At 69.2% G+C, this 56,544-nt stretch carries 54 protein-coding genes and 1 pseudogene (1 of these 55 only partly in view); 16 read left to right on the forward strand and 39 right to left on the reverse strand.

Annotated features, from left to right (window positions below; translation table 11 throughout):
* Positions 1–512: transposase (locus M9979_RS04855; RefSeq protein ID WP_254288214.1), on the forward strand; the 512-nt coding region annotated here is incomplete at its 5' end.
* Between the two features lie 142 nt (positions 513–654).
* Positions 655–1,887, forward strand: a complete 1,233-nt coding sequence (locus M9979_RS04860; protein WP_254288215.1) for a phospholipid carrier-dependent glycosyltransferase — start codon at positions 655–657, stop codon at positions 1,885–1,887.
* Here M9979_RS04860 and M9979_RS04865 read toward each other — a convergent pair.
* The 17 genes from M9979_RS04865 to M9979_RS04945 all read right to left on the reverse strand — a co-directional run bounded on the left by M9979_RS04865 (position 1,884) and on the right by M9979_RS04945 (position 20,383).
* Positions 1,884–2,981 carry a glycosyltransferase family 2 protein gene (locus M9979_RS04865; RefSeq protein WP_254288216.1) on the reverse strand — a complete coding sequence of 366 codons (1,098 nt, stop codon included), beginning with the start codon at positions 2,979–2,981 and terminating at the stop codon, positions 1,884–1,886. The two genes, M9979_RS04860 and M9979_RS04865, sit on opposite strands and share 4 nt — an antisense overlap.
* 10 nt (positions 2,982–2,991) lie before the next feature.
* A complete protein-coding gene (gene leuB / locus M9979_RS04870; protein ID WP_254288217.1) occupies positions 2,992–4,035 on the reverse strand; it encodes a 3-isopropylmalate dehydrogenase in 1,044 nt (347 codons plus the stop codon).
* Positions 4,036–4,064: 29 nt separating this feature from the next.
* Positions 4,065–4,796: a DNA repair protein RecO gene (recO, locus tag M9979_RS04875; RefSeq protein ID WP_254288218.1), complete on the reverse strand. Its 732-nt coding sequence runs from the start codon at positions 4,794–4,796 to the stop codon at positions 4,065–4,067.
* A 234-nt stretch (positions 4,797–5,030) separates the two neighbouring features.
* Positions 5,031–5,912, reverse strand: a complete 882-nt coding sequence (locus tag M9979_RS04880; protein WP_254288219.1) for a GNAT family N-acetyltransferase — start codon at positions 5,910–5,912, stop codon at positions 5,031–5,033.
* Positions 5,909–6,859 carry a polysaccharide deacetylase family protein gene (locus M9979_RS04885; protein WP_254288220.1) on the reverse strand — a complete coding sequence of 317 codons (951 nt, stop codon included), beginning with the start codon at positions 6,857–6,859 and terminating at the stop codon, positions 5,909–5,911. Before M9979_RS04885 ends, M9979_RS04880 begins: the two co-directional genes overlap by 4 nt.
* A gap of 51 nt (positions 6,860–6,910) precedes the next feature.
* Positions 6,911–10,153 carry a tetratricopeptide repeat protein gene (locus M9979_RS04890; RefSeq protein WP_254288221.1) on the reverse strand — a complete coding sequence of 1,081 codons (3,243 nt, stop codon included), beginning with the start codon at positions 10,151–10,153 and terminating at the stop codon, positions 6,911–6,913.
* Positions 10,154–10,405: 252 nt separating this feature from the next.
* Positions 10,406–12,328 carry an excinuclease ABC subunit UvrC gene (gene uvrC / locus M9979_RS04895; protein ID WP_254288222.1) on the reverse strand — a complete coding sequence of 641 codons (1,923 nt, stop codon included), beginning with the start codon at positions 12,326–12,328 and terminating at the stop codon, positions 10,406–10,408.
* 237 nt (positions 12,329–12,565) lie between these two features.
* On the reverse strand, positions 12,566–13,015 hold the full coding sequence (locus M9979_RS04900) for a hypothetical protein (RefSeq protein ID WP_254288223.1): 450 nt from the start codon (positions 13,013–13,015) through the stop codon (positions 12,566–12,568).
* A 72-nt stretch (positions 13,016–13,087) separates the two neighbouring features.
* The gene (locus M9979_RS04905; protein WP_254288224.1) at positions 13,088–13,408 is read right to left on the reverse strand and encodes a DMT family transporter; all 321 of its coding nucleotides are present in this window, start codon (positions 13,406–13,408) and stop codon (positions 13,088–13,090) included.
* Between the two features lie 214 nt (positions 13,409–13,622).
* Complete coding sequence (locus M9979_RS04910) at positions 13,623–14,264, reverse strand: F0F1 ATP synthase subunit B family protein (protein WP_254288225.1); 642 nt, start codon at positions 14,262–14,264, stop codon at positions 13,623–13,625.
* Positions 14,257–14,751 carry a F0F1 ATP synthase subunit B family protein gene (locus M9979_RS04915; RefSeq protein WP_254288226.1) on the reverse strand — a complete coding sequence of 165 codons (495 nt, stop codon included), beginning with the start codon at positions 14,749–14,751 and terminating at the stop codon, positions 14,257–14,259. Before M9979_RS04915 ends, M9979_RS04910 begins: the two co-directional genes overlap by 8 nt.
* Positions 14,752–14,817: 66 nt before the next feature.
* On the reverse strand, positions 14,818–15,045 hold the full coding sequence (locus M9979_RS04920; RefSeq protein ID WP_038662560.1) for a F0F1 ATP synthase subunit C: 228 nt from the start codon (positions 15,043–15,045) through the stop codon (positions 14,818–14,820).
* Between the two features lie 40 nt (positions 15,046–15,085).
* Positions 15,086–15,877, reverse strand: coding sequence for a F0F1 ATP synthase subunit A (locus tag M9979_RS04925; RefSeq protein WP_254288227.1), 792 nt, complete (start codon positions 15,875–15,877; stop codon positions 15,086–15,088).
* Between the two features lie 37 nt (positions 15,878–15,914).
* Complete coding sequence (locus M9979_RS04930) at positions 15,915–16,235, reverse strand: AtpZ/AtpI family protein (RefSeq protein ID WP_254288228.1); 321 nt, start codon at positions 16,233–16,235, stop codon at positions 15,915–15,917.
* 389 nt (positions 16,236–16,624) lie between these two features.
* A complete protein-coding gene (locus M9979_RS04935) occupies positions 16,625–16,996 on the reverse strand; it encodes a YdbL family probable chaperone protein (RefSeq protein WP_254288229.1) in 372 nt (123 codons plus the stop codon).
* Position 16,997: 1 nt separating this feature from the next.
* Positions 16,998–17,177 carry a YnbE family lipoprotein gene (locus tag M9979_RS04940; RefSeq protein ID WP_340689045.1) on the reverse strand — a complete coding sequence of 60 codons (180 nt, stop codon included), beginning with the start codon at positions 17,175–17,177 and terminating at the stop codon, positions 16,998–17,000.
* A 47-nt stretch (positions 17,178–17,224) separates the two neighbouring features.
* Positions 17,225–20,383 (reverse strand): intermembrane phospholipid transport YdbH family protein, encoded by a 3,159-nt coding sequence (locus tag M9979_RS04945; RefSeq protein WP_254288231.1) that lies wholly within the window; start codon positions 20,381–20,383, stop codon positions 17,225–17,227.
* Between the two features lie 75 nt (positions 20,384–20,458).
* On the opposite strand from M9979_RS04945, the gene radC reads away from it, so the two are divergent.
* Positions 20,459–21,151: a RadC family protein gene (gene radC, locus M9979_RS04950; protein WP_254288232.1), complete on the forward strand. Its 693-nt coding sequence runs from the start codon at positions 20,459–20,461 to the stop codon at positions 21,149–21,151.
* Between the two features lie 297 nt (positions 21,152–21,448).
* On the opposite strand, the gene M9979_RS04955 is transcribed toward radC, so the two are convergent.
* Positions 21,449–21,955, reverse strand: coding sequence for an EF-hand domain-containing protein (locus M9979_RS04955; RefSeq protein WP_254288233.1), 507 nt, complete (start codon positions 21,953–21,955; stop codon positions 21,449–21,451).
* A gap of 206 nt (positions 21,956–22,161) precedes the next feature.
* On the opposite strand from M9979_RS04955, the gene purB reads away from it, so the two are divergent.
* Complete coding sequence (gene purB / locus M9979_RS04960; RefSeq protein WP_254288234.1) at positions 22,162–23,472, forward strand: adenylosuccinate lyase; 1,311 nt, start codon at positions 22,162–22,164, stop codon at positions 23,470–23,472.
* A gap of 140 nt (positions 23,473–23,612) precedes the next feature.
* On the opposite strand, the gene M9979_RS04965 is transcribed toward purB, so the two are convergent.
* Positions 23,613–24,125: a thioredoxin family protein gene (locus M9979_RS04965; protein WP_254288235.1), complete on the reverse strand. Its 513-nt coding sequence runs from the start codon at positions 24,123–24,125 to the stop codon at positions 23,613–23,615.
* 148 nt (positions 24,126–24,273) lie between these two features.
* Between M9979_RS04965 and M9979_RS04970 the strand changes: the two genes are divergently transcribed.
* Positions 24,274–24,426 carry a hypothetical protein gene (locus M9979_RS04970; protein WP_254288236.1) on the forward strand — a complete coding sequence of 51 codons (153 nt, stop codon included), beginning with the start codon at positions 24,274–24,276 and terminating at the stop codon, positions 24,424–24,426.
* Between the two features lie 60 nt (positions 24,427–24,486).
* Here the strand turns inward: M9979_RS04970 and M9979_RS04975 are convergent, their stop codons facing one another.
* The 3 genes from M9979_RS04975 to dnaK form a co-directional block, all read right to left on the reverse strand.
* Positions 24,487–24,936 carry a TM2 domain-containing protein gene (locus M9979_RS04975; RefSeq protein ID WP_254288237.1) on the reverse strand — a complete coding sequence of 150 codons (450 nt, stop codon included), beginning with the start codon at positions 24,934–24,936 and terminating at the stop codon, positions 24,487–24,489.
* A gap of 246 nt (positions 24,937–25,182) precedes the next feature.
* A complete protein-coding gene (gene dnaJ, locus M9979_RS04980) occupies positions 25,183–26,307 on the reverse strand; it encodes a molecular chaperone DnaJ (protein ID WP_254288238.1) in 1,125 nt (374 codons plus the stop codon).
* 204 nt (positions 26,308–26,511) lie between these two features.
* A complete protein-coding gene (gene dnaK / locus M9979_RS04985; RefSeq protein ID WP_254288239.1) occupies positions 26,512–28,416 on the reverse strand; it encodes a molecular chaperone DnaK in 1,905 nt (634 codons plus the stop codon).
* 143 nt (positions 28,417–28,559) lie between these two features.
* On the opposite strand from dnaK, the gene M9979_RS04990 reads away from it, so the two are divergent.
* The 3 genes and pseudogenes from M9979_RS04990 (at position 28,560) to M9979_RS05000 (ending at position 30,279) form a co-directional block, all read left to right on the forward strand.
* Complete coding sequence (locus tag M9979_RS04990; RefSeq protein WP_254288240.1) at positions 28,560–29,054, forward strand: copper chaperone PCu(A)C; 495 nt, start codon at positions 28,560–28,562, stop codon at positions 29,052–29,054.
* Positions 29,055–29,355: 301 nt separating this feature from the next.
* Positions 29,356–29,538 (forward strand): annotated as a pseudogene (locus tag M9979_RS04995) (hypothetical protein); the annotation flags it as partial.
* 51 nt (positions 29,539–29,589) lie between these two features.
* Positions 29,590–30,279 (forward strand): EF-hand domain-containing protein, encoded by a 690-nt coding sequence (locus M9979_RS05000; protein WP_254288241.1) that lies wholly within the window; start codon positions 29,590–29,592, stop codon positions 30,277–30,279.
* 112 nt (positions 30,280–30,391) lie between these two features.
* Here the strand turns inward: M9979_RS05000 and M9979_RS05005 are convergent, their stop codons facing one another.
* A complete protein-coding gene (locus tag M9979_RS05005) occupies positions 30,392–31,891 on the reverse strand; it encodes an ABC1 kinase family protein (RefSeq protein ID WP_254288242.1) in 1,500 nt (499 codons plus the stop codon).
* 217 nt (positions 31,892–32,108) lie between these two features.
* On the opposite strand from M9979_RS05005, the gene M9979_RS05010 reads away from it, so the two are divergent.
* From M9979_RS05010 to M9979_RS05020, 3 genes are all read left to right on the forward strand, one after another.
* Positions 32,109–33,083 carry a helix-turn-helix domain-containing protein gene (locus M9979_RS05010; protein ID WP_254288243.1) on the forward strand — a complete coding sequence of 325 codons (975 nt, stop codon included), beginning with the start codon at positions 32,109–32,111 and terminating at the stop codon, positions 33,081–33,083.
* A gap of 297 nt (positions 33,084–33,380) precedes the next feature.
* Entirely contained in the window at positions 33,381–34,274 is an 894-nt protein-coding gene (locus tag M9979_RS05015; RefSeq protein ID WP_254288244.1) for a hypothetical protein, read from the forward strand.
* Between the two features lie 45 nt (positions 34,275–34,319).
* Complete coding sequence (locus tag M9979_RS05020; RefSeq protein WP_254288245.1) at positions 34,320–35,516, forward strand: CAP domain-containing protein; 1,197 nt, start codon at positions 34,320–34,322, stop codon at positions 35,514–35,516.
* Positions 35,517–35,569: 53 nt separating this feature from the next.
* Here M9979_RS05020 and M9979_RS05025 read toward each other — a convergent pair whose 3' ends face one another.
* Positions 35,570–36,553 (reverse strand): aldo/keto reductase, encoded by a 984-nt coding sequence (locus tag M9979_RS05025; RefSeq protein WP_254288246.1) that lies wholly within the window; start codon positions 36,551–36,553, stop codon positions 35,570–35,572.
* A gap of 148 nt (positions 36,554–36,701) precedes the next feature.
* Here M9979_RS05025 and M9979_RS05030 point away from each other — a divergent pair, with 148 nt between their 5' ends.
* Both M9979_RS05030 and M9979_RS05035 read left to right on the forward strand, forming a co-directional pair.
* Complete coding sequence (locus M9979_RS05030) at positions 36,702–37,601, forward strand: LysR family transcriptional regulator (protein ID WP_254288247.1); 900 nt, start codon at positions 36,702–36,704, stop codon at positions 37,599–37,601.
* A gap of 108 nt (positions 37,602–37,709) precedes the next feature.
* Entirely contained in the window at positions 37,710–40,685 is a 2,976-nt protein-coding gene (locus M9979_RS05035) for a hybrid sensor histidine kinase/response regulator (RefSeq protein WP_254288248.1), read from the forward strand.
* A gap of 22 nt (positions 40,686–40,707) precedes the next feature.
* Here M9979_RS05035 and M9979_RS05040 read toward each other — a convergent pair whose 3' ends face one another.
* Together M9979_RS05040 and M9979_RS05045 are read right to left on the reverse strand one after the other, a co-directional pair.
* Positions 40,708–41,328: a hypothetical protein gene (locus M9979_RS05040; RefSeq protein WP_254288249.1), complete on the reverse strand. Its 621-nt coding sequence runs from the start codon at positions 41,326–41,328 to the stop codon at positions 40,708–40,710.
* Positions 41,313–42,146 carry a hypothetical protein gene (locus M9979_RS05045; RefSeq protein ID WP_254288250.1) on the reverse strand — a complete coding sequence of 278 codons (834 nt, stop codon included), beginning with the start codon at positions 42,144–42,146 and terminating at the stop codon, positions 41,313–41,315. The genes M9979_RS05040 and M9979_RS05045 overlap by 16 nt, the downstream gene beginning before the upstream one ends.
* A gap of 175 nt (positions 42,147–42,321) precedes the next feature.
* Between M9979_RS05045 and M9979_RS05050 the strand changes: the two genes are divergently transcribed.
* Complete coding sequence (locus tag M9979_RS05050) at positions 42,322–42,702, forward strand: hypothetical protein (protein ID WP_254288251.1); 381 nt, start codon at positions 42,322–42,324, stop codon at positions 42,700–42,702.
* Positions 42,703–42,746: 44 nt separating this feature from the next.
* Positions 42,747–43,028 carry a hypothetical protein gene (locus M9979_RS05055; protein WP_254288252.1) on the forward strand — a complete coding sequence of 94 codons (282 nt, stop codon included), beginning with the start codon at positions 42,747–42,749 and terminating at the stop codon, positions 43,026–43,028.
* 54 nt (positions 43,029–43,082) lie between these two features.
* Here the strand turns inward: M9979_RS05055 and M9979_RS05060 are convergent, their stop codons facing one another.
* The 3 genes from M9979_RS05060 to M9979_RS05070 all read right to left on the reverse strand — a co-directional run bounded on the left by M9979_RS05060 (position 43,083) and on the right by M9979_RS05070 (position 45,842).
* The gene (locus M9979_RS05060) at positions 43,083–44,831 is read right to left on the reverse strand and encodes an ATP-binding response regulator (protein ID WP_254288253.1); all 1,749 of its coding nucleotides are present in this window, start codon (positions 44,829–44,831) and stop codon (positions 43,083–43,085) included.
* Positions 44,831–45,412, reverse strand: a complete 582-nt coding sequence (locus tag M9979_RS05065) for a response regulator transcription factor (protein WP_254288254.1) — start codon at positions 45,410–45,412, stop codon at positions 44,831–44,833. The genes M9979_RS05060 and M9979_RS05065 overlap by 1 nt, the downstream gene beginning before the upstream one ends.
* 103 nt (positions 45,413–45,515) lie before the next feature.
* Entirely contained in the window at positions 45,516–45,842 is a 327-nt protein-coding gene (locus tag M9979_RS05070; protein WP_254288255.1) for a DUF3592 domain-containing protein, read from the reverse strand.
* A gap of 206 nt (positions 45,843–46,048) precedes the next feature.
* On the opposite strand from M9979_RS05070, the gene M9979_RS05075 reads away from it, so the two are divergent.
* The gene (locus M9979_RS05075; RefSeq protein WP_254288256.1) at positions 46,049–46,348 is read left to right on the forward strand and encodes a hypothetical protein; all 300 of its coding nucleotides are present in this window, start codon (positions 46,049–46,051) and stop codon (positions 46,346–46,348) included.
* 30 nt (positions 46,349–46,378) lie between these two features.
* Here the strand turns inward: M9979_RS05075 and M9979_RS05080 are convergent, their stop codons facing one another.
* The 10 genes from M9979_RS05080 to M9979_RS05125 form a co-directional block, all read right to left on the reverse strand.
* Positions 46,379–47,014 (reverse strand): 3-oxoacid CoA-transferase subunit B, encoded by a 636-nt coding sequence (locus M9979_RS05080; RefSeq protein WP_254288257.1) that lies wholly within the window; start codon positions 47,012–47,014, stop codon positions 46,379–46,381.
* A complete protein-coding gene (locus tag M9979_RS05085; protein ID WP_254288258.1) occupies positions 47,011–47,727 on the reverse strand; it encodes a 3-oxoacid CoA-transferase subunit A in 717 nt (238 codons plus the stop codon). The genes M9979_RS05080 and M9979_RS05085 overlap by 4 nt, the downstream gene beginning before the upstream one ends.
* The gene (locus tag M9979_RS05090) at positions 47,724–48,368 is read right to left on the reverse strand and encodes a glutathione S-transferase family protein (RefSeq protein ID WP_254288259.1); all 645 of its coding nucleotides are present in this window, start codon (positions 48,366–48,368) and stop codon (positions 47,724–47,726) included. Before M9979_RS05090 ends, M9979_RS05085 begins: the two co-directional genes overlap by 4 nt.
* A complete protein-coding gene (locus tag M9979_RS05095; protein WP_254288260.1) occupies positions 48,365–48,901 on the reverse strand; it encodes a VOC family protein in 537 nt (178 codons plus the stop codon). Before M9979_RS05095 ends, M9979_RS05090 begins: the two co-directional genes overlap by 4 nt.
* Positions 48,898–49,743: a fumarylacetoacetate hydrolase family protein gene (locus M9979_RS05100; protein WP_254288261.1), complete on the reverse strand. Its 846-nt coding sequence runs from the start codon at positions 49,741–49,743 to the stop codon at positions 48,898–48,900. The genes M9979_RS05095 and M9979_RS05100 overlap by 4 nt, the downstream gene beginning before the upstream one ends.
* A complete protein-coding gene (locus tag M9979_RS05105) occupies positions 49,740–51,095 on the reverse strand; it encodes an MFS transporter (protein ID WP_254288262.1) in 1,356 nt (451 codons plus the stop codon). The genes M9979_RS05100 and M9979_RS05105 overlap by 4 nt, the downstream gene beginning before the upstream one ends.
* A 2-nt stretch (positions 51,096–51,097) precedes the next feature.
* Positions 51,098–52,105, reverse strand: coding sequence for an NAD(P)H-quinone oxidoreductase (locus tag M9979_RS05110; protein ID WP_254288263.1), 1,008 nt, complete (start codon positions 52,103–52,105; stop codon positions 51,098–51,100).
* On the reverse strand, positions 52,102–53,823 hold the full coding sequence (locus tag M9979_RS05115; RefSeq protein WP_254288264.1) for an FAD-dependent monooxygenase: 1,722 nt from the start codon (positions 53,821–53,823) through the stop codon (positions 52,102–52,104). Before M9979_RS05115 ends, M9979_RS05110 begins: the two co-directional genes overlap by 4 nt.
* Positions 53,813–54,577, reverse strand: a complete 765-nt coding sequence (locus tag M9979_RS05120) for a GntR family transcriptional regulator (protein ID WP_254288265.1) — start codon at positions 54,575–54,577, stop codon at positions 53,813–53,815. Before M9979_RS05120 ends, M9979_RS05115 begins: the two co-directional genes overlap by 11 nt.
* 67 nt (positions 54,578–54,644) lie before the next feature.
* Positions 54,645–56,544: the 3' portion of a TonB-dependent receptor gene (locus M9979_RS05125; protein WP_254288266.1), read on the reverse strand. 413 nt of this gene lie beyond the right edge of the window; only the last 1,900 of its 2,313 coding nucleotides appear in the window; its start codon lies beyond the right edge, outside the window; its stop codon occupies positions 54,645–54,647.

Below are 56,544 nucleotides of genomic sequence, written 5' to 3' on the forward strand. Positions count from 1 at the left end.
AGGAACGCACCCGCCGCAGCGAGGAAAACGATCCGCTCATCGCCGCCGATCTCGACCGCCATCTCGCCTGGCTCGACACCGCCGTCGCCGATCTCGACCGCGCCATCGCCGCGACGATCCGCGCCAGCCAGACGCTCACCCGCCAGGCCGCGCTGCTCCGCTCGGCTCCCGGCATCGGCCCGGTCGCCGCCACCGTGCTCGCCGCGCACCTCCCGGAACTCGGCCGCATCGACGCCAAGGCCGCCGCCGCGCTCGCCGGCCTTGCCCCCTACAACAACGACAGCGGCGCCTTCCGCGGCAAGCGCTCGGTTCGCGGCGGGCGCACCCGTGTCCGCCAGGCGCTCTACATGGCCGCCCTTGCCGCCGCACGCTCCAACACCGTCCTCGGCCGCTTCCACCAGCGCCTGCGAAACGCCGGCAAGCCACCCAAACTCGTCCTCATCGCCGTCGCACGCAAACTCCTCACCATCCTCAATGCCATCATTCGAAACCAGACACCCTTCGTCCAATAACCACAATTACACAGTTGCCGGAACAAGTCCGGGGTGACGAAGGATTTTGGACAGTGACAGGTTATGTCATGCGATAGCCCTCCCCGTGCCGGGGAGGAGCTGGAGGCTTGCCAATCGCCCGTCCCGCAGGAACAACACCGCGGTGCGTTTCCTCACCCGCCCCCTGCCCGCCGCGCTCGGCCTCGGCCTTGCCGCGCAACTGCTGTTCTGCTGGCGGCTGACGACGCCGCACATCCTGGTGTTCGACGAGGTCCATTACGTCCCCGCCGCGCGCATGCTGCGCGATCTGGCGGGGCCGGTGAACATCGAGCATCCGCTGCTCGGCAAGACGCTGATCGCGCTCGGCATGACGCTGTTCGGCGACAATCCGCTCGGCTGGCGCGCGCTGTCGACGCTCGCCGCGAGCGCGGTGGTGACGGGCGTCTTCGCGATCCTGTGGCTGCTGTTCGGGCGGGTGCGCACCGCGAGCGTCGGCGCGGTTCTCGTGGCGCTCAATTTCACCGTCTTCGTGCAGGCACGCATCGCGATGCTCGACGGCTATATGGCGGCGTTCGTCGTCACCGGGCTTGCCGCGCTGCTGTGGGCGATGCGCGCCGAGGGCAAGGCGGTGTGGCGGCGCTGGCTGCTCGGCGCGGCGCTGCTCGGGCTGGCGGTGGGGACGAAATGGACGGCGCTGCCCTATCTGGGCATCGCCGGCGCCGCCTATCTGCTGGCACGGCGGCACCGGCCGCAGCTGTGGCCCGGCATGCATCCGCTCGCGGCGCTGGCGGCGCTCGGCGGGGTGGCGCTGCTCGTCTATCTTGCGACCTTCTGGCCGGCGTTCCTGTATCGCGACCAGCCGCTGACGCTCGGCACGCTGCTGCCCTTCCAGCTCGACATGTTCCGCCAGCAGACACAGGTGCTCCCCCCGCACACCTATCAGTCGAACTGGTACAGCTGGCCGCTCGACTGGCGGCCGGTCTGGTATCTGTACGAGCCCGCCGACGGTGCGCAGCGCGGCGTGCTGATGCTCGGCAATCCGGTGGTGATGTGGGGCGGGCTGGTCGCGCTAATCGCCTGCGTCGTCGCCTGGTTCCGCGACGACAACGGCCGGGCGGGCGGCATCGCGCTGTTCTGGTTCGCCAGCGTCGCAATGTGGGCGCTGATCCCCAAGTCGCTGGGGTTCTTCTATTATTACTATCTGTCGAGCATCTGGCTTGCCATCGCCATCGCCGCCGCCTTCGATCACTGGCGGATGCGGCTACGCTATTGGGACGAGGCGTTCCTGGCGCTGACCGCGGTGCTGTTCGTCCATTTCTACCCGATCCTGTCAGCGAGCGCGCTCGACGGGCCGCAGGCGTTCCATCGCTGGATGTGGCTGAGCAGCTGGGTCTAGTACCGGCCCCAGACGAATTTCGACGACAGCGCGTAATTCCACACCGCGCCCACCAGAATCCCGATCAGCGCCGACGCCGCCGCACCGCCGTCGCGGAAATCGTGGACGAAGGCGGCGATGCCGACATTGGCCACCAGCCCGACCGAACAGACGACGCAGAAAGACACCCAGCCGTCGAGCAGCTGGCGGAACCCCTTCAGCCGCCGGTCGCGATAGGTCAGCGCATTGTTGAGCGCGAAGTTGAACGTCATCGCCGCCAGCGCGCCGAGGATCTGCGCCAGCAGGAACGCCGCGCCCGCCAGCATCGCAAGGCCGAGCACCCCCATGTGCACGCCGACGCCGAGCACGCCGATGCCGGAAAACATCGCGAAGCGCACCGGCACGAACCGCCCGAACATCCGGTCGTACAGCGCGATCAGATATTCCATCGCGACGACGTGATCGAGCTTCGATTCGCCCTCCGTCCGCACTCGGAACGTATAGGGCAGCTCGGCGAAGCGCAGCGGCACGTCGCTCGCGGTCATCAGGTCGAGCAGGATCTTGAAGCCGATCGCCGACAATTCGGGCGCCAGCCGCCGCGCATGGACGGTGCGGATCGCGAAGAAGCCGCTCATCGGATCGCTGAGGTCGCCCTTCAGCACCTTGCGCGACAGTTTGGTGGCGAAGGCCGATTTGGCGACGCGGTCGCGATCCCATTCGCCCGTCCCGCCACCGTCGACGAAGCGCGATCCGACGACGACGTCGAGGTCGGGGTCGCGCTGGAGCAGGTCGAGCATCTTGGGCAGCAGCGTCTCGTCATGCTGCAGGTCGCCGTCGATCACCGCGACCACCGGCGCGGCGGTCGCGCACATCCCCTCGATACACGCCGACGACAGGCCGCGCCGGCCGATGCGGTGGATGACGCGCACGCGGGCATCGATCCGGCCGAGCTCGCGCGCCGCCTCCGCGGTGCCGTCGGGACTGTCGTCGTCGACGAAGATCGCTTCCCAGCGGCGCCCCGCCAGCGCCTGGTCGAGCTTCGCGACGAGGGTCGGCACGTTCGCCTTCTCGTTGAACGTCGGGATGACGACCGCGATCTCGAGCAGCTGGGTCACCGCCAGGCCCTCACAAGACGCCGAGCACCGCATCCCCCATCGCGGAGGTCGTCATCGTGCCGCCGAGATCGGCGGTGCGCGCGCCGTCGCGGATCGCGCGCGCGACCGCTGCCTCGATCCGGTCGGCGGCCGCGGCCTGCCCCAGCGAATGGCGCAGCATCAGCGCCGCCGACAGGATCGCCGCGCACGGATTGGCCTTGCCCTGCCCGGCGATGTCGGGCGCCGAGCCGTGGATCGGCTCGTACAGCCCCTTGCCCGCGTCATCGAGGCTGGCCGACGGCAGCATGCCGATCGACCCGGCGCACATCGACGCCTGATCCGACAGGATGTCGCCGAACAGGTTGCCGGTGACGATGACGTCGAACTGGCCGGGATTGCGCACCAGCTGCATCGCGGCATTGTCGACGTACATGTGGCTGAGCGTCACGTCGGGATAGTCGGCGGCGACCTCGATCACCACGTCGCGCCACAATTGCGAGGTTTCGAGCACGTTCGCCTTGTCGACCGAACAGAGCTGGCCGCGGCGTTTGCGCGCCGTCTCGAACCCGACGCGCGCGATGCGACGCACTTCGTGCTCGTCGTAGCTCATGATGTCATAGCCTTCGCGCGCGCCGTCGGGTCTCACGCGCCGGCCCTTCTCGCCGAAATAGACGTCGCCGTTGAGCTCGCGGACGATGACGAGGTCGATTTGGCGCGCAACCTCCGGCTTCAACGCGGAGGCGTCCTCCAGCCCCTCGAACAGCGTCGCCGGGCGCAGGTTGGAGAACAGCCCGAGATGCTTGCGCAGCCCGAGGATCGCCTGCTCCGGGCGCAGCGAGCGTTCGAGGTTATCGCAGGTCGGATCGCCGACCGCACCGAACAGCAAAGCATCGGCGCGCCGCGCGACGTCGAGCGTCGATTCGGGGAGCGGATGCCCCAGCGTATGATAGGCGACGCCGCCGACCGGCACCTCCTCATACGTGAGGTCGAGATCGAGCGCGTCGAGCACGCGGCGCGCCTGGGTGATGACTTCGGGGCCGATGCCGTCGCCCGGCAGGAGTGCGATCAATGCCATGGCCCGAGCCCTTGCCGTGCCGCCGCGTTTCACGCAACGGCCCTTTTGAGCATCGCGACCAGCCGCTCGCGCGCGACCAGCGGCTCGGCACGGCGATCGGTCAGCAGGTCGCGGGCGAGGAAATGGCCGGTGATGGCGAGGCCGGCGAGGATATCGGGCCACTCCGCCGCGCCGCCTTCGGTCAGGAACGCGGGCAGCGCGAACAACCGCTCCTCATAGCCATAGGCCGCACCGCGGCTGACGGCGCCGCCGCTACGCGGGGAAACGAAACCGAGATCGCCCTCCGCGCCGGTGACGACGCAGGCGGTGAGATCGAGCCCGAACCCCAGTTCGGCGAGCAGCAGCAGTTCGTAGCGGACCAGCGCGCTCGCCCAGCCGCGCGCCGCGGGCGCCGCCTCGATCGCGTCGAGCACCCCGCCCAGCGCGTCGTACAGCCGCGGATAGGGCTGCGCCTCGGGCAGCGCCGTGACGGTCAGCGCGGTCGCCCAGGCGAGCGCGGCGGCGGGCAACGGCTCGCCGTGCAATGCGGCGCGGCTATGCAACGGCTCGATCGTCAGCGCAGGCAGCTGTTCCCCGGTACGCGCGCGCCATTCGCCGAGGATCGCATTCGCCGGCTGCAGCACGGGCCGCAGATGCCGCGACCGCCCACCGCGCACGTAGCCCGGCTGCACGCCGTCGCTCCGCGTCAGCGCACGCACCACCGCGCCATGCTCGCCATGGGCGCGAACCGCGAGAACGATGGCTTCGGCGCACAAGTGCATAAGGGGGATATAGCCCACCGGACCTCGCCTGCCAGTACAGGTCTGGTGACAGGACGACGCGCGCCCGAATACCCCCGTCACCCCGGACTTGTTCCGGGGTCCACTCCGCGGCGAGGCGAACGGCATCAGCTCGACGCGATGCGCCCGCCCAACGGTGGGCCCCGGAACAAGTCCGGGGTGACGGAGGGTGTGGGATTTGCGTCGGCTTGACCCACAACCGCTTCAATCGGAAACCTACCGCCGCACCCGCTTCGCCAGCGCCGCCAGCCGCGGATGTTGCGCCAGCCGCTTCGCCCGCGCCATCGCGCCGTCGAACGCGGTCAGCGCCGCCAGCGTCGCGCGGTTGGCCAGCGTCGGACGCAGCAGCAGCAGGTCGACGCAGGCCACGCCGCCGCTGGCGAACAGCCGCTTGTGCTGCCCCTCGCCCTCGGTGAAGTCGAAGCGCGCGAAGCGGTCGGCGAACAGGTCGCGCAACGCCGCCGCCTGCAACACCGTCCCCGGCGACAGATCGTTCAGCGCCGGGTCGTGCCCGACATGATCGTAGCGCAACGCCGTCCCCTGCACCGTGCAGCACAGATAGGCCGCCGGTTCGCCCGCGATCGTCAGCAGCCAGGCGCGCAGGCCGTCCGCCGCCGCCTGCGCACGCAGATGCGCGACGGAGGCGGCATCCTCCGGCAGGCCGGCATCGAGCAACCGCTCCTGATAGGTCCGCGCCGACACGCCGCGCGCGAGCGGGTAGAAAGCGTCGAACTCCGCCGCGGTGCGATAGGCGCGCACGGCCATCCCGGCCGCCTCCGCCTTCTTGGTCTTGCGCTTCAGCGTCGAGCGCGCCGACCCGGACAGGCCGGCGAGCCACGCATCATGCCCTACGGTCAGATCGGTGTAGAAGCGCGTGTAGCGCTGGCGGACGACCGCGACGCAGCCGCCGACCTCGACCTGCCCGACCAACGCCTCGGGCAGCGAGGTGACGAGATAGCCGTCCCCCGTCATCGGCGGCGGCGACGGCGCGGTGCCCGCCAGCGCATCGTCGAGCGACAGTGCGATGCGGACCAGCCGGCGCTTCACCGAAGCGAGCGTGCGCGCGCCGACCTGGAACTTGAGCGCGACGGCGGTCATGCGGCGCGCTCGGCGACGAGGTTCGACCACAATTGTTCGGCCTGCCGCAACCGGCGGCGCAAGCCATTGGCGGCGAGCGGCCGGTCGTCGCGGTCCAGCGCCAGCGTCGGGCGGTCGGCGAAATGCATCGTCGGCAACGCCTCCGCCCGCGCCGCCAGCAGCCGGCACAGCGTCTCGAACCGGCGGACGTGCACCGCATTGGCGCGTGTGCCGAGCCGGTTGGCGAGCTCGAAGCCGTGGCTGACGATCGTCACCGCGGCATGGCGCTCCGCCGCGGCATGATCGAGCGCGGCGGCGGCTTCCGCCCCCGACATAGCGCAGAGCTGGAAGGTGCGCCAGATCCCCGGCGCATCCTCGATCACCGTCACCGGCACCTCGACCAGATGCCGCGCCACGGGGGCGATCTGCGACGGCGGCAGGCCGATGCGGCTTTCCGCCGGTTCGGCGCCATTGTGGCTGCTGTCGTAAACGAAGCCGAGCGTGGCAAGCGCGCGCAGCGTGTCATCGTTTGCCGCATAGCCGCCGGCGCGAAACGCGATCGGCCGCGGCGCCCCCGCCGCGACCAGCAGCTCGACCGCGCCGCGCAGCAGGTCGAGCTGCTCCTCATGGCCATATTCGTGCATCTGGAACCGGCCGTAGCTCGCCGCCCGGTCGCCGGCATGCGCACCGGTCCAATTAGGGTGCAGGTGCAGCTGCACCTCCTGTCCCGCCGCCAGCACCGTCTCGACCATCCGCCTCACCGGCGCGAGCCCGAAGAGGAGCGCGGGCATCGGATCGACGAAGAAACACGCCTTCAACCCGTGATGCGCCAGCCGTTCGAGCTGATAGGTCAGCCCCACCCCCGCAGGTTCGAGCGACCGCGCGTAGATCGTTTCGACGTCGAGGCCGGCGGCATGGTGCCGCCAGGCGAATTCGGTATCGACGGTCAGGAATACGGGGGTCGCCATGCCGCCGGTCTAGCGGCGGGGAGTGAACAAATGGCTAGGGACCCGGCCCGATCAGGACGTCACGCCATAACTGGCGAATTGCGCCGGGATGTCGGCATCCACCTTCACCGCCGCCGCCATGTCCGCCGCGGCGCGCGCGGCATCGCCCTTGCGCTTCCGGGCCAGCCCGCGACCGTATAGCGAACCGCCGAGGTCGGGCGCGATCGCGAGCGCCTCGTCATAGGCGGCGATCGCCTCGTCGTTCCGGTTCAGGCGAAGCAGTACCAGCCCCTTGCTGTCGAGAAATCCGGCGGTTTTGGGCGCCATCGCCAGCGCCCGTTCGCAATCGGCCAGCGCGGATGTCAGCATCACCCCCGACGTCGCCTTAGCCCAGCACAGATTGTTGAAATCGACGGGCTGCTTCGCCGCCGCGGCGACCGCGGCCAGATCGGCCTCGCCGCCCTTCACGTCGCCAAGCTTCACCTTCGCCGCAGCGCGCAGACTGAGCACCTCGGAATCGCCCGGCGTCTTGGCGAGCTGGGCATCGTAGATCGCTACGGCATCGGCGTTCTTGCCGTCGTCAGACAGCATCCGCGCCCGATACATCCGCACCATCGGCAGATCGGGCTCCAGATTCACCGCCGCGGCGAGGTCCGCGGCCCGGCCTTCGCGATCGCCGCGATCTCGGATCTCGAGGCGATTGAGATAGATATAGGCGGCCGGTTTGATCGCGAGCGCACGGTCGATCGCGGCCATCGCGTCCGCATGCCGGCCGACCGCGTGAAGGATCTTCGCGGCGGCGACCTGGGCATAATCGCTGTTCGGCATGGCCTTCGCCAGCGCCGTCGCCTCGCCTGCCGCCGCATCCGTCTTGCCCATCGAGCGATAGAGGCTCGCACGTGTCATATACAGGTCGGGGTTGGGCGCCACCGCCAGCGCGGCATTCAGGTCGGCGAGCGCGCCCTCCTTGTCGCCGAGTGCGCGCTTCGCCCTGATCCGACCGTTCAGCGCAAACAGGCTGTTCGGCTCGATCGCAAGCGATCGCGTGTAGGAGTCGACCGCCGCCTTGAAATCCCCCTTCATCTCCGCCGCCATGGCGCGTCCGCGCCACACGACGGGATTGTTCGGTGCCAGCCTCTCCACGGTCGCGAAGTCCCGTTCCGCCGCAGCGAAATCCCGCTTCCATGCCTGCGTCATGCCGCGATCGGCCAATGCCATGGCGTTGCGCGGATCGATCGCCAGCGCCGCCTCGAAATCCTTCATCGCCTCGTCCAGCCGCCCGCGATCGAGCAGGACGTTGCCGCGATCGACATAGGCATCGTCGGACGTCAGTGTCTTCGCCTGCCAGACCGCCAGGTCCTGATCGGTCACGACGTAGGAGGCCGGCCGCCGGATGTACAACGTCTGGTCGGCAAGGTCGCGCAGCGTCGCCTGCGCGGCCGGCGCTTCCGCCGCCGGAAACTCCGGGACCAGCGTCCGCTCGGTGCGTTCGGCGGTGAAGACCCCGTCCTTCAGCGACACGCGACGGTGGTATTCCACGCCGGCCACGGTGCGGGCGATGTCGTTCTTCCCCTCCGCCTTCACATCCGGAAATCCCGGGGGCAGCAGGATCGTCTCGACCGTACGGTTGAAATCGGGATGCGCCACCGCATACGGCACATCGCGATCGGGGCCGGGATCGCGAATGAAATCGGCGCGATAGCCGATCCCCATGCCGTCCGCTTCATACCAGCCCGAACTCCAGTGCATCCGCGCCTTGCCCTCCATCGTCAGCCGGCGCTCACCCGTCCGGGCGTCGAACCTGACGGTGGTGGAGGCGACATCGATGAAGTCGTACTGCCCCTTCCAATAGTCGCGCAGGGCCCGGTCGCGGGCATCGCCGGCGAGATTGGCCAGCACCGCGCCCATCATGATCGCCGCATCGCCGCGCATCACGCGTTCGACCTTGACCGGCGCGGGCGTCATCAGCCCGCCGCGTGCGTCGATGCGGATCAGCACCTCGGTCTGCGGGCGATCCAGTGGCGCCGGCATCATGCGTACCAGCGCGGCGCGGCTGGCGATCAACGGCAATCCCCAGCCGAACGCCGGGACCGTCAGCCGCGCCAGCGACGCGTCGCCCGTGCGCGTGCCGTCCAGCCAATAGGTCTTGCCCGCGATCGTCGCCCGGACGAGGACATGGTCGAAGGCACCAACACGCGGCAGCCGCGCGTCCATTCCGTCACCCAGCGCCGTGCTGACCGCCACGGCATCCGCCTCGATCCCCAGCGACCGCAGCATCGCGAGCAACAACGCGGTCTTGCCCTTGCAGTCCCCGAACCGCCGCGACCAGGTGAGGGCGGCATCGGCCGGCACCAGTCCGCCGGTTCCCATCGCCAGCGCGACATAGCGGATCCGGTCCTGCACCAGCGCGAGCGCCGCCTCCGCCCGGCTCGCCGGATCGGACGACGCGGCCCGGATCCGCGCCACCTCCGCGGCCAGGGGACCATCGCCCGGCAGCACCGCCGCCTTCGCATAGAGCGGCGCCATCAATGCGCCGACATCGGCCCAGGATGCAAAGCTCGACAGTTCCACCAGCCGGCCGAGCTGGAAGCGGCGGGGCGCACCCTTGGGGAGCGTGGGGGGAACAACATCGTCGAGCGCGATGTCGATCGCCGTCGTGTCGCCGCTCCTGGTCGGCTTCACCGCGGGCAGTCCGCCGCGGGCGCCGAACTGGACCGCCATGGTCGATGGCCATTGCACGCGCAGATGGGCGCGCGACACCGGCACGGCGTTCCAGTCCCCGCCAACATATTCGACGTGGCGCTGCATCACTGGATCGTGGGATACCAGCGACGCGGCAAGATCGACGACGTCGCCGACCTGCAATCCTTCGGGCTGGATGTTCGCGGTCAGCACGCCGTCCAGGACCGCATTGTCGAGGTTGGTTTCGCGCCGGACGACAGTGAACGTCTGTCCGCCGCCCAGGACGTCGATCACCTTGTCGCCCCGCCGGATCACCAGTCGATGGACGATCAGCGTATCGGAATCGGGCCGCCATGGCAGCGAGATGTTGCCCGCCGCGAGCCCCTGTGCGGTGCCGATCCGCATCGCGATGTCGCTATAGATCGTGGTCGTGCCCGGTTCGAACGCGACCTGCTGATCGGTCAGCAGCAACTTTACGGGCATCTCCTCGCCGCCGTTTGCCGAAGCCGGAGCCGGCAGCGCGACCGGCTTAACCCAGGCCGGCACCGGCTGGTACAGCACCTTGTCCGCGGCCTGCGCCGCCCAGCTGGCCGAACCCAACAGCGCCACAAACGCCAGCCGCCGCATCGTCATGTCCGTCGCAATCCCCCTATAGACGCCGCCAGCTTAGTCGGAGCGGATGCAGCGGCAATGCAGAAAAGAGGGTGAATTGGGCGCGTGTGAGACTGGAACCCTCGCCCCAAATTCTTCGTCACCCCGGACTCGTTCCGGGGTCCACTGGGCGGCGAGGCAAGCGGTTTGAGGCGGGATCGTGCGCCCGCGGTCCCGTGGACCCCGGAACACGTCCGCGGTGACGAGGGGAATGGGGCGGTCCTCCCGCGCGCGTCACCGCGCGTGGTAGAAGTCGTAGACCTGCTGCGCCACGCCCGCCGACACGCCCGGCGCCTTCTTCAGGTCCTCCAGGCTCGCGTTACGCACCGCGCGGCCGGTGCCGAAGTGCATCAGCAGCGCCTTCTTGCGCGCCGGGCCGATGCCGGGCACCTCGTCGAGCGGGCTCGCGCCGATCGCCTTCGACCGCTTGTCGCGATGCGCGCCGATCGCGAACCGGTGCACCTCGTCGCGCAACCGCTGGAGGTAGAACAGCACCGGCGCGTTGACCGGCAGCTGGAATTCGCGCCCGTCGAGCATGTGGAACACCTCGCGCCCGTCGCGGCCGTGGTGCGGGCCTTTGGCGACGCCGACCATGCACACGTCCTCGATGCCGAGGTCCTCGAGCACCGCCTTGGCCGCGTTCAGCTGCGGCTTGCCGCCGTCGATCAGGACGAGATCGGGCCATGTCCCGTCGTCGCGATCGGGCGCCTCGTCCAGCTGGCGGGCGAAGCGGCGGCGGAACACCTCGCGCATCATGCCGACGTCGCTGTCGGTCGCGGCCTCGTTCCCCTTGATGTTGAACTTGCGATACTGGCCCTTGCGGAACCCCTCCGGCCCGGCGACGACCATCGCGCCCAGCGCATTGGTCCCCTGGATATGGCTGTTGTCGTAGATCTCGATGCGGTCGGGCGGTTCGGGCAGATCGAACAGATCGGCGACCTCGCGCAGCAGCCGCGCCTGGGTCGTGCTCTCCGCCAGCCGCCGCTCGAGCGCCTCGATCGCGTTGCGCTTCGCCTGGTCCATCAGCCGGCGGCGATCGCCGCGCTGCGGCACCGACAGCGCGACCTTGTAGCCGGCGCGCTCGCCGAGCGCCTCGCCCAGCAACGCGCCCTCGGCGAGATCGCGGTCGAGCAGGATCGTCTTGGGTGGCGGCAGGTCCTCGTAGAATTGGGTGAGGAAGCTCGCCAGGACCTCCTCCTCGGGAACCTCGTTGGTGTGCTGCGGGAAGAAGCTGCGATGCCCCCAGTTCTGCCCCCCCCGGATGAAGAACGCCTGGATGCCCATCGTCCCGTCCTTGCACGCCAGCGCGAAGACGTCGGCGTCGCCGACCCCCTCCGCGTTGATCGCCTGCGTCCCCTGCACGAAGGTCAGCGCCTTCAGCCGGTCGCGCAGCAGCGCGGCCAGTTCGAAGTCCATCGCCTCCGCCGCGGCCTGCATCTGCACGCCCAGCTTCGCCTGCACCTTGGTCGATTTGCCGCCCAAAAAGTCGCGGCAATCGTCGACCAATTCCTTGTACCCGTCCTTGTCGATCCGGCCGACGCACGGCGCCGAGCAACGCTTGATCTGGTAGAGCAGGCACGGCCGGTCGCGAGTCTTGAAGAATCCGTCGGTGCACGAGCGCAGCAGGAACAGCTTCTGCAGCGCGTTGAGCGTATTGTTGACGCTGCCCGCGCTGGCGAAGGGGCCGTAGTAATTGCCGGCCGCACGCCGCGCACCGCGATGCTTCTGGACGCGCGGGAAGTCGTGGTCGCCGCGCAGCAGGATGAACGGGAAGGACTTATCGTCGCGCAGCAGCACGTTGTACGCGGGACGGTAGCGCTTGATGAGCTGCGCCTCGAGCAGCAGCGCCTCGGCCTCGTTGTTGGTGGTGACGATCGTCATCGACCGCGTCTGCGCGATCATCCGCTGCAGCCGCTTGGTGAGCCCCTTCACCTGCGTGTAATTGGCGACGCGCTGTTTCAGCGAGCGCGCCTTGCCGACGTAGAGCACGTCGCCCTTGGCATCCTGCATCCGGTAGACGCCGGAGCGGCTCGGCAGCGTCGCCAGCACGTTGCGGATCGCGGCGATCCCCGCCTCGAGGTCCGGCGCATCGGACCCGCGAACGGTGTAGGTGGCGCGCTCTTCGTTGAATCGATCGGGAGGACCGTAGGACGACATGCCTGCCATGTAGGAGTCGGCGCGGTGTGGGGCTAGGGGGTTGCGATGACTGGGGAAGCGGTGGTGGCCGACCGTGCCCAGCATCCTTCGTCACCCCGGACTCGTTCCGGGGTCCACGGGGCCGCAGGCGTACGCCCTCCCCTCCATCCGTATGCCTCGCCGCGCGGTGGACCCCGGAACACGTCCGGGGTGACGGCGTGGGTGAGGCAAGGCAGGGAGTCTCACCGGTACAGAACCTTACCGCCCGCTGGGCAACGACCGGCGGCTCGGCTTCGCCTTCGGCGGCGGCGCACCGCCGCCCAGCGCGGCGAGATCGTACGCCACCTTGGTCAGCAACGTCCCGGTCAGCTGTCCGCCGCTGAGCGGCGCCAGCCTGCGCAGCGACAGCGCCTCGAACTTGGACAGATTTTCGTCGCTGCTTAAGCCCGGCAGATTGCGGTCGAGCACCGCCTTCGCAGCCGGATCGGCGATCAGCGCGGCGATCGGCGTATCGAGCGAGAAGCCCGTCACCACACCGACCGCCGGCGTCGCTGTCACTGCCGCCGGAGCGGGCGTCGGCGCCGGATCGGCGGGCGCGGTGACGCTGTCGTCCACCGGCAGGTCGAGCGCGAACTTGTCGGCCGCCGCCGCGGCGGTCGAAGGCTGCTGCTGGCCGGCGATCAGCAGCAGGGACAGCAGGATCGACATCGGATCACCTCGTCAGGACGCCGCGCGATACGCGCGCTCACGCTTGTAGCACGGCGATCCGTCGGCGGAAGATCAGGCCTGTGCAAACATCTTGGTGCCGACGATGCCGACGACGGTCAGCGCCATGAAGCACGCCTGCACCACACCGACCCTGTCGCCGAACAGCAGCACCCCGCCGATAATGACCCCGACCGCGCCGCAGCCGGTCCACACCGCATAGGCCGTGCCCGCCGGCAGCCCGCGCATCGCGAGCGCGAGCAGCCCCATGTTGACGAAGGACAGGATGATCGGAACGCTCGAGGCCTGCCACGTCGCGAGCGTCGCCGCCCATTTCAGGCTCAACGCCCAGCAGATTTCGGTGAACACGGCGACGGCGAGGATGAGCCACGACATGGAGGTTACTCCTGTGCGGGCTCGGTCTGGCAGGACGGCGCCGGAAACCCGGGAAGAGACGCGCGTCGGAAATGCAAATCCTCCCCGGCACGGGGAGGGGGACCGCGCCGAAGGCGTGGTGGAGGGGGCTCTCCGCAAGCGGATCGCTCGAGGAAGCCCCCCTCCGTCACCGCTTCGCGGCGCCACCTCCCCGTACCGGGGAGGAATTAGGCGGTCAGTTGGGCCGGCCGAGCCCCGCGATCGAACGGTCGATCATCGTGCGATCGGCACCGGCGTCGTGGTGCTCGGCGATCAGGATCGCGGCGGCCCTGGCGGCGGTTTCGGCAGCGAGCGCGCGGACTTCGGCGATCGCGGTGCGTTCGGCGGCGGCGATCTTGTCCTCGGCGCGCTTGGTGCGGCGGGCCATCAGTTCCTCCGCATCGTGCTTCGCCTTGGCGATGATCTGGTTCGCCTCCGCTTGCGCATGTGCGCGCATCGTCACCGCATCCGCCTCGGCGGCCTTGGCCTTGGCTTCATATTCGGCGCGCAGCCGTTCGGCCTCGGCGCGCAGCGCCTTGGCCTCGTCGAGCTGGCTGCGCACGCCGGCGATCTGCTTGTCGAGCATCGCGGCGATCTTGGCGGGCACCTTGACGACCAGCATGCCGACCAGCACGACCAGCGCGGCGATGCCGACCCAGCCGGTGGTGTTGAAGCCGAGTGCGGTCGGCTCCTCGACGTGATGCGCGCCCGGTTCGGAGACGTTGGCGGTCAGTGCGCTATCGTCGCGCACGTCGCGCGGCTGCAGGCTCTCCGCCGTTGCGGCATCGGCCAGATTGGCGGCGACGGCGGCGTCGCCGTTGGTGGCGGGATTAGCCATGCGCGTTGCTCCTGCGCACCGCATCGGCGGCGGCATCGATGCCGACGGTCAGGCCCGACACCTTGGCGACGAGGTCCTGCGCGACGTCGGCGGCGACCGCCTGCAGGTTGAGCATCGCCTGCGCCTTGGCATTGCCGACGGCGAGGTCGTGATGCGCCAGCCGCTCGGCGAGTTCGGCGTCCGCCGACTTGACCTGGCTTTCGGCGGCCTTGGCCCCCTGAGCCTTGGCGGCGCTGGTTTCGGCGAGCGCCGCGGCGCGCGCCTCGTCCATCCTGGCACGCCACGCCGCTTCGACCTGGTCGGCGGCGAGACGGGCCTGTTCGGCCGCGGCGAGGTCGCCGGCGATCTGCCCTTCACGCGCGTCCACGGTCGCGATGACCCTGGGCACCATCATCTTGCCGATCCCGAAATACAGGATGCCGAAGGTGACGAGCAGCCAGAAGATCTGCGAGGCGTAGGTGGCGGCGATCTGGGAAATCTGGGGCATTGAAGACCTTTGACGCGAACCGTTGGTGATCCGCCGGACCCGAAGGCCCGGCGAAGGAACCGGTGGTCAGGCGACGAACAGCAGGATGATCATCGTCACGAAGGCGAGCAGGCCGAGCAGCTCGGCGCCCGCGAAACCGATGAACAGGCGGCCCTGCTGGCTGTCCGCGGCGCCCGGATTGCGCAGCGCGCCCTCGAGGAACTTGGCGAACACGTTGCCCACGCCGAGCGAGGCGAGGCCCATGCCGATCGCGGCCAGACCGGCACCGATCATCTTGGCGGCTTCTGCGTCCATTTCAAAACTCCCGTATCAATTCAGTAGGTTGACGAAAAACTCAGTGCAGGTTGACGGCGTCGTTCAGATAAACGCTCGTCAGCAGCGCAAAGACATAGGCCTGGATCGCGGCGACCAGCAGCTCCAGCAGCGTGATGCCGATCATCAGCACGAAGCTGGGCAGCGACACGAGCAGGCCGTAACCGATCCCGAGGTTGAGGCCGCTGATGACGAACGCCGCCAACACCTTCAACAGGATGTGCCCCGCGGTCATCGCGACGAACAGTCGCAAGCCCAGCGAGAAAGGGCGCACCAGGAAGCTCATCAGCTCGACGACGAAGATCAGCGGGATCATCAGCTTCGGCGTGCCGTGCGGCACGAACAGCGCGAAGAAGTGGAAGCCGTGCTTGCCGAAACCGACGATCAGCACGATCGCGAAGCTGATGACCGCCAGCACGCCGGTGACGGTCAGATGGCTGGTGATCGTGAACGGATGCCAGCCCGGGACGACGCCGACCGGGGTCAGGCCCCAGATGTTGGCGAACAGGATGAACATGAACAGCGAGAAGACATAGGGCACGAAGCGCTTGCCGGCGGGCCCGATGTTCGACGTCAGCATGTTGGAGACGAAGCCGGTGAAGCCCTCGACCGCAGCCTGCCAGCGGCCGGGCACCAGATCGCGCTTCATCCCGCCCAGCATGAACAGCCACAGGCTGGCGAGCGTGATGACCATCCACAACGCCGAGTTGGTGAACGAGATGTCGTATCCCGCGACGACCCAATGCCGACCGAACAGAGGTTCGATCAGGAACTGGTGCATCGGATCGATCTTGCTGCCCGATTCTGCCGCCACGTGGGCCACTCGCTCCCTAATACGGAAAACGCCCGGGTTACTCCGGGCGTTCGCCTGCAATCCGAATGATCTGCCTGAACGCGACGGCGATTCCGAGGAACAGCATCACGATCAGCGCCCATGGGGTCGTGCCGAACCAGCGGTCGATACACCAGCCGATCAGCGCACTGCCGACGAGGCTTCCGATGAGCGCAGCGAGCACGCGATTGCCGAGCGAATATCCCGCATCGGCGTTCGGCGCCCCCTGCCCCGTCCGCAACGCTTCGGCCTGCCGGGCTTCCCTCAACCGCTCGTCGAGCGCGGAAAACCGCGGATCCTCCGCGCTGGTGAAATCTCGCCCGGTCTCGTCTTCCGCCACGCGTCACCCTCGCCTGTTTCGTTCAGCCGGGGGAGAAAACGCGCAAGGACGAGCGATCCCGCCAAGGCGTGGCCCGTTTAGGTAAGGGGGGAGAGGGTGTCAACCACCCCATTCCTCCCCGGTAGGGGGGGGTGGCGCCGGCGCAGCCGGTGACGGAAGGGAGGCTTCCTCCGGCGATTCGCCCGCGGCCAACCCGGCATACTTCGTCACCCCGGACATGTTCCGGGGTCCACCGTGCCGCAAACGTTGAACAAGAGGCTCGAAACGACAGGCTCGCCGAACCGTGGACCCCGGAACACGTCCGGGGTGACGAAGGAATTGGGGAATTGGGGAACCGCCGACCCATTCCTATACAATAGCCCTCCCCGTACCGCAGAGGGGTCAGGCGATTACTTGCAGCGCGCGTCGAGCTCGGGCGTACCGGTGTTTTCCTTCCACTGGCCCGACGGCGTCTTGTACATCTCGCCCTGGCCGACCTTGGCGACGAGGTTGCAGCCGCTGGTGAAGGCGAACTGCTCCACCGTCGCGCCGCTCGCCTGCGCGCTGGCGGTGTACGCCGCCTTGCGCTTGATGTTGATGTCGCGGACCATCGCCTGCACGCTGGCGCCGCCGCTCACCACGCCGAGATAGCCGTCGGGCTGTTCGCCGACCTGCTTCGCCTCGCGCGCCGCGGCATAGGCCGGATCGCGCTGCGCCATCGCACCGGCGGACAGGGCCGCGAGGGCCACCGCGCCGGCGAACATCCATAGACCTGTCTTCATATCAAAAGATCCCACCCGGATTCTGCTGGATCAGCGACTTCGCCTCGCCGTCGAGGCGATACACCACCTCCTGCGTGACGCTGATGTTGAGGTTGATCTCGATCGGCTTGTCCGGCGCGGACACGTTGATGCACCCGCCCAACGTCGTCGCCGCCAGCCCGATCGTGGCCATCCCCGTCATGCGTCGCAAGATCGTGATTCGCTCCGACATCTTCAATCCTGTTTCGCTCATGGCACGGTTCCGCTTGCGGGGGGCTGAATGGGGACGCCCGCGCCCTGTTTCTGCCGCTCGAGCAGCGCGGGCAAGTGGCGCTGGATCAGGCGGCGCGGGTCGTAGAAGGACTGAGCCGAATCGAGCAGCCCGCGGAAGGGCGCGCGGATCCGGATGTTGAACACGAACGGCAATCGCTGCAGCCTGCGGACGATGAAGTTCGACTTGGCGCCCTGGCCCTGCGTCACGCCGGCGAAGCGCACGTCGGTCACCATCTCGCCGGCGAGCGGCCCGTTCATCGCGATCGTCAGGTTGCGGTAGCGCAAGGATTTGAGCGCCTGGAACGCGATATTGCCCCAAATGCCCAGATCCTTCTGCGTCAGGTCGCCGACATAGGCGATGGCACCGCCCCCCTGCCGCACCGCGAGCCGGCCGTTCTCGATCCGCCCGCCGTCGATGTCGAACACCATCGGCAGCTCGCCGTCGAAGGTCCCGGTCGCATCGAGGTTCTTGAAGTCGAACTGCTGCAAGAACTGGTCCGCGGCGACGCCGTCGAGGCGGAAGGTCAGCCGCCGCGCACGCTCTTCGGAGAAATCGAGCGTCGTCGGCAGCAACGTCATCCGCCCGCCGGCGAACGGCCACAGACCGCCATCGACCTGCACGCGATTGTCGGGCAGCAGCCGATAGGTGATCGTGCCGTCGCTGACGGCGATGCCGGGGTTGACCGTCTTGATGCTCGCCACCTGCGCCGGCGCGCTTTCCAGCGCGAGCAGGTCGGTGAAGCGGATCGTCGTGGTGATCCCGGCGACCGGGCCGAAGGCGGCGGCGAGCGCGGTGTCGCGCGTCGCGAACGTGCCGGTCGAGGTGACGCCGTCTGCCGTCCAGGCGATATGCCCCTCTCCGCTCACGCTGCCGCGCACGTCGGCGACGACGCCATAGGTCAGGCGGGTGAGCAGGTCGGGCTGGAACCGTTCGGTGAAGGCGATGCCGGGCACGGCGATATCCGCGGTGCCACGGCCGGGCCCGAGCGCATGCACGATCCGCACGTCGGCGACCTTCACCGTCCTGGTCGGTTCGTACAGCGTGCCGCGCGCGTCGATCCTGCCATCGGCGAGGCGCAGCGCGACGTCGCGCGCGGCGAGCGTCCTGAACCGCGGATCGGGCGCGGCATCGCCGACGGTCATCGTCGCGGCGAGCGCCAGCGTGGCCCCGCGCAGCGACCAGTCGCCCGCCGCCTCGCGCAGCAGCAGCGGCACGTTGGCGATCTGGCCGTTGCCGCCGGTGAAGGTGCCGGCCACCACGCCGCCGTCGATCCGCCCGGTGAGCTGCGCGAGGTCGATCCGCGTCACCCGCTCGGCACCGCCGAGCCGCGCCGCGACGCCGTCGAGCACGAAGCCCCGCGCCCCCAGCCGCAGCTGCGCGCCGCTCGCTGCCAGCGTCAGCGGCGTCTGCCCGAGCCGCCCGGCCAGCCGCGTCGCCGGCAACCGCACGCCGCCGGTCATGCGGCCATCGGCCAGCGTCACCATCGCGCCGCCCCCCGTTTCTGGCAGCGGGCATAGCGTCGTCCGCAGCGGGTCGAGCGTCAGCCCCGCCACCGCCAGCCGCCGCATCGCCACCGGCACGCAGGCAGGATTGGCGACCAGCGTCCCCTTGCCGTTCCAGCGCAGGTCGAGCGGCACCGCCAGCCCATCGACGCGCCCGTCGCCGAGCGGCCCCGACAGTTCGGCGCGCGTCGCGATCCGCGTCGCGCCGCCGGGGGTCGCGGTGAAGACCACCGGCGCCAGCGCCAGCCGTGCGCCGCCCGCGGCATACGGCGCGACGATCGCCCGCCCGCGCACCGGCGCACCGGCACGCGCCTGCGCCAGCGTGACGCGCGCATCGGGCAACCCGCCGCCGGTCATCGCCACCGCGCCGTCGATGCGCAGCCGCGCGTCGGGCCAGCCGAACGCCAGCCCGCCGCCCCCCGCCAGCCGTGCCCGCGCGCCGCTCACCGCGGTCAGCGTCGCGCGCGTCACGCGCAATTGCCCGGTATCACCCGACCGCCGCACGTCGAGGTCGGCGCTGCCGTCGAACCGCTGCGCCGCCTTGCGTACCGCCCCGCTCGCCGCGGCGAGCAGCGGCGCGACCGGCGTGCCCTGCGCCGTACCGCGCAGGTCGAGCGATGCCGCGGGCGCGACGCCCGCATCCGTCGCACGCACCGTCCCGGCGAAACGCTGCTCGGCGCCGATCCGATAGCGCCCCTGCACGGCCAGCGTCGCCGCCTCGCCCGCAGGGGTCCGCGCCCGCGCAGCGGTCAGGTCGATCGCCCCGCCGGTCGCCGCGCGGCTGCCGTCGAACGCCACCGTCCCGCGCAACCCCGCCACCTGCGCTCCCGCGCCCCGTACCGCGCCGGTCGCCACCCGCAACGATCCGCGCCAGCCGTCGAGCGCCGGCGCCAGCCGGACGTCGAGATCGGCGGTACCCCGGGCCAGCGTCGCGCCGCCGCACGCCGCTTGCGCCACCCGCACCGGACCCGCCAGCCGCGGCGCGGCATCGGCGATCGTCACGCGGAGCGCAGCCCGCACCTGCGTCGCCGCGCACCCGGCGCTCGCCACCCGGTTCGCCGCCAGCGCGACCGTGCCCGCGAACCCGTCGTCGAGCCGCCCCTTCCCGGCGATCTTCAGCCCCAGCACGCCCGACGGTGTCTCCAGCCGCACCCGGGCATCGGCGACATCGACGCGCAACGCGGGCAGCGCGAACGGCTTGCCTGAAGGCGGCGGCATCAGCTTGTCGAGCTCGCCGAGCGACAGCGCGCCGTCGACCAGCCGCCCGCGCAGGCGGACATTTCCGGCGCGCACGCCGGTGAGGGTCGGCCCGTCGAACCCGACCTGCGTCTGCGTCTCCAGCCAGTCGGCGACGAGGTCGGGCGCGGCGGGATCGCCGATCACCACGTCGGTCAGCCGTTGCCGCCCGAACCCCAGATCGCTGATCCCGTAGCGCGCGACGACGCCGCGCTTGCCCAGTTCGGCATCGATGACCCGCCCCGCGATCGGCTTGCGCGCGACCCACAGCCCGAGCAGCGCCAGCAGCAGCACGAGCGCGATGGCGAGCACGATCCGCGCCGGCCAGCCGAACCGCGGGATACGGGGCCGGCGCGCGGAGGGCGTCTCGCCCGACTGGTCAGCGCCCTCGGCCATCGCGGGCGACCATAAGCGCGGGCGGGGCGTCGGCGCAATTGCGCAAGGGCCAGCCGCATCCTAGTCTGCCTTGCGATGCCGCCGCCTTCCCCTCCGCCGGACGACACCGCCGGGCATCGCGAGCGGCTGCGCGGCCGCCTGCTCGCCGGGGGCGGAGATGCGCTGCTCGACCACGAACTGATCGAATATCTGCTGATGCTGGCGATCCCGCGGATCGATACCAAGCCGATCGCCAAGGCGCTGCTGCGCGAATTCGGCGGCATCGGCGGGCTGCTGACCGCCGACCCGGCGGCGCTGACTCGCGTCAAGGGCGTCGGCGACAGCGCCGCCGCGGCGGTCAAGATCGCCCACGCGATCGCCATCCGCCTGCTCAAGGCGGAGGTTGCCGAACGCCCGGTGCTCGCCAACTGGCAGGCGCTGCTCGATTACCTGCGCGCCGACATGGCGCATCACGGCATCGAACGCTTCCGCGTCCTCCACCTCAACACCCGCAACATGCTGATCCGCGACGAGGTGATGAGCGAAGGCTCGATCGACCAGGCCGCCGTCTACGTCCGCGAAGTGATCCGCCGCGCGATCGACCTCAATTCGGCCGCGATCATCCTCGTCCACAATCATCCCTCGGGCGACCCCGCCCCCAGCCGCGCCGACGTCGCGATCACCCGCACCATCGCCGATGCCGGCGCGGCGATGGGGATCGTGCTGCACGATCACATCATCATGGGGGCGGGCGGCCACGTCAGCCTGAAAGCGCAAGGACTGATCTGACCGCTGCAATCCTCCCCGGCACGGGAAGGGCTATCGCATATGGCCGCGTGACGAACCGGCAGCCCGGAATAGTTCGTCACCCCGGACTCGTTCCGCGGTACACCGTGCCGCAAACGTTGGAAAAGAGGCTCGAAACGACACGTGCGCCGAACCGTGGACCCCGGAACACGTCCGGGGTGACGAAGGAATTGGGGAGCCTCCGAGCAATCGCTCATATCCAATAGCCCTGCCGGCACGGGGTGGATCGAAAAAGGCCGCCGGATCGCTCCGGCGGCCTCGTCTCGCATCATGTCAGGATCAGGACTGACCCTGACTCAGGAACCCGACCAGCTCGGGCTTGGACACCGACTTGCTCTTGTCCTTGTCCGCCTGCGCGAAGGCGGAATTGACCCACGACTTGGTCGCGGCGTCGGTCGCGCTCGCCTTGGGGTCGCTCGCCTGTTTCAGCTTGACCATCCAGCTGGCGAATTCGGTCTTTTCGAGCTTGCCGTCCTTGTTGGCGTCATAGGTCGGAAACTCGGTCTCGACCACGCTCGCCACCTGATCGGCCCCGGCCGCAGGCTGGGCCGCCGCGCTCTGCGTCGCATCGCCGGCGGGTGTCGCCTGCGCGGTCGAATCCATCGGGGTCGCCGGTGCGGCCTGCGGATCGTTGACCGGCGAACCGGCCGGCGTTTGCGGTGACGTCGCCTGATCTGGCACGGCCTGCGCCGGTGTCGTCTGCGTCGGTGCAGTATTCACCTGCACCTGAGCGACGGCCGGTGCAGCAAACGTCATCACTCCGGCGAGAAGAGCATATTTCAGCATTGCTTGTCTCCCATCGTTCATCAAACTCGGCGGCAGGCTATAGTGTGAACACCGCCGCGCTTGTTAAAAATGGGCATTTCTCATCTGCATGCAAGGGTTGCGGGTTTACGCCGCGCGGTCGCCGCTGCTACTTCCCCGCGGAAATCCGCGAGTCGTGCCGATCCTGCGCGCGACGAGCCGTGCGCCCATCAGGACGAAGGAACATCATGGTCCCCCGCTATTCCCGCCCCGCGATGACCGCGATCTGGACGCCCGAGAACCGCTTCCGCATCTGGTTCGAGATCGAGGCGCACGCGACCGACGCGCTCGCCGAACTGGGTGTCGTGCCGAAGGAAGCCGCCGCGGCGCTCTGGGCATGGTGGAACACCAACCCCCGAATCGACGTCGCCGCGATCGACGCCATCGAGGCGGTCACCAAGCACGACGTCATCGCCTTCCTTACCTGGGTCGCGGACAATGTCGGCGATCAGGCGCGCTTCATGCACCAGGGCATGACCTCGTCCGACGTGCTCGACACCGCGCTCGCGGTGCAGCTGGCGCAGGCCGCCGACCTGCTGCTCGCCGACCTCGACGCGCTGCTCGAGGTGCTGAAGCGTCGCGCGATCGAGCACAAGATGACGCCGACGATCGGCCGCAGCCACGGCATCCATGCCGAACCGGTCACCTTCGGGTTGAAGCTCGCGCAGGCCTATGCCGAGTTCGACCGCTGCAGGACGCGCCTGATCGCCGCGCGCGCCGACATCGCGACCTGCGCGATCTCGGGCGCGGTCGGCACCTTCGCCAACATCGATCCGTCGGTCGAGGAGCACGTCGCCGCGAAGCTCGGCCTGTCGGTCGAGCCCGTCTCGACGCAGGTCATCCCGCGCGACCGCCACGCGATGTTCTTCGCGACCTTGGGCGTCATCGCCAGTTCGATCGAACGCCTCGCCACCGAGGTCCGCCACCTCCAGCGCACCGAAGTGCTGGAAGCGGAGGAATATTTCAGCCCCGGGCAAAAGGGCTCGTCGGCGATGCCGCACAAGCGCAATCCCGTCCTGACCGAAAACCTCACCGGCCTCGCCCGCATGGTGCGCGGCTACGTGACGCCGGCGCTGGAGAATGTCGCGCTGTGGCACGAACGCGACATCTCGCACTCGTCGGTCGAGCGCTACATCGGCCCCGACGCGACGATCACCCTCGATTTCGCGCTTGCCCGCCTCACCGGCGTGATCGACAAGCTGCTCGTCTACCCCGAGCGGATGGAGAAGAACCTCAACAAGATGGGCGGCCTCGTCCACTCGCAGCGCGTCCTCCTCGCGCTGACGCAGGCGGGCGTGAGCCGCGAGGATTCCTACGCCCAAGTCCAGCGCAACGCGATGAAGGTGTGGGAATCGGACGGCCAGCTGTCGCTGCTCGACCTGCTCAAGGCCGATCCCGAAGTGACCGCGGCGCTGTCGCCGGCGCAGCTCGAGGAGAAGTTCGACCTCGGCTACCACCTCAAGCACGTCGACACGATCTTCGCCCGCGTGTTCGGCTGAACCAATCCTCCCCGGCACGGGGAGGTGGCACGGCGAAGCCGTGACGGAGGGGGGCTTCCGCAAGCGACATCCTGTGTGGAAGCCCCCCTCCACCACCCGCTACGCGGGCGGTCCCCCTCCCCGTGCCGGGGAGGATTTGGTCACGCCCACTGCGCCAGCCAGTCGGCCAGCCCCTGCGGCGACAGCGAGCGCGCATCGGCCAGCGCCGTCTCGCGCCCGCTGTTCACCACGCGATCGGTCTTCGGATCGACGATCAGCAGCGCCGGCACGCCCGCCAGCCGCCCCTTGATCCCGTAGCGCGCGGGAATGTCGAGGTTCTTGTCGAACCGCCCGATATCCACCGTCACCACCTCATAATGTCGGGCGACGAAGCCACGCATCGCCGGCAGGTCCATCACGCCTGCGAGCAACCGGCAGTCGAGGCACCAATTGCCGCCGAGATCGATCAGCAGTTTCTTGTGCCCCTTCAGCGCACGCGCCTTCGCCGCGGCGACCGCCGCCTTTGCATCCGCCGCGCCGTCATAGGGCAGCGGCAACGGCTGCGGCAGCTGGTCGAACGTCGCGACCGTCACCCGCGGCGCGGCGACGCGCGCATCGGCGAGCGCGGGAAGGACGAGCGCCAGCGCGGCGGCGATCAGCAGGGGGCGGGGCATGGGGCATCTCCGTTGAAACCCCGCGATTGGACCCGCGACGCGACGGCATGGCAAGCCCCTGTGGCTTGCCCCGCCGCCAAGATCCGCTTTCTCCGTTGTAGAAATGTTACACTTGCATGAAACGCACGCATAGCTGCAAGTAACAATATTGCTCGCCCACGCAACGATCGTCATATCGCGCTTGCCGGATATTCCTCCGGCACGGAGACCTTCCATGCGCATGTTCGAAACCGCGGCCAGCTCGATGCTGGCGATCGCGGCCCAGGCGCTGGTGGTCGGGGTGATCATCTCCACCCTGTGACCCATCGGCCCGCCCGCCCGCTTTTCGCCGCACCGGCGTCAAGAGGGCGGCTTGGCCGGGTCAGCGTGTGCGCGGATAGCGCGCGGCGAATTCGCCGTCCGACATGATGAGATAGCGGATCATGTCGATGAACGCCCATGGTCCGGTAATCAGCAACCCGACGACGGTGATGCTCATCACCAGCATCGCGATGCCCGACCCGGTGCGCCCTAGATAGAAGCGGTGGACGCCGACCGTGCCGAGCAGGAAGGCGAGCGCCGCGGCGACATATTTGTTGCGATCGTTGACCGGCTCGCGCGGCGGCGGCGGCGCGAGGACGTGCCGAGTAGCGCCGTCGGCGGCTGGCGCGGCGGGCATCGGAAAGACGCTGAGCGCACGCGTACCCTCCGCCTCGAAATCGACGTGGATGCCGATCGCCGGCTCGCCGCGCTGCGCCCAATCCTCGGGCGCGAAGCGATAGCGATTGCCGTCGTCACCCGCGACCAGCCCCTCGCCGGTTCGCGTATCCACCCCCAACACCTGTCCGCGCATGCATGTCCCCCGGTTCGTCGAAGCGCATAGTGTGGCGATCCGCGAAAGCGACGCAAGGTGTCTTGGCGAATGAATACGCCGGAGGGAAGGAAGCCCGCTCCTTCACACCATCGTCATCCCCGCGCAGGCGGGGATCCATAATCACGACGGCTGCAGATGGAGCCGCTCGGCCAGCCAGTATGGATCCCAGCCTGCGCGGGGATGACGATCACAATTGAAGCAGGCCTATTCCGCCGCGAACACGCCCTTCAGCTTGGCGAAGAACCCCTGGCTCGCCGGGCATTCGTCGCCCGTCTCGGTCTCGCGGAACAGTTCGAGCAATTCACGCTGGCGCACCGACAGCCTGGTCGGCGTCTCGACGTCGATCTGGATGACGAGATCGCCCTGCCCGCGGCCCTGCAGCACCGGCATGCCGGCGCCGCGCTGGCGCAGTTGCTTGCCCGACTGGATGCCCGCCGGGATCTTGATCTCGTGCGTCCGTCCGTCGAGCCCGGGGATCGACAGCGCCCCGCCGAGCGCGGCGGTGGTGAAGCTGATTGGCGCGCGCGCGAACAGCGTCGTGCCCTCGCGCTCGAAGATCGCATGCCGGCTGACGTGGAGGAAGATGTAGAGGTCGCCCGCCGGCGCGCCGCGCGGTCCCGCCTCGCCCTCGCCCGACAGGCGGATGCGCGTGCCCTCGTCGACGCCGGGCGGCACGTTGACCGACAGCGTCTTGGTCTTCTCGACCCGGCCCTCGCCGCGGCAGTCGCTGCACGGATCGGCGATAATCTCGCCCGCGCCTTGGCACACCGGGCAGGCGCGTTCGACGACGAAGAACCCCTGCTGCGCGCGCACCTTGCCATGGCCGTTGCACTGGCGGCAGGTCGAGGCGTGGGTGCCGGGCTTGGCGCCCGAACCATGACAGGTGTCGCATTGCGCGGATACGTCGACGGTGATCTCGGTCGCCTTGCCATGGAACGCCTCTTCGAGGGTCACTTCCATGTCGTAGCGCAGGTCGGCGCCGCGGCGCTGCTGGGCACGCCCGCCACCGCGGCCACCGCCCATGAATTCGCCGAACACCGATTCGAAGATATCGGAAAAGCCGCCGAAATCCTGCGCCCCACCGCCACCGCCGCCACCGTTCTGGAACGCGGCATGGCCATAGCGGTCATAGGCCGCGCGCTTCTGCGGGTCCTTCAGGACCTCATACGCCTCGCTGACCGCCTTGAACTTGGCTTCGGAATCCTTGCACCCGGCATTTTTGTCCGGATGGTATTTCATCGCGAGCTTGCGGTACGACGATTTCAGCGTCGCCCCGTCCGCGTTGCGCTCGCATTCGAGCAGTTCGTAATAGTCGACTGTGGTGCTCATGCCCGGCCCTTATAGCCCTAAGCCCTCTCCCCCTCGGGGCGCATCGGGCCGATCATACCCCCGGCATGATCTGAACAGCACGGGGTGCTGTTCACCCGATGCGGGTTTGGGAGAGGGGCGGTGTCTCACCGAGACCGGCCTCTCTGCGAGACCCCTGCCCCTCACCCCGACCCTCTCCCCGGAGGGGAGAGGGAGGGACGTCACTTACGCCTTGTTGTCGTCGACTTCCGAGAATTCGGCATCGACCACGTCGTCCTTGGGCGCTTCGCCACCGGCGCCACCCTCGGGCGACGCTTCCGACTGCGCCTGCTTCTCGTAGATCGCCTGACCCAGCTTCATCGCGACCTGCGCGAGTGCCTGCGCCTTCTCGGTCATCTGATCGGCATCGCCGGTCTCGACCGCCGCCTTGGCCGCGTCGATCGCCGACTGGATCTCGCCCTTCAGCGCGTCGTCGACCTTGTCGCCGTTGTCCGCCAGCTGACGCTCGGTCGTGTGGATCAGCGATTCGGCGTTGTTCTTCGCCTCGGCACCGGCACGACGCTTCTTGTCCTCCTCGGCGAACTTCTCCGCGTCGCGGACCATCTGGTCGATGTCGGCATCCGACAGGCCACCGCTGGCCTGGATGCGGATCTGCTGCTCCTTGCCGGTGCCCTTGTCCTTGGCGGACACGTTGACGATGCCGTTGGCGTCGATGTCGAACGTGACCTCGATCTGCGGCACACCGCGCGGTGCCGGCGGAATGCCGACCAGATCGAACTGGCCGAGCATCTTGTTGTCCGCCGCCATCTCGCGCTCGCCCTGGAACACGCGGATCGTCACCGCGCCCTGGTTGTCGTCCGCGGTCGAATAGGTCTGCGACTTCTTGGTCGGGATCGTCGTGTTGCGGTCGATCATCCGGGTGAACACGCCACCCAGCGTCTCGATGCCCAGGCTCAGCGGCGTCACGTCGAGCAGCAGCACGTCCTTGACGTCGCCCTGCAGCACGCCCGCCTGGATCGCGGCGCCCATCGCTACGACCTCGTCCGGGTTGACGCCGGTGTGCGGCTCCTTGCCGAAGAACGCCTTCACCGCCTCGCGCACCTTGGGCATGCGGGTCATGCCGCCGACGAGGACGACTTCGCTGATGTCGCCGGTCTTCACGCCGGCATCGGCGAGCGCCTTCTTCATCGGCTCGATCGTGCGCTGGATCAGGCCATCGACCAGCTTCTCGAGATCGGTGCGCGTGATCGTCTTGACGAGATGCTTCGGCCCGTTCTGGTCCGCCGTGATGAACGGCAGGTTGACCTCGGTCGACGCGGCGCTCGACAGCTCGATCTTCGCCTTTTCGGCGGCTTCCTTCAGACGCTGGAGCGCCAGCTTGTCCTTGGCGAGGTCGATGCCCTCGTCCTTCTTGAAGCCTTCTGCGAGATATTCGACCAGCTTGTTGTCGAAATCCTCGCCGCCCAGGAAGGTGTCGCCGTTGGTCGCCTTCACCTCGAACACGCCGTCGCCGATCTCGAGGATCGAGACGTCGAAGGTGCCGCCGCCGAGGTCATAAACCGCGATCGTCTTGCCGTCCTGCTTCTCGAGGCCATAGGCGAGCGCCGCCGCGGTCGGCTCGTTGATGATGCGCAGCACTTCCAGCCCTGCGATCTGGCCGGCGTCCTTGGTCGCCTGCCGCTGCGCGTCGTTGAAATACGCCGGCACGGTGATGACCGCCTGGGTGACCGTCTCGCCCAGATAGGACTCGGCGGTTTCCTTCATCTTCTGCAGCGTGAAGGCAGAAATCTGCGACGGGCTGTAATCCTTGCCGCCCGCCGAGACCCACGCGTCGCCGTTCTGGCCGCGCGCGATCTTGTACGGGACGAGCTCGGTGTCCTTCTTGGTGATCGGATCGTCGAAGCGGCGGCCGATCAGGCGCTTCACCGCGAAGATCGTGTTGTCGCCGTTGGTCACCGCCTGGCGCTTCGCCGGCTGGCCGACCAGCCGCTCGCCGTCCTTGGCGAAGGCGACGATCGACGGCGTGGTGCGCGCGCCTTCCGCATTCTCGATTACCTTGGGCTTGCCGCCCTCCATCACCGCAACGCAGCTGTTGGTCGTGCCGAGGTCGATACCGATAACTTTAGCCATGTGTGCCTGCTGAGCCCCTCACAAGTAAAAAACCATGGAACCTTTGCCCCGTTACGGCAGCGACGGGTTCCGGTGCATGGCGGCGATATAGGTGGGGTTCCGCTTGCCGCAAGACGGCGGCGCCCATAGGACCGAGTCGAGAAATGACCCGGATCGGGAAGGGCTGGACGATGATGCGGCAACGGGGCGTAAAGCGGGGGGCGGCGATGCTGACAGCTGGGCTGGCGGCGACCCTTGCCGGCTGCGGCGGGCCCGACCGGGTCACCGTGGACGATGCCTGGATCCGCCTGCCCGCGGTGCCCGGCCGTCCGGGTGCCGCCTATTTCACGCTGGAGGGGGGGCCGACCAACGCGACGCTGATCGGCGTCAGCGCCGATATCGCGATCCGCGCCGAGATGCACGAGAGCATGGCCGGGCCCGGCGGCATGGCAAGTATGAAACCGCTCGCCAGCGTCGCGGTGCCCGCGAAGACCGACACCGTCTTCGCCCCCGACGGCCGCCACGTCATGCTGTTCGACATCAATCCCAAGGCGAAGGCGGGCCGCATCTACAATCTGACGCTCAACTTCGCCAACGGCGCGCGTATCTATGCCGGCGCGATGGCGGTCGGCGCTGCGGACCCCAAGCCCGATTTCTAGGGCACATCGGGTCGAAGCGCTTAAAAGGAAAAGAGATTCACGCGGAGGCGCAGCGGTGTCGCGCTTGCCGCCCCGGCGGCCTTCCATCATGCTCCGGCGATGACCGGCCACGCTGCCCCAAGCGAGACACCTCCGCGCCTCCGCGTGAACTCCCTTTTTCTTACGCGGATCGACCGCCCCCGTTCGCCCTGAGCCTGTCGAAGGGCAGGTGAGACTCATCGTATGAACAGGTCGCCAGCACGAACGAGGGAAGTCAAGACGACGGCAATGGCGGCACGCCAGCCACCCGCTTCAAGCAACGCTGCCGCGCGATCCGCTGCCCGACCATCGCCGCGTCTACGACGCGATCGCGGCGGGCGATCCCGATGCGGCGGGCGCGAGCATGACGATGCTCGGCAAACTCCCGCTCGCGGCCGAATGGCCCTCTGATCTGATCGCCGTCGCATCGGTGGAGGAACGCATGCGTGGCGTTCCTCCGCCATAGCAATGTCAGCCAGCCGTCATCGCACCGTCATCCCGGACGGCGCAGGATGGCATGATGACGATCCTGCTCGCCCTGCTGCTCACCGCCCCGTCCGCGACGCCTGTCGGCGAAACGCGCGCGCAGAACGAAGCCGCGGCGCTGGCGCTCCACCGGCGGATGGACGCGGATCACGACGGCTACGTCAGCTTCGCCGAGATGCGCGCCGCGGCGCAGGCGATGGTGGTGCCGAAGAACCGATCCGTCGGCCAACTGCCCGACGAGCGGATCGCACGCGCCGAATTCGACCGTGCCGATACCGACCACGACGGCCGCATCTCGACCGCGGAAAGCATCGCCGGCGCCGACCGCGCTTTCACCGAAGCCGACACGAACCACGACGGCGTGCTGAGCCCCGACGAACGCGGCGCCCATGCCGCCCGCGCGCTCGCCACGCTGCAGGCGGCGATGACGCACTGGCAGCCGCTCCCATGCCACGCCGGCGCCGCCTGCGATCCAGCGGTCGCACCCGCCGACCGCCTCGCGCAGCTCGACCGGTTCCGCGACACCCTGTCGCCCGCGGATCGCACCCGCCTCGACGCGGCACTACCCCGCGCGCCCGATGGCGGCATCGCGCAATGCGACCGGACCACGGGCAGCAGGGCCTCATGCGAAGCCGCCGCCTATCTGCCCGCGCTGACCGCGACGCACCTGATGCCCCGCTTCCTCGCCACGATCCGGCAGGCAGCCCCGCGCCCGCAATGATGCGGAGGCGCAGAGGACAGGAAGGCGTCGCGCCTGAGCCTGTCGAAGGGCCTGAGTCTCACCTGTGCTTCGACAGGCTCGGCACGAACGGGTCAGTCTAACGTCATCGCGCCTACGCGAAGACCAACGCCACCGCGACGATGACCGCCCCCAACACGATCGCACCCGCAATCCAGCGCCCCGAATCGGCCGGCGTCGCGGCGACCGGCTCGTCTGCCTCCAGCCGGCGCAGGACCGCGCGCATCAGCCGCGGCGCATCGTCGCCCAGCTTCATCAATTCCCACGTCACCGCCTGGACGATCGGCATCCAGTGATCGCTCGACAGGCGCGCGGCGACGATCCGGCGCGACGCATCGCGCATCGCGCGCGACAGGTCGAAACCGGGCTCGACCGCCGACAGGACGCCATCCATGGTCAGCAACGCCTTGAAGATCAGCAGCAGGTCGGGCGGCAGCACCAGCCCCTCCTGCCGCATCACCCCCAGCACATCGGCGACGACCGCACTCAGCACCAGGCTGCCGCCGCCATGCCGCGCGACCAGCCGCTCCGCCGCGACCCGGATACCCTCGCGCGACGCACCGCCCTGCGCCGACCAGACGAGCAGCACGTCGGCGAGCTGCGCGGGGTCGCTGCCGGTCAGCGACTGCATGAAGCTGATGAACTCCTGCCGCCGCCGCGGCGAGACGTGACCGATCATGCCGAGGTCGAGCAGCGCGATGCGGTTGCCGGGCAGGCACAGCAGGTTGCCCGGATGCGGATCGCCGTGGAACCGCCCGTTGACCAGCACCATGTCGAGCACCATGTCGGCGCCCAGCGCGGCGATCGCCGCCGGATCGATCCCGGCGGCGCGCAGATCGGCGCCGCTGCGAGGGGGCACCCCGGCGACATAATCCATGACGAGCAGCGTCGGCGACGACCATTGCCAATGGATGTCGGGCACCACGACGCGCGGATCGCCGGCGAAATCGGCGCGCAGGCGATCGGCGTTGCGGCCCTCGCCGGTGAAATCCAGCTCCTCCAGCAGCGCCGCGGCGAGCTGGCGCAGCATCGCCGTCGGGGCGAAACGCCGCGCCTCGGCACTGGCGCTCTCCACGATGCTGGCGAGCTGCGCGAGCAGGCGCAGATCGGCCTCGATCCGCGGCCGCACGCCGGGGCGCTGGATTTTCAGCACGACCGCCCGCCCGTCGTGCAGCGTCGCGCGGTGGACCTGCGCCATCGACGCGGCGGCGAGCGGCGTCTCGTCGAACGCCGCGAAGGCGGTTTCGGGCGACTGGCCCAGCGCCTGTTCCACCGCGCCGCGCAGGTCGGCGAAGGCGAGCGTCGGCGCCTGGCTGTGCAGTTTCTCCAGCTCGGCGATCCACGCCGGCGGCAACAGGTCGCCGCGCGTCGCCAGGATCTGCCCAAGCTTGACGAAGGTCGGCCCGAGCGCCTCGAGCGCCAGCCGGGTCCGCGCCGGCAGCGTCATGGCATTGCCGCCATCGCCGTCGTCCGCCTCCCCCGCCGCCAGCCCCAGGCGGGCGAGCAACAGCCCCAGCCCGAACCGCGACCCGACCTGCGTCATCTCTGCCAACCGGGCGCGATCGCGTCCGGCCACCGCCAGCGTCTTCAACATGGGGCCGGTTATGACACGCCCGCACCGGCGGGGCCAATCCCGAACCTGGGCGGGGGTTGCGGCTGACCGTCAAGGGCGTCGCGGGCCGCACCCCGGCGCGCGCGACGGCGACGATCGCACCGCCGCGGCAGGGGGGCGCGCCGGTGGTGCCGGAGCCGCGCCGACGCCGGCGCGCATTTCGACTGACAGGGCCGATCCGGGTGCTTAAACGGGCGTGATGGCGCTTCCCGACATGGCCCCCGACAAGGCCGTTGCACCCGACCCGCTGCCGGTTCGCATGCTCGTGCGCCACATCACCGAATTGACGCTGGCGCGCCGCCATCGCTGGCGCTCGATCTACCCGCTCGACCGGTTCGCCGGCGTCGTCTTCTCCGTCATCGTCGGCGAATGCCTGCACCGGCAGCCGTTTCGCGATCCCGATACGGGAATGTGGATCGGCACGCAGGATGCGCAGGTCACGCACCGCGGCGTCAGCGCCACCGCGATCGCGCGGTCTATGGGCATCCCCGCCACCACCGCGCGCCGCGTGCTGGCGCAGCTGACCGATTGGGGACTGATCGCACGCCAGGGCGAGCGGATCGCGATCACCAACGCCTTCGCGGCAGACGCCCGCATCGCCGCGATCTGCCGCGAAGGCGTGCACGACATGGCGCGCGCGCTCGCGACGCTGGCGACGTCGGATTATCGCCCCGCTGCCGAGGCGCTGGCGGTGCTGCAGCGCGTGCCCCCCGGCATCGTCGACCGGCTGCTGCTCGGCCTCGAGATCCGGATCATGGAGACGTTCATCGCGATGTACGGCGACATCACGTCGGGGATGATCGTCTCGGCGATCGTCGCCGCCAACGTCCAGCACATCACGCAGGACCCCGCGCTCGCGCTGCGCTACGCCGGCGAGGACCAGCTGCCCCCCGACGAACAGCGCCGCCCGATCACGCTGCGGGCGGCGGCGCGGTCGATCGATCTGCCGTACGAAACGGTGCGCCGCCGTGCCGCCGCGCTGTTCGCCGACGGCACGCTGTCGGCGTCGGGCGACGGGGTCATCGTGCCCTCGGCGATCCTGGCACAAGCGCGCTTCTCCGACACCAACCGGGCGTTCGCGATACGGTTCGTGCGGATGCTCGGCGAACTGGTGGCGCTGTCCGCGACCGATCCGCATGCATCCGCGCCTGTCCCGGAAACGGACGCCGGATAGGCGATGACCCATTTTGGTGGGTCATCGGCTTGCTGGACCCGAACCGCCGCCTTACCCGTCCGTTTCGGGGACGACGCCGTGAAACACAATACCGTCGGGTAGTTCACGTCGCGCAATCGGGGGGTTGATCGATATGGGTGGCCGTGCGCTACGATTCCGCCGGGCTTGCAAGGCCCCGGCATGGCCGATGGTCCGCGGGTCGCCTTGCGGATACTGATCGCGCGATAGCGTTTCCGGTCGGCTGATCGCACGGCCCGGCGGCGATCGCGCCGCTTCAACTATCCATGGGAGATCGAGATGCTTCGGCGTCTGCTGCTGCTTTGCGCCTGCACCTATCTGACCGGCTGCGCCGCCGTCTCGGGCTTTCCAAGTCCCGTGTTCAGCGCCCGCGAAGAGGAAGCGGAACTGCAACTCTATTTGCGTTCGGCGTCGGTCGAACATTACGAACAATGCGCCGACAAGTTCGTGTGCCGCAACGCCATCGTCGATGCGCGGCTGCGCGCGATCGACATCGCCTTCTACCGCTTCCAGCGGCGGCTCTACCGGCAGGAATCGGGGGCGTCGATGGGCGCCAACATGCTGTCGATGGCGATGGATTCGATCGCGACGGTCACCGCGACGCGGGGCTTCGCGGCGGGCGCCGGCCTGCTGACCGGCGGGCGCGACGCGTACAGCCGCCAGGCGATGAGCGTGTCGATGCCGCTGCTGCTGCAGGAGATGGCCGCGAACCGGCGCGAGCTGCTGGTCCGCATCCGCATCGGCATGGCGATGCCGGTGTCCGCCTATTCGCTGATCGATGCGCTGGGCGACCTCAGCGAATATGAGCTCGCCGGCAGCATTCCCGCCGCCGCCGCGCAGCTCGCCGCGAATGCGGGGTCGCAGACGCGGATCGCCGACGAAAAGCTCGCCGCGCTGCGCAGCGATGCACTCGCCCGCGCGCAGCTTCAGTCCGCCCCGCTGCCCATCGCGCCGGTCATGGCACCCGCCAGTCCCGCGCTCGTTCCCGTCGCGCCCACCGCACCCGCCCGCGCCATCGCCTCCGCACCGGCTACGCCGATGCCCACCCCCTCTCCGTCGAGCACCCCGACGGTCCAGCTCGCGACCACCGGCCCCTCGACCAATCCGTCGCGCCCGCCGTCCGCGCCGTCCGCGCCCAGCGCGCCCGCGGCATCGCAACCGCCGCTCTACTGAACCTCATCCACCGACCCCGCGATCATTCGAAAGGATCACGACCCCATGACCACCGCCACCCGCCGCCATCCGTCGCGGATCGCCCGCCTCGCCAAAAGCACGCTGGCCGCCTCCGCGCTGGCGATCGTCACCTTCGCGACCGTGGCACCGGCGTACGCGCAGGACGTGCGCGCCGCGCAGAAATCCGCCGCCGGCTACACCTTCGACGTCGCGATCCCGCCCAAATTCCTCGCCGTCGTCACCGATCCGACCAAGGCCGGCTACAACACGATCACCGGCCCGACCGTCATCGGCGGCAAGACCTACAACGTCTCGTCCACCCGCATCGCCTGGGTCGACGACCAGTGGAACAACAACATCGACAACGGCCGCTTCGCCTTCGCGCGCGGCAATCAGGTCGAGGGCGCGTGGTTCCAGTCGTTCGACAAGACCGATCCCGGTTTCGCCGACTTCGTGACCAGGATGAAGGCGATCGCCGAGCGCAGCGACAAATGGTATTATGTGACGCTCACCTATCTGACGCCGCAGGGCGCGACGGTGACCTCGGACTATCTGCCGCAGCCCTCGCCGCTGCCGACCGAATTGCACGCCGGTGAGAACGCCGGCGGCCTGAAGCTGCGCCAGCGCATCGTCCAGCTGTCGAACGTGACCGCGCCGGGCGCCTGGTTCCCCGGCGTCCGCGTGCCACAGGACATCGCGCAGGTGCGCCAGGCGATGCTCGACTATGGCAACCAGCAGCGGCTCAACCCCCGGTTCCGCGCGGCGAACGATGCGAAGGTCGCCACCAACCTCGACCTCAGCCAGCCGACGCGCCCCGCCTCGGTGGTCAGCAAGGAGGGCAAGGCCGAGCCGGTCTATGCACAGCCCGACATGAAGCTCGACGATCGCTACAACAATGCCGCGCAATGGTTCGCCGAGGCGCTCGCCGCGGGCAAGGGCCATATCCACCAATATCCGGCCGGTACCTGGACCGATCCCAAGGGCATTCAGGTCACGATGACCGAGGCGTGGGACCGGGCGAAGTATTTCGGCATCACCGGCGACCTCGACGCCTATGAGATCGCCGCGCCCGGCTGGGCGGCGGGCGACATGCCCTGGGGCTGGATGAAGAGCGACACGCACTATCGCTGGTATTTCGGCGTCGACGGCACCTATCCGCTGATCGGCTATGGCGCGGCGCAGTCCGCCGACGGCAAATGGCATTACGTCGGCCTCGCCGATCGCGATGTGCCCAAGCCCTGATGCGAATGACCGGCCGCCGCCCCCTTTTGCGGGGTGGTGGCGGCCCTCGTCGTTCAGCGGTTGATGAGCCGCTGGTGCGACGGGGCGTAGCGTTCGCCCTGCAACGCGATCCCGTCCAGCGCCTGCGCGATGCGGGTCAGCTCCCCGCCGGTCAGCATCACGTCCACCCCGCCCAGATTTTCCTCCAGCCGGTGCAGCTTCGTCGTGCCCGGGATCGGCACGATCCACGGCCGCTGCGCGAGCAGCCACGCCAGCGCGACCTGCGCCGGCGTCGCGCCTTTCTCCGCCGCGATCGATCCGACCAGATCGACCAGCGCCATGTTCGCAGCCAGCGCCGCGGGCGAGAAGCGCGGCACGGTGCTGCGGAAATCGTCCTTCGCGAAGGTGGTGGTCCCGTCCATCCTGCCGGTCAGGAAGCCCTTGCCGAGCGGCGAGAACGGCACGAAACCGATGCCCAGTTCCTCCAGCAGCGGCAGGATTTCCGCCTCCGGCTCACGCCAGAACATCGAATATTCGCTCTGCAACGCGGCGACGGGCTGGACGGCATGCGCGGCGCGGATCGATGACGCACCCGCCTCCGACAGGCCGAAATGCTTGACCTTGCCCGCCTGGATCAGCTCCTTCACCGTGCCGGCGACGTCTTCCATCGGCACGTCGGGATCGACGCGATGCTGGTAGAACAGGTCGATCCGGTCGGTCTTCAACCGCGCGAGCGCCGCGTCGGCGACCTGCCGGATGCGCTCGGGGCGGCTATCGACGCCCTCGGTGGGCACGCCGTTCCTGAAACCGAATTTGGTGGCGATGACGACCGCGTCGCGCACCGGTGCCAGCGCCTCGCCGACGACCTCCTCGTTGGTGCCGGGGCCATAGGCTTCGGCGGTGTCGAAGAAGGTGACGCCGCGTTCGTGCGCCGCGCGGATCAGCGCGATCGCCTCCGCGCGATCCGTCGCCGGGCCATAGCCGAAGCTCAACCCCATACAGCCCAGGCCCAGTGCCGATACTTCGAGGCCGCTTCGTCCCAGCATACGCGTCTGCATGATGTGCTCCTGTTCCGGTTCGTCGCGGCCACCGTCGGCACCGCGCGTCGCAGCACAGATAGGCGCCGCGGATTGATCCGATTAGACAGGTCGAACGGGATGAGCCTATGACCATGCGTCATGGAACCCCGGCGAAGGCACGCGCATCATGCGGCGTGAGGATCTCGGCAGCCTCGCCATGTTCGTGGCGATCGCGGAGGAGCGCAACTTCACCCGCGCCGCGGTGCGGCTCGGCGTGTCGCAATCCGCGCTCAGCCACGCGATGCGCCGGCTGGAGGCGCGGCTCGGACTGCGCCTGCTGACGCGTACCACGCGCAGCGTCTCGCCGACGGTGGCGGGCGAACGGCTGCTGGAAACGCTCGCCCCCGCGCTCGACGACATCGACGCGCGGCTCGCCTCGCTGACCGCGTTGCGCGAACGTCCCGCCGGCATGGTGCGCCTCACCACGTCCGCGCACGCGGCGCGCACCATCCTGTGGCCGGTGATCGACCGGCTCACCGCCGACCATCCCGATATCGGCATCGAACTCAGCATCGACAGCGGCCTCACCGATATCGTTGCCGAACGGTTCGACGCCGGCGTGCGGCTGGGCGAACGGCTCGAAAAGGACATGATCGCGGTGCGGATCGGCCCGCGGCTGCGCATGGCCGCGGTCGGGTCGCCCGCCTATTTCGCCGCGCATGGCATCCCGGCCGTCCCCGGCGATCTGGCGCACCACCGCTGCATCAACCTGCGCTTCGCCAGTACGGGCGGCCTCTACGCCTGGGAATTCGAGAAGGACGGCCGCCAGCTGAAGGTGAAGGTCTCGGGGCAGATCGTCCTGAACGACATCGACCTCGCCGTCGATGCGGCCGCGGCGGGCCACGGTATCGCCTTCATGATCGAGGATCACGCCGCCGCCCGGCTCGCCGACGGCAGCCTGATCCGCATCTTGCAGGACTGGTGCGAACCCTTCGACGGCCACTACCTCTACTACCCCAGCCGCCGCCAGCCCTCGCCCGCGTTCAGCCTGCTGCTGGAGGCGCTGCGCTACCGCGGTGACGGCTAGCGCGTGTCTGCGCATCCCGTCGCGTCTGTGCTCGTTGTCATCCCTCGCCCGCAGCGATAACGATCGAGGCGCGTGTCGCGCGGCGAACGGGAAGAACAAGGGTGCGCCTTGACGGTTGAGAATGAAGCCCAGGCGAACGCCGCAGCCCTGTTTGCGGGCCCGGGCGAGGTCCGCGCCCTCGCGCGGGACCTCGACTGGTCGCGGACTCCGCTGGGGCCGACCACCGGCTGGTCGCCGGCGCTGCGGACGATGGCGCGATCGATCTTCGATTCGCCGTTTCCCATCTGCCTGTGGTCGGGGCCGCACTATGCGCTGATCTACAACGATCCCTATCGCCGCATCCTCGGCGCCAAGCATCCCGCCTCGCTGGGCCAGCCCGGCGCGATCGCCTGGGCGGAGATCTGGGACGGGCTCCAGGCGCAGTTCGACGGCGTCGCGGCGGGCGGCGATCCGCTGTATTTCGAGGATGCGCCCTTCGTCATGGCGCGGCTGGAGGGCGGCGGCACGGAAACCGCCTGGTTCGACTATTCGCTGTCCGCGCTGCGCGATGAGGATGGCAGCGTCGCCGCCATCCTCAACATCACGCCCGAGACGACCGACCGGCTGGTCCTCCAGCGCCGGCTGCTCGACGAACAATCGGCGCTTGCCGTCAGCGAGGAACGCCTGCGCCTCGCGGTCGAGAATGCGGACGTCGGCTTCTGGGACGTCGACGTCGTCCACGATACCCTGACCTGGCCCGCCCGAACCAAGGCGATGTTCGGCATTTCTGCCGACGTGCCCGTCACGATGAACGATTTCTACAACGGCCTCCACCCCGACGACCGCGAGGCCACCACCGCGGCATACCTTGCCGCCGCCGATCCGGAACGGCGCGCGCTTTACGACGTGGAATATCGCACGATCGGCAGGGAGGACGGGATCGAGCGCTGGGTCGCCGCGAAAGGACGCGGCGTGTTCGACCGGGCAGGCCGCTGCCTGCGGATCACCGGGACCGTGCTCGACATCACCGCGCGCAAGGCCGCGGACATCCGGCGCAATGCTCTGGTCGACCTGACCCAGGCGATCCGCGACCTCGATGAGCCTGCCGACGTCGCCTATGCCGCGGCGGAGGTGTTGGGCCATATGCTGGGCAGCGCACGCGTCGGCTATGCCGCGATCGATCCCGATGCCGAGACGCTGCACGTCGAGCGCGACTGGACCGCGACGCAGGTCGAATCGCTGGCGGGCGTTCTCTCGCTGCGGACCTATGGCTCGTTCATCGACAGCCTCAAGAACGCCGAATTCACCGTCGTTCGCGACGTCCGTACCGACCCCCGTACCACCGGCGCCGCGGCGGTCGCGCTGGAGGGCAAGAGCACGCGGTCGTTCGTCAACGTACCGGTGATGGAGCAGGGCCGGCTCGTCGCGGTCTTCTTCGTCAACCATGCCGAAGCGCGCAACTGGAGCGACGCGGATCTCGCGCTCATCAGGGAATTCGCCGAACGGACGCGCAATGCCGTCGAACGCGCGCGCGGCGAACATGCCCTGCGCGACAGCGAGGCGCGGCTGCGCGAGCTCAACGAAACGCTGGAGGCGCAGGTCGCGGCGCGCTCGGCGGAGCGCGACCAGTTGTGGAACCTCTCGCAGGACATGCTGGCGCGCGCCGACTACACCGGCATGATGTCGGCGGTCAGCCCCGCCTGGACGCAGGTGCTCGGCTGGAGCGAACGCGACCTGCTCACCCGCGGCTACGCCACCTTCATGCATCCCGACGACGAGCCCCCCACGCTGGCGGCGATCGGGTGGATGGCGGAAAACGGCCAGCCGACCCGTTTCGAAAACCGCATCGCCACCAGCGAGGGCGGCTGGAAGCCGATCGAATGGACCGTCGCGCCGGAACAGGACGGGGTGAACTTCATCGCCGTCGGCCGCGATCTCAGCCATGCCAAGGCGCGCGAGGCGGAGCTGGAACAGGCGCAGGAGGCGCTGCGGCAGAGCCAGAAGATGGAGGCGATGGGCAGCCTGACCGGCGGCGTCGCGCACGATTTCAACAACCTGCTGACCCCGATCATCGGCTCGCTCGACATGCTGGTGCGCAAGGGCGTCGGCAGCGAGCGCGAGCGGCGGCTGATCGACGGCGCGCTGCAATCGGCGGAACGGGCGAAGACGCTCGTCCAGCGGCTGCTCGCCTTCGCGCGGCGCCAGCCGTTGCAGCCGACCGCGGTCGACGTCGCGCGGCTGATCGAGGGGATGGTCGGCCTGCTCGCCTCCACGCTCGGCCCGGCGATCGACATGCGCGTCGATCTCGCCGACGATCTGCCGCCGGCCAAGGCCGATCCCAACCAGCTCGAAATGGCGCTGCTCAACCTCGCGGTAAACGCGCGCGACGCGATGCCGGAGGGCGGCGAGCTCACCATCACCGCACGCCGCGAAACCGTGCGGGGACGCCATGCCTCGGGCGTGCGGCCGGGGCATTACCTGCGCCTGTGCGTCGGCGATACCGGCACCGGCATGGACGAGGCGACGCTGCTGCGCGCCACCGAACCGTTCTTCTCGACCAAGGGCGTCGGCAAGGGCACCGGCCTCGGCCTGTCGATGGTGCACGGCCTCGCCGCGCAGCTCGGTGGCGGCCTGTCGATCGACAGCACTCCCGGCCACGGCACCACGATCGAGCTGCTGCTGCCGATCAGCGCGATCCTCGTCGGCGACGCGGAACCGGACGATGCGCCCTCCCGCGCGATGGAAGCACGCGGCGTCGCGTTGCTGGTCGACGACGAGGATCTGGTGCGGATGAGCACTGCCGACATGCTGGTCGATCTCGGCTACGAAGTGGTCGAGGCGAGCTCCGCCGAAGAGGCACTGGCGCTGCTGCAGAACGGCATCGAGCCCGATCTGGTCGTCACCGATCACCTGATGCCCGGGATGAGCGGTGCGCATCTCGCCCGCGAGCTGAAAGCGCACCGGCCGGGCCTGCCCGTGCTGATCGTGTCCGGCTACGCCGAGGCGGACGGCATCGACCCCGACATCGCCCGCCTGACCAAGCCGTTCCGCATCGCCGACCTCGCCGAAAGCCTCTCCGCGCTGGCCGTTCCCGCGATCGACTGACCGCGTTGCCGGCGACGCGTCGTCACAGGCCTTCCATCTGATAGCGGCAGGTGAATTGCGGCGTGAACTGGAATTGGGTGCGGGTCACCTGCTGCCCGACCTGCCCGTCGAGCACGCCGCCGGTAAAGACGATCCGGTCGTCCGCCACCGCGAACGTGCCGGGCCGCTCGCCATAGGGATCGGTGTAGCGGCCCCAATCGCCGACCCGGAAATTGAGGTCCGACCGGTCGGTGCCGCCGTCGTAGCAGATGTAGCGGCCGATGGTCAGGTCGACGCCCAGCCGACCCGTCGGGCGCCGCAGCTCGGTCGCGCGGTCGGACACCAGATAGGGGAGATCGCTGCCCCCGCCCGGCCAGCTGGTCCGCACGACCTGTTCGCCGTTGACCTGCGCGACCTCGACGACCTTTCCGGCGTGCCATTTGCCGCCGCCGAACACCTCCACCGGCTCGCCGACCGCATAGACCGGCGGGGTCAGGTGCGGATAGGGCAGCGGGAAGCGGCCGGCGTTCGGCGCGGCGCCGTTCGTCGCGACCCCACCCAGATCGCCCGCCGGCTCGCCGTCGGAGCGCTCGTCCGACCCGCATGCCGCCACGAGCATGCCCGCGACGATCAGCGCGATCCGCCCGCTCACCATTTCTCGCACGTCGCCATCGCGCCGATGCGAAAGCCCTTGCCCTTGAGGTCGCGGCCGATCTGCCCGCCCAGATGGCCGCCGGTGAAGATCACGTCGGTGCCGCGGACGGTGACGGTCCCCCGCTCGCGCCCGTCGAGATCGGTGTAGGTCCCGCCGCTGGTCTTGAAGCCGAGCCCGGCGAGCACGGTCATGCCCGATCCGTAGCAGGCATATTCGCCGTCCGGCAGCGCGCCGCCACCGCCCCGCGCCGCGGCGGCCCGCGGTGGCGGCGGGACGGTCGTGGCAGGCACCGTCGCACGTGCCTGAACGGCGACGGCAGTCATCGTGGGGGCAGCATCCGCAGTCGCCGCAGGAGCGGTTTCGGCCGCCGCGCGACTCGCCGCGGTCCAGGTCGCCAGCATCGGCGCCAGATCCGCGTCCGATCGACGCCCGGACAGGAACGGCAGTTTCCTGGCGGCGCGATATTCGTTCTCGTGGATCGACAGCAACGCGGCGGACAGCGCATACGGCCTGATCGCCTCGCCCGGCCGGGCGTCGCCCTCGTCCGCGACCATGCATTTGTCCTGCATCCCGTCGCTACCGGCGGTGCAGCCGAGGACGCGGACCTTGGTCCCGAACGCCGACTGTTCGACCAGCTCGCCCGGCGCGAACTGCCGCTTCTGGACGAACACGCTGGCGACCAGCACCTTGTTGGCGGCGATGCGCGTGCGTTCGGACCATATCCGATACCCGAACCAGGCGACCACCAGCGCCAGCGCCGCACCCGCGATCAGCGCCAGTGTGGTGAGCCGCACGGTACGCGGTCGCGCCGTCGCGCCATCAGTCATGAACGATCTCCCGCTTGCCCCGGGCGCCGGTATCGGTCGGGTCGCGGCACGATGCTACCTGCCGGTTTAGGCATGTTCGCGCGCTTGGGCGTCCGCTGCGGCGCCTGCCTATAAAGGCAATTGATCGCATATCGGCCGGCGATGATGATCGCGTCATTCATCGAGGGGAGACATCATGACCGGTAACCGTATCCGCCTGGCGCTGGCGATCACCGTCGCAGCGTCCGGTCTGTCGACCGCGACGCCGGCATTCGCGCGCGGCTGCAACGGCGTCGTCGAATTCTGGACGTGGGGCTGCGCGTACTGGGACAATAACAACGGCCCCAATTTCAAATATTACAAGAAGCAGGCGGTGCCCGTCGCCATCCCGAAGAGCGGCATCGCGGTGAAGGTCAAGGACGGTCAGGCCTATGCCAACGTCAACGGCCAGGACAAGCCGATCGTCAACGGCGTGTCCGGGCTGGTCGCAGCGGGCGGCGGCAATCTGGTCGCGGCGGGTGGCGGTAACCTCGTCGCGGCAGGCGGCGGCAATCTGCAGGTGTGGAACTCGAACTGACCGGTCGCACCGCGCGACCGCACCATCGTTCGGGGAGGCAATCCATGACGTTTCGCAGACTGACGATCGCCGCGGCGTCGATCGCTTTGTGCGCCAGCCCGCTGGCGGCACAGGAGACGGCGCCGCCGGCGACCACGACCGACGCCGCCCCCGCGATCGAGGCGGCACCGGCGCCACCGATTCCCGCCAAGCGATCGATGGCCGAAAAGATCGCCATCGCAACCGGCATGCTGACCGCGGGAATCGCGGCGTTCAAGTCGCTCAAACAGCCCAAGCCGGCCGAACCGGCAGCGCCGACGGAACCGGTGGCGCAGGCGGCGCAATAAGCGAAGACGATTCCGGCGCAGGGCGGCATGAACGCAGCCCCGCGCCATCGTCCGTCAGCGCGCGGGTTCGAGCCCGAGCAGGGTGCGCAGATCGTCGGCGTTGAGCGGCTTGAGGAGCAGCGGGATCGCGCGCGCATGCGCCGCGGCGATCAGGTCGGGGTGCAGATCGCCGGTGATGAGCGCCATCGCCGGCGCAGGCACCGGATGGACGGCGACAAGCCGCTCCAGCAGATCGAGGCCATGCATCCCGCCCGCCAGGCGATAATCGCTGACGACCGCGCCATAGCGCCGACCCGCGGCGACCAGCGCCAGCGCCGCGGCGGCATCCTCGACCGCATCCGCCGCCACGTCCCACCGCCGCAGCAGATCGCCCAGCGCCAGCCGGACGTCGCGATCGTCCTCGACGACCAGCACCGGCAAGGCCGGATCACGGGCCAGCGTCGGAATCGACGCAGGCCGCGCCGCCGCATGCATCCCCCGCCGCGGCGGATCGACGCGCGGCTGCACGATCTCGAACCGCGATCCCCGTCCCGACCGCGAGGCCAGCGCGATATCGGTGTCGAGCAACGCCGCCGAGCGCCGCGCGATCGACAGGCCGAGGCCCAGCCCCTTGCCCCGTTCCCGTTCGGGATTGTCGAGCTGGACGAATTCCTCGAAGATCCGCTCGCGGTCGTGCTCGCCGATACCGGGGCCGGTATCCCAGACCTCGATCGCGATTCCCTCGCCCCGCCGCCGCGCCGCGATCAGCACGCCGCCCCGCACGGTGTAGCGCAGCGCGTTGGAGACGAGGTTGGACGCCACCTGTTCCAGCAGCGCTTCGTCGCTGGCCACCCATTCGCCATCGCAGCGAAACCGCAGGTCGAGCCCCCGGCCGATCGCGACGGGGTGGAAATACTGGCTCAGCCGATCGAACAGCGCGTCGATGGATACCGGCGCGATCGCCGGTCGCACCACGCCGGCCTCCAGCTTGGAAATGTCGAGCAGCCCGACGAACAGCGTCTCCATCGCGGCGACGCTGTTCTGGATACTGCCGACGACGCGGCGTCCCTCGTGATCGAGCGTCAGCGTCGCGAGCGAATCGGAGAACAGGCTGAGCGCGTACAGCGGCTGGCGCAGGTCGTGGCTGGCGGCAGCGAGGAACTGCGACTTGGCGAGGCTGGCGCGTTCCGCCGTGCGCCGCGCCTGTTCGGCTTGCGCGGTCTGTTCGGTTAGCGATGCGACCAGTCGCTCGTTCTCGAAGCGGATGCGGAACCCCTCCTCCAGCATCCTCGCCTGCCCGCGGCAGAAGATCGCCATGGTGATCGCGAAGGCGAGCGAGGTCACCCCCAGCAGGATATAATAGCGATCGCCGGTCAGCCCCAGCCGCACGACTACCGCCAGATACATCGGCACGACGAGCGCGTAGAGCGCGGGCGGATAATAGGCCTGCCCCGGCATGCTGCCCGCCGACACGCCATAGATCGAACACAGGATCAGCGCGACGGTGATCGGCTGCGCCGGATCGACGAACAGGAACATCGTCGAACCCCAGATCGCGCCCGATACGATCATGTGGAGCGTGTAGATATGTGCCCAGCGCGCGACCTCGTGATCGGCGCGCGCGCGCCGTTGCCAGCCGGCGAGCAGCGCGGCGCGCATCAGCTGGTTGCCGCCCTGCATCGCGATCCAGATGACGATCAGCCGCAGCGGCACGAATTGCCACGCGGTTGCGACGACATAGGCGGTGACGATCGCCACGACGAACGCGGCGCTGCGCATCTGGGTGAAGAAATTGCGGATGAACGCCGCGCGGATGCCGTCCATCAGGCGATGAGGCCCAGCGCCCGCGCACGGATGAGCGCCTGGGTACGGCTGTTCGCGCCCAGCAGATGAAACAATTCGGTGAGATGCGCGCGCACCGTCCGCTCGGCGATCCCGAGCCGATAGCGCATCTCCTTGTTGCCATGCCCGTCGTTGAGCAGCGCCAGCACCTCCTGCTGCCGCGGCGTCAGCGTGGGGCAGCGGGCGTCGTCGGCCGCCGCCTCGAACGCGGTGCCGCCCGCCAGCACGGTATCGACGGCGGCGGCGATCGCGGCGGCGGGCTTGTCCTTGCCGATATAACCGCGCGCGCCGTGACGCGCCGCCAGGACGCGCGCCGCCGGATCGTCGCGCCCCGACAGCATCACCTGCGGCAGGCCGGGATGCGATGCCGCGATGGTCGCGACGAGCGTGAAGCCGGAGGCGTCGGGCAGCCCAACGTCGACCAGCATGATCGTCGGCGCCTCACCCGCGAGGTATTCGAGCGCCTGTGCCGCGGTATGCGCGAAGCGGATCGCCCACTGCGGGCGCAACGTCGCCATCGCGAGCGTCAGACCATCGCGGAACAGCGGATGATCCTCGACCACCAAGACCGATATGGGACCCATTCGGCCATGCTGCTTCGCCCGTCCGGCGCGAGTCAAGCGGACACTGTCGCCTCCCCCGGCAGATGCCGCCATCGCTGCGGCATCAGCCGCACGGTCCCTTCGCGATGCGCAGGCTGCGCGTATCGGCCGGGTCGTAACAGATCGCGACCTGCCGCCCGGCCGGGAATTCCGACGTATGCACGCCGCTGATCCGGGCCCGCCCCTGTGCCGGGACCGTGCCGGCGCGATAGGCCAGGATCACGATCGTGTCGTCGGCGCCGCGCTTCGCCGCGGTGGCGGTGGCGACGACGGTGGCGGTCGCCTGCGCGGTCTGCTTCGCGCGGCGCACCGACGCGAGATAGCCCATGACCGCGACGAAAACGGCCCCGACCACCAGCAGGCCGATCACGATCTTGTGGTTCCGGTTCATGCCTCCGCCTCCCCAGCAGCCGCCCTCGACGCCGACCGGCGATCGGGCGCCCGCGGGGCCCGCGTGCGATCCCCCGGCGCGGCATGGACAGATGTCAGCGTACGGGGACGCGTTGTAAACATGCCTATACCGGCAGGTAGCCGGACGCCGCGTCCCGATCGATACGGGAGCAAAGCGCGAAAGGGTTCGGGATGATCGGAACGTCGATGAAGCATGCCACCGCCGGCATCACGCTATGGGCGCTCGCCGCGGCCGGCCAGCCCGTCGCCGCCCAGGCGCGCGCGGGCAAGGATCGCATCCCCGACGGCCAGTACAGCTGCCAGATGTGGATCGGCAGCAGCTACGTCACGCTCGCCGCCAAACTGGTCGGCGGAAAGGCGACCTCCAACCCCCTGACCAAGACCGGCGCGACGATCACCGGCGTCACGCCCTCGGCGGGAGGGATCACGATCACCTACACGACCGCGCGCGGCTATCGCGAAAGCATGGACTGCAAACGCGCCTGAACCGCGCAGGCCTTATTCACGAGACGCGCGTCATGGCAGGGATACCGGCGCCGATGTCCTCGCGGCGACCTCTTCCAGCGAAATGCCGGGTGCCAGCTCGATGACCCGGAAATGGTCGCCGGCGGGTTCGAGCACCGCGAGGTCGGTGTAGACCCGATCGACGACGCCGCGCCCCGTCGCGGGCAGGGTCAGCCGTTCCAGCAGCTTGGGAGCGCCCGCCTTGGTCGTATGCGCGGTCAGCACCCGCACCGCGCGCGCGCCGGCCGCCAGATCCATCGCGCCGCCGACGGCGGGCACGCCGCCGGTGCCCGTCGACCAATTGGCGAGGTCGCCGTCGCACGACACCTCGAACGCGCCGAGGATACACACGTCGATATGGCCGCCGCGGATCATCGCGAAGCTGTCGGCATGGTGGAAAAACGCCCCACCCGCGACCAATGTCACCGGCTTCTTGCCCGCATTGATAAGCTCCATATCCTCGTCCTCGGCGGCCGGGCGTGGCCCCATGCCGAGGATGCCGTTCTCGCTGTGGAGGATGAATTCGCGACCCGCGGGCACATGGTCCGCGACGCGTTCGGGCAGGCCGATGCCGAGGTTGACGAAGGCGCCGTCGGCGATGTCCGCGGCGGTCCGCGCCGCCATCTGGTCGAGCGTCCAGCCGGTCATGCCGCCAGCCCCTTGTCGAGCGCGAGCAGCGAGTCGCGCTCGGACACGGGGTTCGGGACTGCGACGACATGGGCCACGAAGATCGAGGGGGTGACGATCGCCTCCGGGTCGAGCTCGCCGAGCGGCACCACGCGGCGGACCTGCGCGATCGTCGTATCGGCCGCGGTCGCCATCACCGCGCCGAAATTGCGCGCGGCCTTGCGGTAGACGAGGTTGCCCCAGCGGTCGGCGGCTTCCGCCTTGATGAGCGCGACATCGCCGCGGATCGCGGTTTCCAGCACATGCTCGCGGCCGGCGAACGTGCGCGTCTCCTTGCCCACGGCGAGGTCGGTGCCGGCGGCGGTCGGGGTGTAGAAGGCCGGGATGCCGGCGCCGCCGGCGCGGATCCGTTCGGCCAGCGTGCCTTGGGGCACGAGTTCGAGTTCGATCTTTCCGGCGCGGTAGAGATCGTCGAAGACATGGCCGTGCGAGCTGCGCGGGAAGGAACAGATCAGCTTGCGGACGCGACCCGCCTGCAACAGGCGTGCGAGGCCGATCTCGCCGTTGCCGGCGTTGTTGTTGACGACGACGAGGTCGCGCGCGCCCTGGTCGATGAGCGCGTGGACGAGTTCGGTCGGGTTGCCCGCCTCGCCGAAGCCACCGATCAGCACGGTCGATCCATCGGCGATGCCGTGCAGCGCGTCGGCGGCGCTGCGCGCGATCTTGTCGATCATGCCGGCTGCTCCGCGACCTCGGCGTGGAGCGGGCCGGCGTTCTCGCGCAGCGCCGCGCGAACGGCCGGCCGTTCGAGCATGCGCCCCTTCCAGCGGGTCAGCGCAGGCAGCTCCGCCATCGCGAAACCGTCGGCGAGGCCCCAGTCGTAGAAGACGAGCGCGTAGGCGTCGGCGACGCCGAAACGGGCGCCACCGAACCACTCTCGGTCGCCAAGGCGGCGTTCCAGGTCCTGCAGCGCGTCCCACATCTTCGGCCGGCCGTCGGCGACCAGTTTCGCCTGCGCCTCCTTGTCCGCGGTAAAACGCAGCGGCATGCGGATCTGGCGGCGCAGGATATGCAGCGTGCTGCCGAACCAGGCCATCAGCGACAGCTGGCGGCTGGCCTCGACCGCGTCGTCGGGGAACAGCCGGGCAGCCGGCGCCATCGCGGCGATCCGGTAGAGGATCGCGAGGTTCTCGGTCAGCAGTTCGTCGCCGATGGTGAGCGCCGGCACCTTGCCCGCCGGGTTCACGCGCAGATACTCAGCGCGGTCTCCCGCCAGATTGACGACCGAAAGCCGATAGTCGAGCCCCGATTCCCCGAGCGCGACCAGCGGCGCCAGCGAACAGGCGCCGCGGTGATGATAGAGCGTGATCGTCATGCCGGCGACGCCTCGTCGGGCCGCGTCATGATCGATGCGATCGGTTCGTCGGCGGCAAGCCGGCGGCGCAGGTCGTCGGGGTCGATCTCTATCCCGATCGGGTTCTTCGAAAAGGCCTCGCCCATCATCCACGCCTGCGCGTCGGCGGCATCGGCGAAGCGATCGACCTGCAGCTCGACGTCGTTGCCGTCGGGATCGGCGTAGTAAAAGGAGATGGTCGGGCCGTGGTTGATCGTGCGCCACGGCTTGATCCCCTCGCCGAGCAGCCGTTCGTGCGTCTCGAGCAATTGCTCCAGCCGGTCGTAGGTGAAGGCGGCGTGGTAGAAGCCGACCGCGGGCGACGGCGCGCGCTCCGCGAACGTCTCGGTGGCGATCAGCGCGATGCGGTGATGCTCCTCGTCATAGGTCAGGAAGGCGATGCGGTCGCTGCCGAAGACGACATGCGCCTCCAGCACGGTGCAATACCAGTCGCGCATCGCCGCCATCCGGTTGGTGCGGAATACGATGTGCGCGAGACGTGACGGCGCGGTCATGCCTGATCCTCCTCTACGACGGTGTTGGCGAGCGTGCCGAGGCGGTCGATCGCAACCTCGACCCGGTCGCCGGGCTTCATCCACAGCGGCGGCTTGCGCGCGGCGCCGACGCCGCCGGTCGTGCCGGTGGCGATGACGTCGCCGGGCCGCACCTCCCAGATCTGCGAGACATAGGCGATCAGGGCGGGGACGTCGAACAGCAGGTCGTCGATGCCGGTCTGCTGGACGATCTCGCCGTTGAGGCGCGTGGTCAGCTGCAACGCGCCGACGTCGCCGACCTCGTCAGGGGTGACCAGCCAGGGCCCGAAGCTGCCCGACGCCGCGAAATTCTTGCCGGGCAGGAATTGCGAGGTGTGGCGCTGGAAATCGCGGATCGACCCGTCGTTGAAACAGGCATAGCCCGCGACATGGGCCAGCGCGTCCGCCGCCGCGATGTGACGACCGGGGCGGCCGATGACGACGGCGAGTTCGCCCTCGAAATCGAACCGCTCCGACACGCGCGGGCGGACGAGCGGCGCATCGGCACCGACCAGCGAATCGGGATAGCGCGGAAACAGGATCGGATGCGCGGGCGGTTCATGCCCGGTCTCGGCGATATGCGTCTTGTAGTTGAGGCCGATGCAGATGATCCGCCGAGAATCGGGGATCGGCGGCAGCAGCGTGACATCGGCCAGCGCATGGTCGGCGGGGGCGCCGGCGAGTGCGGCGAGCGGGCCGGGATCGGCGAGCAGCGAGGCGAGATCGGGACGGTCGGGCAGCCGGGCGCCGGCATCGACGATACCGGCGTCGGTGACGATGCCGTAGCCGGGCCTGCCGCCCGCGAGGAAGCTGACGAGTTTCATACATGGTCTCCGCTGAAGGGGGCGAGATGGATGGCGGCGTAGCGGCGCGCGTAGGCCGGGCGGCCGAGCAGGAAGAGCAGGATCGACAATGCCGATGCGACGACGACGGTGATCGCCAGCGCCTCGCCGATCCGCGCAGGGTCGTGGAAGATGCGGTCGCCGATCAGCGGCGGCAGGATCGGCCCGATCGTCAGCCCGGCGAGCGAGATCGACGTGAGGTACAGCGCGGACACCTGCCCGCGATAGCGGTTGGGCACGACCAGCTGGAGCGCCGCCGCCGCCGCACCGATCGGCAGCGCGACGAAGACCATCACCAGTCCGAACGCCAGCGCCGATACGTGCGCGCTGCCACCGAACACGGTGAGCAAGGTCGCGAGCGCGATGCCGGTCATCGAGGTCATGCCGACCAGCAACGGCGCGTCGCCGCGGCCCGCGGCGAACAGCCGGTCGCTGGCGATACCGCCGGCGAGCAGCCCGATACCGCCGCCGATGACGGTGGACAGGCCGAGCGCCGCACCGATCTGCGCCGGCAACAGGTGATATTGCCGCCCAAGGAAGGCCGGCACCCAGCCGAGCAGCGCGTACAGCGCGGTGTTGTGGCAGGCGAAGCCGCAGATCAGCCCGCCGAACAGGCGCCGTTCGCCGAGCACGAAGCGCGCGGTCTCGCTCAGCGAGGGCATCGTCTGCCGCGCCGTGGCATCGAAATGCGTGCGGCGGGGTTCGGGGAGCAGCAGGAGCAGCGCCGCCATGACGAAACCGGGCAGGCCGACGCAGACGAACACCAGCCGCCACGGCGCGACGTCGCGCAACGCCGCGATACCCACCTCGTTGCGCGACAGCCAGCCGAGCAGCGCGCCGCCAACGAGCAGCGCGAGGCCCGATCCCAGATAGACGCCCATGTTGTACGCGCCCAAGGCCAATGACAGCCGTCGCTTGGGCACCGCATCGGTAATCATCGAATAGGCCGCCGGCGACAGCGCCGCCTCGCCGATCCCGACGCCTGCGCGCCATGCGAACAGCGCCGCGAACGAGCCGGCGGTGCCGCAGGCGATCGTCGCGACGCTCCACAACAGGATGCCGACGACGATCAGGCTGCGCCGGCTGCCGCGATCGGCGAGCCGGCCGAGCGGGATGCCGAAGCCGATGTAGAACAGCGCGAAGGCCGCGCCCTGCAGCGCGCCGAACGCGGTGTCGCTGATCCGCAGGTCGGCCTTGATCGGCTCGACCAGCAGCGCGAGGATCTGCCGGTCGACGAAGGACAGCGCCAGCGCCGCCATCAGCGCAAGCACCAGCACGATCGCGCGGCGCGTCGACATCGGCGTTGGCGTCAGGACCTCGGGGGCGGCGAGCATCGTCAGCCTTCCACGACGGCAAGCGCGATCTTGCCGATATGGCGTCGCTCTTGGAGGCAGCGGATCGCCTGCGCCGCGTCCTCCAGCGCAAAGCTGCGGTCGAGCATCGGCTTGATCCGCCCAGAACGGACGTGTGGCCAGACCCGCGCCTCCAGCGCCGCGGCGACCGCGGCCTTGAACGCGGGCGGGCGCGGGCGCAGCAGGCTGCCGCCGACGCGCAGCTGCTTGCGCATCACCTTGCGCAGGTCGATCGGGGTGACGAAGCCGCGCGCGGCACCGATGAACACCAGCCGGCCGCCATGCGCCAGCGCGAGCAGATCCTTGTCGAGATAGTCGCCGCCGACGATGTCGAGAATGACGTCGACGCCACGGCCTCCGGTTTCGGCGGCGATCACCTCCGCGAAATCCTCGCTCTCGTAATCAATGCCGCGCGTCGCACCGAGGTGGGTGCAGATGATCGCCTTGTCAGCGCCGCGCGCGGTGGCGAAGACGGTGTGACCCAGTGTCGCGGCGATCTGGATCGCGGCGACGCCGATGCCGCTGGTGCCGCCGTTCATCAAGAACGTCTCGCCCTCGGCCAGCGCGCTGTCGACGAAGACGTTGCTCCAGACGGTGAAGAAGGTTTCGGGCAGCACCGCCGCCTCCGCCCAGCTCAGATTGTCGGGCCTGGGCAGGCAATTGCCCTGCGGCGCGAGCGCATATTCGGCATAGCCGCCGCCGCGCAGCAGCGCGCATACCGCATCGCCCGGCCGCCAGCGGGTCACGCCGGCGCCGGTCGCGACGATCTCGCCGGAGACTTCAAGTCCGGGCAGATCGGTTTCCCCGGGGAGGATGGGGTGGCCGCCGTTGTGGATCTGGTGGACGTCGTGCCCGTTCACGCCCGCAGCATGGACGCGGATCAGCACCTCGCCGTCCCCCGGCGTCGGCACCGGGCGCCGGGTCGCGGCCAGCGCGAAATGGCCGTCCACCGCGCGGATTTCGATCGCGCGCATCGTCGTGTCCCGGGTCATGCGACCTCCGCTGCATGTTCATCGGCGCGATGGCCGGCGATCTGGGCGAGCGCCGCGGCGAGCGCGGTGGCGCGATCGCCGATCCGCGGCGGCTCGATCCAGCCGATGCGGCCATCGGGTCGCACCAGCACCGCATAGGGCGCATCGCCCCAGTAATCGGCGGCGCTGGCCGTCTCGCCGCGGGTGGCGGGATCGAGGGCCACGACCGCGACCGGCAGGCCGCCGGGTGGCAATGCCGCTACCACGGCCCGCCAGCCCGCGACGTCCACGGTCGGCGCGAACAGCGTGAAGCGGTCGAAGCGCAGCACGTCGATCGTCGACACGCCCGGTTCGAGCCAGAGATGCGGCACATGCGCGCCCGGCCGGAAGCTCGGTTCGAACCCCTCAGTCGGCGGCACCGGCATCGCGACGGCGCGCGACGGCGCGACGAACGCCCCCGCCTCCGCCGTCGCCGCCATCTCGAGCTCCAGAAAGGCGAAATGATCGACCTGATCGTCGATCGCCGCCTGGATCTCGGCGAAGCGCGGATGATCCGCCTGCGCGCGTAATTCGTCGATCGCCGCGCGGAAGGCGGCGGGACCGTCCTCGGCACGCAGCGTCAGCGCGACCTCGCGCATGCGGGTATGATTGGCGACCGACTGGTTGGTGTTGCGGATCGCGATCGGGCGGCATTCGCGCTCGTAGCTGTCGAGCAGGGCGGGGTCGGCCTGTCCGCGGATTACCGCGGCGACCTTCCACATCACGTTCTCGACATCCTCGACCCCGGTGTTGAGGCCGAGGCCGCCGGTGGGGGGGAAACGGTGCCCCGCGTCGCCGACCAGCAGCACGCGGCCGGCGCGATAGGATTCGGCGATCTGCGCGGACATGTTCCACCGGTCGATCGCGGCGATCGCGAAATCGTGGGGGGCGCCCATCGCCTCCGCGACGATCGCGCGGCAGGCATCCGCGTCGAAACTCTCGAACGGCGTCGTCTCGGGATCGAAGCGCATCATGAACACCTGCGATCCCACCGCCTGGTGCATGATGAAGAAGCCGTCGAGCGTGGGCGTGCGGATGAAGAACAGCACGCCTGGGTTGCGCGTCAGGAAGGGGCGCATGTCGGAATTGATGTGGATGGCGAGGAAATGCGCGAGCGCCTGCGGCCCCTCCATCGCGATCCCGGCGGCGCGGCGGACGCGGCTGCCGGCACCGTCCGCGCCGATCAGATAGCGGGCGCGGATCGTTCGCTCGCCCGATGGACCGGACATGCGCACCGCGACGCCGCCGCCGTCTTCGTCATAGCCGGCGAAGGCCGTGCCGAAGTGCACGGGATCATGGCCCGCGACCTCGACCGCACGGGCGTGGAGCAGCGGTTCGAGTTCGCTCTGCGGCAGATTGCAGGAATGGATCGGGCTGATCCGGGTGAATCGGGGGACGCGCCCCTTCTTGCCCTCGAGGCTGAGGCGTCCGTAGGTGAGGCCGCCGACGCTTTCGCACCAGGTGATGTAGCGTTGGAGTTCGACCGGGGTCGATCGCGCGACTATCGCATCGGCGACGCCGACCCGGCGATAGACCTCCATGCTGTGCGTTTTGAGGACGTGGGCGGAGGGTTCGGTGTGGAGGCCGTCGCGCCGCTCGATCACCCGATGCGACAGCCCGATCGACGAGGCGATGATCGAGGCGAGCAGCCCGGCAGGACCGGCCCCGACGATCAGAAGGTCCAGGGGTTCATTCGACATGCAGGCTCTTCTTCGATCTACGGCGTTTCGACGGGGACACGGCGTCGTCTGCCGGTGGGGCATCGGCGACCGGCGACCGCCCCGATCGCAGCAGCCGTCCCAGCTGTTCGCGCGAGCGATAGGCATGTTCGCGCATCAGATATTCGGCGCGCGCGCCCTCGCCCCGTTCCAGCGCGGCGAGGATGTGGACGTGGTCGCCGTGCGCCTCGACCATCCGCGCCTGCGCATCGTCCTGCCGGTCGTTGGTGAACAGGATCGCGACCGGCGCGACCAGCGGCATCCGGGTCATGAAGGCATAGACCTTCTCCAGCGTGCCGAGCCCCGCCGCGGCGATGATCGTGTCGTGGAACGTCCCGTTGGCGAGCGACCAGCGCCGCATGTCGTCGGGGCCGCACAGGCCGCTGGCGACCAGCCGTTCGCCCTCTGCGACGCATTCCGACAGGCGATCGAGCGCGTCGCGCCCGATGCCGCGTTCGACCGCGGTACGTGCCGCCAGCCCCTCCAGCGCGCCGCGCACGTCGAACGCGGACAGGACGTCCTCGATGCTGAATTCGCTGACGACGAAGCCGCGGTTGGCCTCGCCCGCGACCAGCCCCTCCGCCTCGAGGATGCCGAGCGCGACGCGCACCGGCGTGCGCGACACGCCGAACGCTTCGGCGAGGTCGCGTTCGGGGACGCGCGATCCGGGCGCCAGCTCGCGCGCGACGATCATCTGACGCAGCTTCAGCGTCACGGCTTCGACTCGGGTCGACATCAACAGACTCCTGCTTCCCGCCCCGATGGGGACGGCAAGTCACGGTCTAGAAGAGGCGGGCGGCGGGTCACAACTTGCCCGATAGCTGGACACCGAAGCGGCGCTGCGATTCATACGCGGGCAGCTGATAGTAGCTGTTGAAATTGTTGCGGACGCGCGCGACGAAATCCGCCTTGAACAGGTTGCGGGCGTAGAAGGCGACCTGCCAGCGGTCGTCCTGCGGCCCGACGCCCAGCGACAGGTTGAAGAAGCCATAGCCCGCCTGCACCTCGCGCGGGTTGCGGTTCGCTTCGTACCAGGTGCGGCTGCGGTACGAATAATTGCCGGCGGCGAACGCCTTGAAATCATCGCCCAGCGCGGCCTCGTAGCGGGCCGACGCATTGTAGCTCCACTTGGGCGACTGGGCGAGCGGGAAGTCGTCGAGCGTCTGGACGCCGTTGACGCAGAAGCCCGGCTGCAGCGCGCTGCCCGCGGGCAGCGTCGGCTGGAGCGGGTAACAGGCGGCGTTGTCGAAATCGGTGTAGCGCGCATCGACATAGGCGCCGTTGACGCCGAACGACAGGCCGGCGACGGGGCGGATCGACAGGTCGACCTCGACGCCGGTCGATTTCAGCTCGCCCGCATTCTGGATGACGAACACCGGCGGGCTGACCGGCAGGCCGACGGTGGTCTGGAAGTTGCTGAACGTCGAATCGAACACCGCGACGTTGAAGGTGATCCGGCGACCCCAGAAGCGCGACTTGATCCCCGCTTCGTAGGATTTGGCGATCTCCGCCTCCACCCGCGCATCGTTGACGATCGCGCCGGGGGTCAGCGACTGGGTCAGGTTGAAGCCCGGTGCCTTGTAGCCGCGCGAGGCGGTGGCGTAGACCATGACGTCGTCGGCGAGGTCGACCTGCGCCCCGACGCGATAGGAGGTCGCGTCGTAGGAGACCGGTCTGGGTGTGAACGAGAAGATCGGCACGGTCGCCGGCACCACGCCCGAATCGGGGCCGGTGCGCGAGCGGTCGAAGAAGCCGGTGACGCGATCGTTCGACTGGCGGATGCCGCCGATCGCGCGCAGCCAGGGCGTCAGCCGCCACGTCACCTCGCCGAACGCGGCGACGTTGCGCAGGCCGTTGGTCACCGTGTTGCGGCGCGGATAGTTGGACGATCCGGGCACGGGGACGCCGAAGAACGCCTGGTTCTGGACGTCGCGGATGTAGAAATCATAGTAGAACAGCCCGGCGACGAAGCTGATCGGGCGATCGGTCGGGGTCGCGATGCGCAGTTCCTGCGTGAACTGGTTGTAGCGTTCGTCGTCGGTCAGCTGCGGGATGCCGATCAGCGGCGACGCCGACAGCCACGGGTCCATCTGGCCCTTCGTCGTCAGATCGCGGTACGAGGTCAGCGACGACAGCGTGAAGCCGTTGCCGAGGTCGAGATCGGCGGTCGCGGTCAGGTAGAAATTGCTGCCGTAAGAGCGCGGCGTGTTGCCGGGATCGGCGACCAGATTGGTCGGCGAGGGCACGATGCCCCGCGCGCGCTCATACGCCTCGACGACGGAGCCGAACGGCGCGGTGTTGGTGAATTCGCGATAGGTGAAGGCGACGCCATGTTCGTTGCGGCCGTCGAACTGCCCCATCAGGTTGATGCGCAGCGCCGCGGTCGGCTCGATCCCCAGCCCGACGCGGATGCCATAGCTGTTCTTGTCGCCCCAGCGCGCGCGGCCGGTGATGTCCTTGACGAAGCCGTCGTGGCCGAACCGCCAGCCGGTGACGCGCAGCGCGGCGGTGTCGCCGAGCGCGACGTTGACCGTCGCATCGACGTTATATTCGTTGAACGACCCGTAGGAGGCATGCGCCTCGCTGCCGTTGACGCCGAGTTCGGGTTTGCGGGTGACGATGCCGATCAGGCCGGCGGTCGCGTTCTTGCCGAACAGCATGCCCTGCGGCCCTTTCAGCACCTCGACCCGCTCGATATCGACG

Origin of the sequence: Sphingomonas liriopis (assembly GCF_024211255.1) — a bacterium.
GTDB lineage: Bacteria > Pseudomonadota > Alphaproteobacteria > Sphingomonadales > Sphingomonadaceae > Sphingomonas > Sphingomonas liriopis.

Excerpts from the sequence above, each read along its gene's own strand:
- leuB (WP_254288217.1), bottom strand. The coding sequence starts at position 4,035 with ATGGCATTGATCGCACTCCTGCCGGGCGACGGCATCGGCCCCGAAGTC.
- recO (WP_254288218.1), bottom strand. The coding sequence starts at position 4,796 with ATGCACTTGTGCGCCGAAGCCATCGTTCTCGCGGTTCGCGCCCATGGC.
- M9979_RS04880 (WP_254288219.1), bottom strand. The coding sequence starts at position 5,912 with ATGACCGCCGTCGCGCTCAAGTTCCAGGTCGGCGCGCGCACGCTCGCT.
- M9979_RS04885 (WP_254288220.1), bottom strand. The coding sequence starts at position 6,859 with ATGGCGACCCCCGTATTCCTGACCGTCGATACCGAATTCGCCTGGCGG.
- M9979_RS04890 (WP_254288221.1), bottom strand. The coding sequence starts at position 10,153 with ATGACGATGCGGCGGCTGGCGTTTGTGGCGCTGTTGGGTTCGGCCAGC.
- uvrC (WP_254288222.1), bottom strand. The coding sequence starts at position 12,328 with ATGTCGTCCTACGGTCCTCCCGATCGATTCAACGAAGAGCGCGCCACC.
- M9979_RS04900 (WP_254288223.1), bottom strand. The coding sequence starts at position 13,015 with ATGTCGATCCTGCTGTCCCTGCTGCTGATCGCCGGCCAGCAGCAGCCT.
- M9979_RS04905 (WP_254288224.1), bottom strand. The coding sequence starts at position 13,408 with ATGTCGTGGCTCATCCTCGCCGTCGCCGTGTTCACCGAAATCTGCTGG.
- M9979_RS04910 (WP_254288225.1), bottom strand. The coding sequence starts at position 14,264 with ATGGCTAATCCCGCCACCAACGGCGACGCCGCCGTCGCCGCCAATCTG.
- M9979_RS04915 (WP_254288226.1), bottom strand. The coding sequence starts at position 14,751 with ATGCCCCAGATTTCCCAGATCGCCGCCACCTACGCCTCGCAGATCTTC.
- M9979_RS04920 (WP_038662560.1), bottom strand. The coding sequence starts at position 15,045 with ATGGACGCAGAAGCCGCCAAGATGATCGGTGCCGGTCTGGCCGCGATC.
- M9979_RS04935 (WP_254288229.1), bottom strand. The coding sequence starts at position 16,996 with ATGAAGACAGGTCTATGGATGTTCGCCGGCGCGGTGGCCCTCGCGGCC.
- M9979_RS04940 (WP_340689045.1), bottom strand. The coding sequence starts at position 17,177 with ATGACGGGGATGGCCACGATCGGGCTGGCGGCGACGACGTTGGGCGGG.
- M9979_RS04945 (WP_254288231.1), bottom strand. The coding sequence starts at position 20,383 with ATGGCCGAGGGCGCTGACCAGTCGGGCGAGACGCCCTCCGCGCGCCGG.
- radC (WP_254288232.1), top strand. The coding sequence starts at position 20,459 with ATGCCGCCGCCTTCCCCTCCGCCGGACGACACCGCCGGGCATCGCGAG.
- M9979_RS04955 (WP_254288233.1), bottom strand. The coding sequence starts at position 21,955 with ATGCTGAAATATGCTCTTCTCGCCGGAGTGATGACGTTTGCTGCACCG.
- purB (WP_254288234.1), top strand. The coding sequence starts at position 22,162 with ATGGTCCCCCGCTATTCCCGCCCCGCGATGACCGCGATCTGGACGCCC.
- M9979_RS04965 (WP_254288235.1), bottom strand. The coding sequence starts at position 24,125 with ATGCCCCGCCCCCTGCTGATCGCCGCCGCGCTGGCGCTCGTCCTTCCC.
- dnaJ (WP_254288238.1), bottom strand. The coding sequence starts at position 26,307 with ATGAGCACCACAGTCGACTATTACGAACTGCTCGAATGCGAGCGCAAC.
- dnaK (WP_254288239.1), bottom strand. The coding sequence starts at position 28,416 with ATGGCTAAAGTTATCGGTATCGACCTCGGCACGACCAACAGCTGCGTT.
- M9979_RS04990 (WP_254288240.1), top strand. The coding sequence starts at position 28,560 with ATGACCCGGATCGGGAAGGGCTGGACGATGATGCGGCAACGGGGCGTA.
- M9979_RS05000 (WP_254288241.1), top strand. The coding sequence starts at position 29,590 with ATGATGACGATCCTGCTCGCCCTGCTGCTCACCGCCCCGTCCGCGACG.
- M9979_RS05005 (WP_254288242.1), bottom strand. The coding sequence starts at position 31,891 with ATGTTGAAGACGCTGGCGGTGGCCGGACGCGATCGCGCCCGGTTGGCA.
- M9979_RS05010 (WP_254288243.1), top strand. The coding sequence starts at position 32,109 with ATGGCGCTTCCCGACATGGCCCCCGACAAGGCCGTTGCACCCGACCCG.
- M9979_RS05015 (WP_254288244.1), top strand. The coding sequence starts at position 33,381 with ATGCTTCGGCGTCTGCTGCTGCTTTGCGCCTGCACCTATCTGACCGGC.
- M9979_RS05020 (WP_254288245.1), top strand. The coding sequence starts at position 34,320 with ATGACCACCGCCACCCGCCGCCATCCGTCGCGGATCGCCCGCCTCGCC.
- M9979_RS05025 (WP_254288246.1), bottom strand. The coding sequence starts at position 36,553 with ATGCAGACGCGTATGCTGGGACGAAGCGGCCTCGAAGTATCGGCACTG.
- M9979_RS05030 (WP_254288247.1), top strand. The coding sequence starts at position 36,702 with ATGCGGCGTGAGGATCTCGGCAGCCTCGCCATGTTCGTGGCGATCGCG.
- M9979_RS05045 (WP_254288250.1), bottom strand. The coding sequence starts at position 42,146 with ATGACTGATGGCGCGACGGCGCGACCGCGTACCGTGCGGCTCACCACA.
- M9979_RS05050 (WP_254288251.1), top strand. The coding sequence starts at position 42,322 with ATGACCGGTAACCGTATCCGCCTGGCGCTGGCGATCACCGTCGCAGCG.
- M9979_RS05055 (WP_254288252.1), top strand. The coding sequence starts at position 42,747 with ATGACGTTTCGCAGACTGACGATCGCCGCGGCGTCGATCGCTTTGTGC.
- M9979_RS05060 (WP_254288253.1), bottom strand. The coding sequence starts at position 44,831 with ATGGACGGCATCCGCGCGGCGTTCATCCGCAATTTCTTCACCCAGATG.
- M9979_RS05070 (WP_254288255.1), bottom strand. The coding sequence starts at position 45,842 with ATGAACCGGAACCACAAGATCGTGATCGGCCTGCTGGTGGTCGGGGCC.
- M9979_RS05075 (WP_254288256.1), top strand. The coding sequence starts at position 46,049 with ATGAAGCATGCCACCGCCGGCATCACGCTATGGGCGCTCGCCGCGGCC.
- M9979_RS05080 (WP_254288257.1), bottom strand. The coding sequence starts at position 47,014 with ATGACCGGCTGGACGCTCGACCAGATGGCGGCGCGGACCGCCGCGGAC.
- M9979_RS05085 (WP_254288258.1), bottom strand. The coding sequence starts at position 47,727 with ATGATCGACAAGATCGCGCGCAGCGCCGCCGACGCGCTGCACGGCATC.
- M9979_RS05090 (WP_254288259.1), bottom strand. The coding sequence starts at position 48,368 with ATGACGATCACGCTCTATCATCACCGCGGCGCCTGTTCGCTGGCGCCG.
- M9979_RS05095 (WP_254288260.1), bottom strand. The coding sequence starts at position 48,901 with ATGACCGCGCCGTCACGTCTCGCGCACATCGTATTCCGCACCAACCGG.
- M9979_RS05100 (WP_254288261.1), bottom strand. The coding sequence starts at position 49,743 with ATGAAACTCGTCAGCTTCCTCGCGGGCGGCAGGCCCGGCTACGGCATC.
- M9979_RS05105 (WP_254288262.1), bottom strand. The coding sequence starts at position 51,095 with ATGCTCGCCGCCCCCGAGGTCCTGACGCCAACGCCGATGTCGACGCGC.
- M9979_RS05110 (WP_254288263.1), bottom strand. The coding sequence starts at position 52,105 with ATGACCCGGGACACGACGATGCGCGCGATCGAAATCCGCGCGGTGGAC.
- M9979_RS05115 (WP_254288264.1), bottom strand. The coding sequence starts at position 53,823 with ATGTCGAATGAACCCCTGGACCTTCTGATCGTCGGGGCCGGTCCTGCC.
- M9979_RS05120 (WP_254288265.1), bottom strand. The coding sequence starts at position 54,577 with ATGTCGACCCGAGTCGAAGCCGTGACGCTGAAGCTGCGTCAGATGATC.